We start from the raw sequence: 55,722 nt of genomic DNA on the forward strand, positions 1-55,722 counted from the left end.
CACTGCAGGCTGCCGTGGCGGTCGATCTCGGCGTAGCTGACGCGGTGGAAGGTAGGCGTCAGGCGGGCGATCTCGTCCATGATCTCGGACGGGTGGCGGTAGTTCATCGGGTACCCCAGGGCATTGGCCAGGGCCACGGTCGCCTCCCAGTCAGCCTTGCCAGCCAGCGGCTCCATCACCTTGCGCACCCGCGAAATGCGCCGCTCGGCGTTGGTGAAGGTGCCGTCTTTTTCGAGGAACGAGCTGCCCGGCAGGAACACATGGGCGAACTTGGCTGTTTCGTTGAGGAAGATGTCCTGCACCACCACGCACTCCATGGCCAGCAGGGCTGCGGTGACGTGCTGGGTGTTGGGGTCGCTCTGGGCAATGTCCTCGCCCTGGCAGTACAAGGCCTTGAAGCTGCCATCCAGCGCCGCCTCGAACATGTTGGGGATGCGCAGGCCCGGGTCGGGCTGCAGGGTCACGCCCCAGGCACGCTCGAACTCGGCGCGCACGCCTTCGTTGGAAATGTGCCGGTAGCCAGGCAGTTCGTGAGGGAACGAGCCCATGTCGCACGAGCCCTGCACGTTGTTCTGCCCGCGCAGCGGGTTCACCCCTACCCCTTCACGGCCGATGTTGCCGGTGGCCATGGCCAGGTTGGCGATGCCCATCACCGCGGTGCTGCCCTGGCTGTGCTCGGTCACGCCCAGGCCGTAGTAGATCGCCGCGTTGCCGCCGGTGGCGTACAGCCGGGCGGCGGCGCGGATCTGCTCGGCAGGCACGCCGCAGACCGGGCCAAGCACTTCGGGGGCGTTTTCCGCCAGGCTGACGAAGTCGCGCCAGCGGGCAAAATCCTCGGTTTCGCAGCGGGCATCGATGAAGCGCTGGGCCAGCAGGCCTTCGGTGACGATCACGTGGGCCAGGGCATTGAGCATGGCCACGTTGGTGCCGGGGCGCAGTTGCAGGTGCAGCTCGGCGCGGGCGTGCGGCGAATCGACCAGGTCGATGCGCCGCGGGTCGATCACGATCAGCCGCGCACCCTGACGCAGGCGGCGCTTGAGCTGCGAGCCGAATACCGGGTGGGCGTCGGTGGGGTTGGCGCCGATCACCAGCACCACGTCGGCCTGCATCACCGAGTCGAAGCTCTGCGTACCAGCCGATTCACCCAGGGTCTGCTTCAGGCCATAGCCAGTGGGCGAGTGGCAAACCCGCGCGCAGGTGTCGACGTTGTTGTTGCCGAACGCCGTGCGCACCAGTTTCTGCACCAGGTAGGCTTCTTCGTTGGTGCAGCGGCTGGAGGTGATGCCGCCGATGGAATCGCGACCGTACTTCAGCTGGATGCGGCGGAACTCGCTGGCGGCGTAGGTTACCGCCTCGTCCCAGCTGACTTCCTGCCACGGGTCTTCCAGGCGCTTGCGGATCATCGGCTTGGTGATGCGGTCCGGGTGGGTGGCGTAGCCCCAGGCGAAGCGGCCCTTGACGCAGGCGTGGCCGTGGTTGGCGCCGCCGTTCTTGTCGGGGACCATGCGCACCAACTGGTCGCCCTTCATTTCGGCACGGAACGAGCAGCCGACGCCGCAGTAGGCGCAGGTGGTGATGACCGCACGCTCGGGCTGGCCCAGCTGCACCAGGCTCTTTTCCGTCAGGGTCGCGGTCGGGCAAGCCTGTACGCAGGCGCCGCACGACACGCATTCCGAGGCAAGGAAGTTTTCCCCACCCGCCGCCGCTACGCGCGATTCGAAGCCGCGCCCGGTGATAGTCAGGGCGAAGGTGCCCTGGATGTCCTCGCAGGCGCGCACGCAGCGGCTGCAGACGATGCACTTGCTTGGCTCGTAGTCGAAATACGGGTTGGATACGTCCTTCTTCTCGGCCAGGTGGTTGGCACCGTCATAGCCGTAGCGAACCTCGCGCAGGCCCACCTGGCCGGCCACGGTCTGCAGCTCGCAGTTGCCGTTGGCCGAACAGGTCAGGCAGTCCAGCGGGTGGTCGGAGATATACAGCTCCATCACGTTGCGGCGCAAACCGGCCAGGCGCGGGGTTTCGGTGTGCACCACCATGCCTTCGCTGACCGGGGTGGTGCAGGAGGCCGGGTAACCGCGCATGCCTTCGATTTCCACCATGCACATGCGGCAAGAGCCGAAGGCTTCGAGGCTGTCGGTGGCGCACAGTTTGGGGATGCTGGTACCGAGCATGGCTGCAGCGCGCATCACCGATGTGCCGGCGGGCACAGTGATGGCACGGCCATCGATGCTCAGGCTGACCTGTACCTCGCTGTCACGGGCCGGGGTGCCGAGGTCGCTGCTTTTATCAGAAGCGGGGTCGAAGAAATTGATCACTGCGCGGCCTCCGTGTGGGTCAGCCCGAAATCGGCGGGGAAGTACTTCAACGCGCTGGCCACCGGATAGGCAGTCATGCCGCCCATGGCGCACAGCGAGCCGTACTGCATGGTGTCGCACAGGTCACGCAGCAACAGCGCGTGGTCGTGGCGTTCGGTCATGTCGCTGGTGGCGATCAACCGGTCGACCACTTCCATGCCTCGGGTCGAGCCGATGCGGCACGGGGTGCACTTGCCACAGGACTCCTCGGCACAGAACTGCAGGGCGAAGCGCGCCATGCTGGCCATGTTCAAGGTGTCATCGGCCACTACCACACCACCATGGCCGAGCATCGCGCCCATGGCGGCGAAGGCTTCATAGTCCAACGGCGTGTCGAAGTGGCTTGGCGGTACCCAGGCACCCAGTGGGCCACCAACCTGCGCAGCCTTCAGCGGCCGGCCGCTGGCCGTGCCGCCGCCATAGCCTTCCACCAACTCGCGCAGGGTCAGGCCGAAGGCGCGCTCCACCAGGCCGCCCTGACGGATGTTGCCGGCCAGCTGGAACGGCATGGTGCCCAGCGAGCGGCCCATGCCGAAGTCGCGATAAAACGCCGCGCCCTTGGCCATGATGATGGGAACCGAGGCCAGGGTGAGCACGTTGTGCACCAGCGTCGGCAGGCCGAACAGGCCCTGCAGCGCAGGCAGCGGAGGCTTGGCGCGGACGATGCCGCGCTTGCCTTCGATGGATTCGAGCAGCGCGGTTTCTTCGCCGCAGATATAGGCGCCGGCGCCGACCCGCACTTCCAGGTCGAAGGCCTGGCCGCTGCCGGCCACGTCGCTGCCGAGGTAGCCGGCGTCACGGGCGATGGCGAATGCTTGGTCGAGCACGCGGATGGCGTCTGGGTACTCCGAACGCACATAGATGTAGCCCTTGTCGGCACCCACGGCGAGGCCGGCAATGATCATGCCTTCGATCAGCAGGAACGGGTCGCCTTCCATCAGCATGCGGTCGGCAAAGGTACCGGAGTCACCCTCGTCGGCGTTGCACACCACGTACTTCTGCCCGGCTCCGGCGTCACGCACGGTGCGCCACTTGATGCCAGCCGGGAACGCCGCACCACCGCGGCCGCGCAAGCCGGAATCGAGCACGGCGGCGACCACCTCGGCGCCGTCCATGGCCACGGCCGCTTCAAGGCCGGCGAAACCGCCATGGGCGCGGTAGTCGTCCAGCGACAATGGGCGGGTGATACCGGCGCGGGCGAACAGCAGGCGCTGCTGGGTCTTGAGGTAAGGGAGGTCTTCGACCGGCCCCAGCGCCAGCGAGTGGCCATCGGCTTCACTGGCGAGGGCGTCGAGCAAGGACGGCACATCTTCCGGGGTGACCGGGCCGAAACCCAGGCGCCCTTGCGCGCTGTCGCACTCCAGCAGCGGCTCCAGCCAGTACAGCCCGCGGGAACTGGTGCGCTGGATGTCCAGCGGCAGCTGACGGCGCTCGGCCTCCCGCTGCAAGGCATCGGCGACCTGGTCGGCGCCGACGGCGCGGGCTACAGAGTCGCAGGGGATATACAGCTTCAGCATGCTGCGTCCTCCTGGCAGGCGTTGACCAGCGCGCGCAGGCGCTCAGGGGTAAGGCGCGCATGCACCTGGCCGTCCAGTTCCAGCGCTGGCGAGCAGGCACAAGCCCCCAGGCAGTACACCGGGCGCAGGCTGATGGCGCCGTCGGCGCTGGTGCCGTGGTCGTCCAGCGCCAGCTGTTCGCGCAGCTGTGCGGCCAGCGCCTCGGCGCCCCGGCTCTGGCACGACTCGGCGCGGCACAGGCGCAGGGTGTGGCGCGCCGGTGGCGTGGTGCGGAAATCGTGGTAGAAGCTGATCACCCCACGCACCTCGGCCAGGCTGAGGTTCAGGGCATGGGCAATTTCGGCGACAGCGGCATCGGGGATGTAGCCGATGTCGTGCTGGATGGCATGCAGGATCGGCAACAGCGCGCCGGGGGTATCCTTGTCACGGGCCAGAATGCGGTGGATCACAGGCAGGTGGAGCAATTCATCAGGCATACAGCGGACCTCGGCATCACGGACCCTGCCTGAATTGTTGTGAGGGCAGGTATCCGGCGTGTTCTGCTGCGGCGCGCCGGCCACGTCACGGTTGCGTGGTGCCAGCGGCCTCCTTGCCTGCGGCCGCACGTCTGCGCGCACTGGTCCGAGGCATCCTGCAAGCATGGCACTTGTGGCGCCCGGGGATTGCGTGCGAACGACCAGGCGCATCCTGAAACCGACGCGGGTTGTTTCTGGCCTTATGCAGTCTGCCGCGCTGTGGCTTAGAGAACTGAATGCGCAAGCGGTCCGCGTACCCTGTGGGAGCGGGCGCGCCCGCGAAGAATCCAACGCTGTGCATGGCACCGGCTACGCCGGTGTTCGCGGGCATGCCCGCTCCCACGGGGTGCTCCGGCAGCCCAAGGCAAGGTGCCGAGCCCGCCCTGCGCCCGGCTTCAGGCCACAGCCTTGTCCACGCTGCGCCCGGTCTCCAGTTCACGCACCAGCGGCAGCACATGTTCGCCGAAGTACGCTACCTCCTCCTGGAAGTGCAGGAACCCGGACAAGATCAGATCCACACCCACTGCTTTCAGCGCAACGATGCGCTCGGCAATCTGCCGCGGTGTGCCGATCAGGTTGGTCTTGAAGCCATCGTTGTACTGCACCAGGTCTTCGAAGCTGGACCTGGCCCAGTTGCCCTCACCCTCCGGGCTGGCAGAACCGGCATGCTTCACTTCCTGGCCAAACGCCCGCACCGCCTCGGGGTTGGCCTTGTCGATGATCTCCTGCAGCACCGCGCGCGTCTGCTCTTCGGTGTCGCGAGCGATGATGAAGGCGTTGACTCCGATCTTCACCGAATGGCCGTTGGCCGCCGCCTTGGCGCGGATATCGTCGACCTGCGCCTTGATCCCTTCCACGCTGTTGCCGTTGGTGAAGTACCAGTCCGACACGCGCGCCGCCATGTCCCTTGCGGCGCGCGAGCTGCCGCCCTGGAAAATCTCCGGGTGCGGCTGCTGCAGCGGCTTGGGTTTGAGGTTGTAGTTACGAAAGCGATAGAAGTCGCCGTTGAAGGTGAAGTTGTCCTGGGTCCAGATGCCCTTCAGCGCACGGATGAATTCCTCGGAACGGCGATAGCGTTCGTCGTGGTCCAGCCAGGGTTCGCCGATGGCGTGGAACTCGCCCTTGAACCAGCCCGAGACCACGTTGATGGCGATGCGGCCGTTGGTGAACTGGTCGATGCTCGCCAGCTGCTTGGCCGCCAGCGCCGGGTTCCACGGGCCCGGCAGGATGGCAGCGATGACCTTGAGCTTTTCCGTGGCAGCGAGCAGCGCGTGGCTGATGGTGACCGACTCGTGCTGGTTGTCGGCGCCGTAGCCGGCGGTGAACCGGATTTGCGACAGGGCGTAGTCGAAACCGGCCTGTTCGGCGATTTGCGCGAGCTTACGATTGTAGTCGATGTCCCAACTGGTGCGCTGTTCGATGGTGCTGACCACTAGGCCACCACTGACGTTGGGGACCCAGTAGGCGAACTTGATCGGGGCTTGGCTCATGGTAAGGCTCCTTGGTGACCCTTGGGTTCAAGGAGACAGGAGCAGCAAACATGCCAGGCTTTAAAGTGCCTTTATTTCAATTGGTTAGTTCAATTTGTCGGCGATGCTGGCTGCATGCGGTCGAACAAGCTGCTGGAACGCTGTTGCCTGCACAACATCGCCGCCCCGGGGGCAGGTCAGCGGTTCTTGCGCATGCCCATATGCGCGTCATCCATCAGCGCCTTGGCCATGTCGCAGAGAAAGTGCGAAGCCCAGACCAGCACCGGTTCGTTGTCCATCACCCCGATAAACGATGCTCGCCGTGAGCAATCCATCAATACCGACGCTTGTTCGATGGCATGGTCACAGCAGTTTCCCGCCTCTACGCGGAACAGTTTCTTGCCGTCCAGCACACCGTCCAGGAAGGTGGCCGCGCCTACGGTCAGGCCCAGCGTGCCAGTGTCGTCATCCAATTCCTTGTCCATCTGAAACCCTCTTTTGAATCTGCCGGCCAGTGCGATTTCCCGGTTGCAGTCCCTGGTAGGAAAACCGCACCGCCAGGCTGGCAAAATTTGAAAGTCAGCCCATCAATGCAATGTATGCATCGGCTGCCCGTCTCGAAGCTGCACCTGCGCAATCGCCGACTCCAGCAGCATGCGCACAGCCTCCATTTCATGCATGACCGCCAGGGTCATGATCGTGGCGGGAGATCTGGGCAGCGAGGCTACGGCGTGATGACCTACGGACAAGGCGCAGAGCACGTATTCCGTGGCCTGGGTCAGGGTGTCTTCCAGGTGATGAGATGGGTCGTTTGAGAAAGGTGGATCGGGAACGAGTTTAAGCATGACAGCCTCCAGACAATAACAAGTCGGACCGTCGCCAGATCACTTGCAGATGATAGGGTGGCGGCTACATGCGGGCCTGCAAGACCGGGCTTGGAGGTCGGTTCCCGGCTGGCCCGAAGACCACCCGCACGCAGCCACCATTGAACGAAGCCAACAGCAAACTGAGACCAAACCAAGCAACGGGCTTGCAGACCCGGTCGTTGAATTTGCAACGACAAGGCGAGACTAGGGGGCTCAGGTTTCCATCGCAATGGTGAAACGGCTTGAAAAGGATGATTCAGAAATGGACTACGAGGAAGGGGAAAAATCTGATTAGTTCTTGTAGGAACAACCATTCTCACGGCACAGCAGCAACACGGCGGCGTGGGCTCTCATGGAGCAGCACTAACTCATTGCATTAGCAGGGCCCCTGTGGGAGCGGCTTTAGCCGCGAACACCGGCGCAGCCGGTGCCATGCACCGAGTTGGATTCTTCGCGGCTAAAGCCGCTCCCACATTATCAGCACCGACTTCCAGACATGCACAGGATCAGTAGGAGCAGCCTTGTGCTGCGAAGAGGCCGGTAGGGCAAAAAATCCTCTTTGCCGGTAGCGGCCTCTTCGCAGCACAAGGCTGCTCCTACAGGCAATGAGGCAACCTGATGGGGCAAGACAGTTGCTCCCACAAGTACAGCCCGGCAGCAAACCACCGGGCCGCAAGCCATCAACGTTGCGAATCGAGCACTTCGTGCTCCGTCACGACCTGCTGGGCCTTGGCGTAGCTTTCGATCAGCAGGCGGTAGTGCGGGAAGATCAGGCTGTAGGCCTCGGCCCACTGCGCGGCGTCGGGGCGGTTCCAGGTGCGCTGGATTTCCGAGGCGACTGCGGCGGTGTCCATAGGCACCACGCCGGCCTGGACGACGCGGGCCAGGGTGATTTCCTGGGCGGCCTTGGAATAGGTACCGGAGGCATCGATCACCGCGAACACACGGTAGCCGGCGTTGACTGCGGCGATCGCCGGGAAGGCCATGCACACGCTGGTAATGGTGCCGGCGATGACCAGGGTCTTCTTGCCGGTGGCCTGCACAGCGGCGACAAATTCGGGGTTGTCCCAGGCGTTGATCTCACCCTTGCGCGCCACGTACTGCGCATGGGGCGCAGCCTCGTGTATCTCTGGGATCAGCGGGCCGTTGGGGCCCTGCGGCACCGAGGCGGTAGTGATCACCGGGATCTTCGCCAGGGTGGCGATCCTGGCCAGGGTGATGGCGTTGTTGCGCAGTTCGGTCATGGGCATGTCCTTGACCGTCTGGAACAGGCCGCTCTGGTGGTCGATGAGCAGCATGGCAGTGTCGTCGGGGTCGATCACCGGGCGCTGGCCGTTGAAGTTGGCAATCTGCGAGAAGTTGGTCATGTCGGTTCTCCTGACAGGGCATCCGGGCCGGGAAACCCGCGCCTCCTGCGCGGGCGTTCATCCGGACCAGGCGTCGCCTAAGTCCGGGGGTGTGACATGGCGGGCCATCTGCCCGAAATGTCCGCTCTGCTATGGAGTCACGATACGGATGGAACAATTGCTTCGGTAGTTGGCAAAAACTACTATCAGTGTTCTGCCAGAGGAACACTGAAATGGAAGACCTCAACGACCTCTACTATTTCGCCCAGGTGGTGGAGCACGGCGGTTTCAACCCGGCCGGCCGCGCACTGGGCGAACCCAAGTCGAAGCTCAGCCGGCGCATTGCCGGGCTGGAGGAGCGCCTGGGCGTGAGGCTGATCCAGCGTTCGACGCGACACTTCTCGGTGACCGAGATCGGCCAGGTGTTCTACCGGCACTGTGTGGCGATGCTGGTGGAAGCGGCGGCGGCCACCGAGGCCGTCGAGCAGCACCGCGCCGAGCCGCGCGGAGTGGTGAACCTGAGCTGTCCCACGGCGCTGCTGAACTTCTGGGTCGGCCCGATGCTGGCGCGATTCATGGTGCGGTACCCGCTGGTGGAGTTGCATGTGCAGAGCACCAACCGCCAGGTGGACCTGATCCCGGAAGGCATCGACATCGCTTTGCGGGTGCGCTTTCCCCCACTGGAGAGCAGTGACCTGGTGATGAAGGTGCTGGGCGAAAGCCGGCAGCATGTGGTGGGCGCCCCGGCATTGCGCGAGCACCTTCCGGCAAGGCCGACCCCTACCGATATTGCTGCCCTGCCGACACTGCACTGGGGCGTTGTACAACGCGAATACTACTGGCAGCTGGATGGCCCCGAGGATGCCAGCGCGCAAGTGCGCTATCAGCCGCGAATGGTCACCGACGACCTTGTCGCCCTGCGCCAGGCCGCGCTTGCGGGCGCCGGTGCGGTGCACATGCCCGCCGTGGTGGTGCGTGAAGACCTGAATGACGGCAAGCTTGTGAACCTGCTGCCAGACTGGGCGCCCCGCACGGGAGTTGTTCATGCCGTCTATGCGTCCCGTCGTGGTCTGCTTCCATCGGTGCGGGCGCTACTGGACTTTCTCGGCGACGAATTTGCCAACAGCGGGATCAGCTAACGGCCTGCCCTGCCGGATGCGCCCAGCACAGCCTTGCGCTGGCGTTTCACCAGGACCTTGCGGCCTGTTTCGACAAATGGCGTGATGACCAGGCTATAGACCGTCAGGTAACGCTGGTGGTCTTGCTCGCCGGTGCCGAAGCGGATGCTTTCAGGCGTCGATGTGGTGACATAGAGCGTGCCGAACATCCAGTCCCAGAGGGACAGGTTGGTGCCGAAGTTGCGGTTGAAATGGCGTGGGGCGTCACTGTGATGGATCTGGTGCTGGGCCGGGCTGTTCAACACATGTTCCAGCTGCGGGCCGAACGACAGCCAGACATGGCTATGCCGCAGGTTGGCCGCCAGGCTGTTGAAGATGAACACCAGGTAGGTCACGCCGAACAGGGTATAGCGGCTGACTTCACCGCCGCACAGGTACCAGAAGCACCCGGCGTAGAGGCCGATGCAAATGCCGGTGCTCAGTTTCTCGACGATCTTTTCCACAAAATGTACCCGGCTCGCCGTCGCCGGCACCAGCACGGGTGCCGAATGATGGACCTTGTGAAAGGCCCAGAGCCAACGGGAGTGGAAGGCCCGGTGCGCCCAGTAATGAATGAAGTCCTTGAGCAGGAACACTCCCAACCCGTAAAGCAGGGACAGGGCGAGGTTCTCGCCCACGCGCGGGCGTGCGCCCCAGAGGTTGCTGAAAAAGGCCAGGTAATCGCCGGAGCGCAGGATGTACGGATCGACCAGCTGGACGACAGGCAGCACCAGCGCAACCTTGAGGATTGCCCGCACGAAGTAGTAGCGGTAATCCAGCAGCGCAGAGGGATGAAGATGTACACGGGCGCCGCCGATGAATTGCCAGAACGAATGGGCGCTGCTCAGGCCGCGCCGCTTCCTGACGCGGAACAGGCCATAGGCTGCACCGTAGGATATGCAAAGGAACAAGGCCCCGAAACGGCCGTTCATATTGAAAATGCCGAACAACTGGTCGGTAACAGGCGTGATTACCCACTCGGTCAGGTGCTGATAGACAAGCGACAGCGCATCCACGAATCGTCAGCCTCGGCAAAAGGGACGCAATTGTAAATCAGATTTATTTACTCCAGTGGTTTTATGCATGGCCTGGTGCTGCAAGCAACGGGCAGTGGCTTGCACCCGCCCGCAAAAACGCAAGACACGGATTGACAATAGCAGGAGGAAAGACAAGTATCCGGCCGCCTTTATGCGAAGCATTATTATTATCAATACGCTTCTCACTATTGCGTCCGCAAAGTCCATCGAAAGGAGCCAATGGATGTCCGCCTGTTTTTCTCCCCCCGCCTTCAGCATTCGCCAAGCCGCACTAATGGCGAGCCTTTCGGGTTCGCTGCTGGCCAGTGCCAATGCCTGGGCCGTGCCTGTCAGCTACAGCATCCCGGCGGGGCCGCTGGAAGTTGCAATCAACCAGTTCGCCACGGCAAGCGGGGTGACTGTCAGCGCCAGCAACGAAGAAATCACTGGCCTGCGCAGTGAGGGCCTGCAGGGCAGTTACGAGCTGGAGCAAGGCCTCGCACAACTGCTGCAAGGCAGCGGCCTGCAGGTGCAGCAAGCGGGAGACAAGCACTACATGCTGGCCCGACCCGGCCAGGACGGCACGATGGAACTCGCTGCAACGACGGTCTCCAGCGTAGGGCTGGGTGCCACCACCGAAGGCAGCGGCAGCTACATCACAGGTTCGGCCAATACGGCAACCGGGCTGCGCCTCTCGGCACGCGAGACACCACAGTCGATAAGCGTGGTGACCCGCCAGCAGATCGAAGACCAGAACCTGAACGATGTTGCCCAGGTACTGGAACAGACCCCAGGCGTGGTCGTCGACAGCATGGGGCCGGCCGGCAGCGACGCCAACCATATCTACGTACGTGGTTTTGAAGTCGGCACCATCCAGGTCGACGGCCTCAACCGGCCCAACAGCTTTGGCTTTCGCGATGACCTTGCCGACATGGTGTCGTATGACCGGGTCGAGGTGGTACGCGGTGCCACGGGGCTGATGTCCGGCACCGGTGACCCCGGTGCGACCGTCAACCTGATTCGCAAGAAGCCGACCTTTGAAACGCAACGCAAGCTGACCCTGAAAGCAGGCTCGTGGGACACTTACCGCACCGAGCTGGATGTGTCCGGCAAGCTGTCCGAAAGCGGCCACGTACGCGGGCGCCTCGTGGCCTCGAACACCGACAGCCAGAGCTACGTAGACCGCCAGTCCCTGGAACGGCAGGTGGCCTATGGGGTGCTGGAATGGGATATCACCGACAGCACGATGCTGACCGTGGGGGCCGAATATCAGGAAATGGACAACGACGGCGCCGGTAACCACGGCTTCCCGATGTTCAACTCCGATGGCAGTCACTTCAGCCCTTCCCGCTCGTTCAATTCGGCCTCGGACTGGAGTTATCACAAGCGTCGCACCAAGACCCTGTTCACCACACTGGATCACGACCTGGCCAACGGCTGGCACCTGAAATTCAACGCTGAGCACAGTCGCCGAAGCTACGACGACGTATTTGCCACCGCCGCCAGCGGCACAGTCAACCCTGATGGCAGCGGCATCCAGACCTGGACTGGTCGTTGGGCAGGCGAACCTCGGCAGACCTCGTTCGACCTGTCGGCTACGGGCCCGTTCGAAGTGCTATCGCGCGAGCACCAAGCGTACGTCGGGCTCAGCCACTACCGGGCCTACTACCGCAACGACGGCTACCATCTCTGGACCTGGCAGGACATCGACAACATCCATGACTGGGATGGCTCGTTGCCAATACCTGACGCCATCCACAACAAGACGACGGAAAATGCGCTGGACGAAACCCAGGACGGCCTGGTGGCTTCGGTGCGCTGGAGCCTGGCCGATGACCTGTCGCTGATTACCGGCGCGCGGGTGATCGACTGGCGACGTGACGAAACCGAGGAGCAGTTGGCGAGCGGTGAAACCAAACACACCTCGCGCAGCGAAACCGGGGTCGTCACCCCTTACATCGGGCTGGTTTACGACATCAATGACAACTGGTCGGCCTATGCCAGCTACACCACCATCTTCAACCCGCAAGACAAACAGACTGCATCGGGCAGCTACATCGACCCGTTGGAGGGCGTGAACTACGAGCTGGGCCTGAAGAGCGAGTTCTGGGACAAGCGCCTGACTGCTGCACTCAGCGTGTTCGAAGTGCACCAGGACAACCTGGCCGTGAAGGACGGCGACAAAAAGGCGCCGGACGGCAACCAGGCCTACCGTGCCGAGTCCGGCACCAGGACCCGCGGTTTCGAGATGGAAATGGCGGGCGAGATCCTGCCTGACTGGCAAGTATCGGCCAGCTACACCTATGCCGTGAGCAAGAACTCAGATGGCGACCGCCTGCTCACCGAAGTACCCCGCGACACCCTCAAACTGTTCACCAGCTACCGACTGCAGTCACTGCCACAGTTGAAAGTGGGCGGTGGTGTGCGCTGGCAAGGCTCGGAGTACGAGAAAAACGCAGGCCCCAACCACGAGACCTTCACCCAGGGTGCCTACAGCGTGGTCAACCTCATGGCGCAATATACCCTCACGCCGCAAACCAGCGTCTCGCTGAACCTCGACAACGTGTTCGACAAGACCTACTACACGGCGATCGGCTCACGTGGCTGGTATGGCAGCCCGCGTAGCGCCACGGCCACCTTGGTGTACGCATTCTGACCCAGGTGGCCTACAAGCGTTTTCTGGCGAACGCAATGCGGTAGCCAGCGCGCCTCATTGATCGGGGTGAACTACCGCTGCGGCCAGTCGACTGATCATGCCGGGACAGTTACGCTGGCGCTTTCCCTTGCACGGAAGCGCCAGCGATCGCACTCACCCTACTGCCCTCCCCTGCGAACACCGCAAGCACCGGTACCATCCACGGTACGGTCAGGACAATCCCGGATACAGCAATCACGGCTAGGCACCTCCATGCCTGAACAACGGATGCTAGCGCTCACCGCACCTTCCGGAGATTCCGCTCGTTGACTGACTCACAGCACAACCCAACCTACGCAAAACGGTTCGAAGCCGTGCTTGCCTACATCGACAGCCACCTCGAAGGTGACCTGTCGGTAACTGCCCTGAGCCGCGTCGCCCACTTCTCGGCATTTCATTTCCATCGGCAGTTCACGGCATACATCGGCGTTCCGGTTTCACGGTATGTGCAACTGATGAGGCTTCGACGCGCGGCGCATCAACTGGTCGCCTCGCCTGCCATCTCGGTGCTGGAAGCAGCTCTCGGCGCCGGCTTCGAAAGCCCCGAAGCCTTTTCCAGGGCCTTCAAGCGTGCTTTTGGCATGGCGCCGAGCGTATTCGCCAAGGCCCCGAACTGGCAGGCCTGGAGTGCGGTTTTCATTGTTCCCCATCATTCCAGAAGCATCACCATGCAGATCCGTATCGTGGATTTCGCCGAAACTCATGTAGCCGCGCTCGAACACCAAGGGGCGCCCAGCCTCATCAGTGAAAGCGTTGCGCGTTTTCGCCAATGGCGCATTCAAAGCGGTCAGTCACCGGTGGCCAGCAGCCGAACCTTCGGCATTCCCTACGACAACCCCGATACCACCCCGGCGCACGCCTTTCGCTTCGCCGTGTGTGGCGAGATAGACGAAGCCGTGCAGCCGAATGATTTTGGCGTGCACGAACGCATCATCCCGGCGGGCCGCTGCGCCGTACTCCGGCATACCGGGTCGCCTGACTACATTGGTGAAACCATCTATCCGGTTTATCGGGACTGGTTGCCTTCGAGTAACGAGGAACTGCGTGACCATCCGTTGTTCTTTCACTATTTGAGCGTGTATCCGGAAACGCCGCTGGAGCAATGGCAAACGGATATCTACGTGCCGCTCAAGTAACTTGGCTAGACGGCCGCCAGGGGTTTTGAGGTATGCCATCTGCGAGACCTTCGTCCGTTTTCGGCTGAGATCGGCGGGAAACGCGTGCCCTATGCCGGAGGTGATCCGGCATAAGGCTGCAGGGCCGCGCATAGATCGAGTCCAGACGGATACCCTGCTCTCTTGATAAACTAGCCGCCTGCCCTAGCAATCACCGATCTCCCGCCGTCGACTTTTGCTACCTCGCGCCCTCGGATTGCTACAAACACCCTCGAAATTGCTGAATTTGGTACAAGACACGTTGAACGATATGACCACAAACCCAGGCTCTAACCCAGCAACCACGCGCCCTGAGCCTTCCCGTCGCTTCAGCGTTGCACCGATGATGGATTGGGCATGTTTTTCCAAGAACCCTTTGTTCGCGCTACCTTCATCCCCCAAAAATATCTTTCGTACCATTTTTGTACCATTCACTGAGAAACTACCCGGATGAATCTCTATTGCACCCGCGAAAAATCACTGCTGCTTAGCATCCCTCGCAGGTGATCTCCTAGGTAGCAGTGTGTGATAGGCTGGAGGCAGCGGCGCCGCGAAGGAGGCGCCAGTTTAATGACATACGCAATCCATGCCATGGCTCTACATTTTGAGCAATAGGTCGTGGAGATAAGCATCTAGTCTGAGGGATGGCATTCATGCTGCAACGCCTATATGTTCACAATTTCCGATGCTTGGAGAACTTCGAATTCAAACCGGGCGACACCCCATCGGCTTTGCTAATTGGAAAAAATGGTAGCGGAAAAAGTACGCTCGCTAACATTTTCAAGCTCTTTCAAGCTATTGGTCGCGGTACGAACCGAGTAGGTCTTTTGGTTGCAAGCAGTGATTTCACGCTGGAACGCACTAATGTACCGATTCGCTTGGAAATCGAGACAAAGCTCTCGAATAATATTTATCGTTATACGCTGGTTTTAGACCTGCCGGAACGCTTCAGGGAATTAAGAGTGCTAGAAGAAACGCTAGTACTCAACGACGAGACTATATACTCACGCGAGCTAGCCCAAGTAACGATCAAGCGGCAAGGACCGACTCAATCGGAAGCAAAATTCAATATTGACTGGCATCTAATCGCTCTCCCCGTCATACAGGACCCTTCCAGCAGTGATGCTTTAAGCGCGTTCCGGAGCTGGCTGGCCAATATGATTCTGCTCGCTCCCAACCCTAGGATTATGGGAGGGTATGCAAGCGGTGAAACTTTAGAACCTGAGGAAGACGGCAAAAATTTTTCTGACTGGCTTTCGGGAGTTCTCGCACAATACCCTGCCGCTTATTCGACGCTCACACAGCACCTTCAAGACGTTATGCCAGACTTAGCCGGATTTCGATTTGAGCGAGTTGGCAAGGACGCCAAATCTCTACTTGTCAATTTCAAATCCGACTCTACAGAACACGAATTTGAATTCGATAGCTTGTCTGATGGCGAAAAGTGCTTCTTCCTTTGCGCCGTAGTTTTGGCTGCCAATCATTGCTATGGGCCGCTGTTCGCCTTTTGGGATGAGCCTGATAATTATTTGGCGCTTAGCGAGGTAAGCCACTTCGTCATGGCACTCCGGCAGGGCTTCTACAAGGGTGGGCAAATTATCATGACCTCCCACAATGAGGAGGCGGTAAGACGATTTTCGAATGACAACACTTGGGTCATCGGGCGTAGGTCTCATCTAGAGCCAAGCATCATTCGTTTACTTGAAGATTTACCTCCTAGACCTGACGTGATTCAGTCACTGATTTATGGTGATCTCGAGCCATGAGTGTAAATCGATACCGACCTCACTTACTAATTTTGCCAGAAGATGATGCTAATCGCCAATTAGCGAACGGTTTTTTGCAAAACCCCTCAGTAAATCTTCGTGCAGTACAAGTGCTCCCGCCATCAGGCGGATGGGCGAAAGTTCATACTGACTTCATCGAGTCTTACGTAGCACAATTAAGGAACCACCCGCACGGCCACTTGGCCCTTCTGATTGATTTTGATAGTAATGTTGAAGAAAGGACCCGATTCTTCAAAAAAGATTTTCCACGCGACGTTGCGGACCGCGTTTACCTCCTTGGAACACTAGAGGAGCCCGAACCTTTACGCGTATTACGTCGTATGTCACTTGAAAAAATCGGCGAAGAGCTATCAACATCTTGCTATGAGGGTAATGACCAACCTTGGCGCCACGACCACCTGCAACATAATCTGGCCGAATTACAGAGATTGATTGCAAACGTAAAACCATTTCTCTATCGGTAGGCAATTGGCGATCAATGATCGCTTTGGCTTATCCAAATTGGATGGTCAAGAGTCGCTTACACACCCCAATTATGCTGTCGTAACACCAGGAAAAGGCGTCTAAGCCCCGAAGCACTGGGACTTAAGCGCCTTCTGCCTTCCAGCATCAACGCGTGCTTTGGCATAGATAGGCATGAAATGGCGAAAAGTTTACCTCAATTTAGCCCCACGCCACACCCAGTCGGCCGAACTGCGCGCACCACGAAGCTTGGCAGGCAGAAGCGCATCAGAGCAGTTCTAGATGAGCCCGCGCCAGGGTGAGTTATGTTGTCTATTCAGCTAGTATGTATGTGAAGCTACAACTCTGCTCACATGTTAAAGGGATACAAATGTCAAGGAAAAAGGATAAAAACAGGATTCCGCGCGACCACTTTGTAACTGGTCACGCGACCGAAATAATTAAATCGCTAACACTTAATATCGATACTATAACCGGTATTGCTAGTATTCTTGAGTTAGATCCTAGCACGTTACGTAGCGAAATATCCTACCAGAGGCAAAATGGTAAGGATAAAGTGATCTACTCAACGCCAGCCAAGGGCTTTTCAGCGCTTAACGAAAGCCATCTAGACCAACTAAAAAAACAATTTGATTACTTAATTGCAATTGACACCAATACCATTGAAAAGCCCGAGCGCACACAAGGATGCAGAGTTAGCGTGTGTGCCAGCAGCGCGATTAATCAATCTCTAGACTCGCTACCGGAGAACGTACAATCAACACCAGTTGCTGCCTACTTGATTGTGGATCCTGGCCCCACTGTTAACCCTGAGCCTCTTGGTTGGCATTTAAACATATCACGCCTGATCACCATTCCAGCTTTAAACTCAAAAAAAATTGGCGTAATTGTTGATAGTGAGTTAGGTTTACTACCCGAAATTAACGCTCGAAAAACACCCTACTATGGTGAGCACATATTGCCCGAGAATATGACACTCATTTACGCGTCAAGCGACAAGCCAGAAACACTAGCAAATCAAATGATTAAACACTGCGACGCAATGGCAGAACTTGGAATTGCCGAATTTAGAAAAAGCGCTTCTGACTTATTGTCGCGCCTACGTGGTCATAAATATGGCACTGCCATCTGCGTACCAATCGTTCCGAAAAAACCAACTTAATAACCCAAAGCTATAGCTACGTCTTGCGTGTTGAATACATAGGAAGAGGCTCCTCGTAAGCCGATTTGTAATCCAACTCGAGCGTGAGACGACTAGCGAGGAAGGTATCGACATCTTTAATCTCCGGACTAAATTTTACCGTACAAATCTCCACAGAGTGCCCAGCGGGGACTACATATTCCAAATAGAAAAATTCATGCCCCAACAGCGCACAACCTGGTATCCCTTCGAACGCTTTCTTAACTAGAGGCGGCCCCTCTCCTTCAACCAACACGGCGTCGCGGTATACCCTTGCGCCGGTAATTATCGCAGGGCCAAGCCCATCATTACGCAGTACAAGCCGGTAGACACCATCTTCCGTCCATGAACTATGCCCTGCGAGATAAGGGCGTACACTTAATTTATTATGTACGCGGGCAAGGTGGGCCTGCCACATAGTAGCTCCCAATGCCAGTAAGGATATCAAGATCGCTATCCAAGGAGCTAAGTCCAACTTGAAATCTGGTGATAACCCCACATATTCAAGAACTACAACCAGCACCCATCCCAATACACCAAAGGCTAGGAAACCCCAAACACCCCAAATCGTCGCAAGTTTCATGCCTTCAGACATTCTGAATTTGACCATCCTACTCATCGGATAAGTGCTCAACTTGTAATGGTTTCATCGTACGTTTCATTGTCAAAGCATGACCAGGATCAGCGTACCCGCCATAACTGATCAATCCGGGTCGTGTACGAACGGCTCATCATTTCCCGCCGCATCCCCCAATCAGGGGTGCGGGGGACGCTGGCCGAACGCATCGTTCCCCGACCATACTTTCCATTTATCTCGTCTAGCACCAACATCAGCCGGTCGCAAGCCACCGGCTGCGTCACCGCAAACAAGTCATCGGTGAACTCACCCGGCTGCCGCAAATCCATCAGCAGCACCTCGGCTTTGCTGTATCGATACCCTGGCCGATAGACCTGCTCCATCGCCTCGGTGGCCGCCTTGGTGAGCAGCAAGGTATCGTTGGTGGGGTAAGGTAGCTCCACCAGAACGCCCTTGGCGTACTTGGCTTCGTCGGGATTGAACATGCCCGTGCGGATGCTTACTCGCATACGCTTGCACACAGAACCCTGCGCCCGGAGTTTCTCGGCCGCTCGGCCGGCATAGCTGGCCACCGCCTGTTTGATCGGCGCCAATTCAGTCAGGCGCTTGCCAAACATACGGCTGCAGCAAATCTCTTGCTTAGGCGGGGCAGCCTCCTCAAGCTCAAGGCACGGTGTGCCGGCGAGCTCCCTGGCAGTCTTCTCAACTACCACGCTGAATTTCTGGCGCAGAGTCCATGGGTCCGCCTTGGCCAAGTCCATCGCGGTGCGAATTCCCATCGCCTCGAGGTGCGCCGTCATCCGCCGGCCGATCCCCCAGACTTCCTTGACCTCGGTGTTGCGCAACACCCAGTCCCGCTTGAACGGGTCGCAGATATCGACCACACCTCCGGTCTGCGCCTGCAGGCGCTTCGCGGTGTGGTTGGCCAGCTTCGCAAGCGTCTTGGTACGGGCAATACCTACCCCTACCGGGATGCCGGTGCACTTGAGCACCCTGGCCCGCACTTGCCGTCCGAACTCGGTAAGGTTGCCCTGAACCCCGGTCAAATCGGCAAAGCACTCATCAATCGAATACACCTCTGCCGCCGGCACCATTGATTCAATCAGCGACATGACGCGCTCGCTCATATCGCCGTAGAGTGCATAGTTTGATGAAAAGGCTACGATGCCGTGCCGCTGCAACGTGTCCTTGCACTGAAAATAAGGCTCGCCCATCTTGACGAACGGCTTCGCGTCGTACGACCTGGCTATCACACAGCCGTCATTATTGCTCAACACGACGATGGGAGTCTTGGCCAGATCCGGACGGAACACACGCTCACAGCTCGCATAAAACGAGTTGCAGTCAATCAGCGCGAATATTTGGTCACTGCGCATGGTCACGCACGCTGTAGCGGACCACGCCCCAAATCACCAGGTCATCACCTTCCATGACGTGCCTGGACGGGTAGGCCGGGTTCTCCGACTGCAGGACCACCACCCCGTTACGCCGGTATAGCCGTTTACACACCGGCTCCGTGTTGATGGCCGCTATCACGATGTCACCGTGCTCGGCATCACGACTACGGTCTACGATCAGCAAATCCCCGGGATAAATGCCGGCTCCCTGCATGCTGTCACCTTCAACCTGCACCAGGTACATGTGCGGCGCCCGAAGATCGAACAGTTCATCCAAAGAAATGTGCCGCTCCAGGTGATCTGCTGCTGGGGAAGGAAAGCCTGCGGGGACACGGAATGAGTAGACGGGCAAACGATCTTGACCGCTGTGTGGCACACCCAAAAACCTAATCGACATGGCGCATGACCCAAAAAACTGTATATCCATACAGTTAACAGGTTGGCTCAGCTTGCGTCAATATCCCCCACAATGAACCCGACAAAACCTCATTAGGCCGACGAGCGGTCAAGGAAAGGACATGGCGAAGAGAGGAAGGGCAAAGGTCGCGTACGATCAAATTCAAACCCTGCGCCCACGTAGGTTTGATAGTCGCTTTGAGGATCTAACTTCAGAATTGCATAACCTCGCGAGCAAAGGTTCTGAATCAGTTTGGGATGAATTAAAACTGAGCCACGGCAAACCGCCACCAGAGCTTCGCAAACGGTTTATAGCGCTTGCGCACTCGGGTATGCGACAAGCGCAAGAAAAAATAATAAATATAGTTAAAGGTGAAGAGCCTTGGCCAGGCGGAAACAAGAAGTTACTGCATAAATTAGCGGACAGCATCGCATGGCAAATGATAGGAAGCCAGCTTTGCTATGCAAGAAGATTCTATAAAGATCAAAACATAGTGGATTTAAACCACTCTAATTTTGATTCTGTGATCAGAGCAGTAGAACACCACCACCAAAGCGTACCGGATGGCTTCGCACTAATATCTGACCTGACAAGCTTCGTTCAAGTAGGAGATCTTTTATTGGCCGATCCCGATGGGCGCTTTCACATCGCGGAAGTTAAGGAAGGCGACAAAAACCATCAGATCCTTGATTTCATGAAGTTCTATGTTCGAAGTGGTTGCTCTCGCGCCCTCCAGTTTTTCGTAAAGGAACATGGCCCTCAGTCGTTGAAGCAGCTACAACGAATGATGCGACAAGCAGACAGGATGGCTCATGTCACCGAAATATTTAACTCCGGAACATCGCAAGACCCAGATACTGAGCAAAAGGTAAACATTCCAGATGAAACCTTTTACATCGAGAGCTGGGACAAAGAGCTCAACGAAATACTCAACACCTCAGACACAAGGGGATATGCTTTCCAGGCGATCGATGAATGCCTATTCATAGCATCGTATTCGAATACTACCAAGACAGCACTAGGCCATATCTTATTCAACAATTGGTTTGATAGGTGTGGCGGCACCCCAGACTGCCCACGAGCGCGTCTGATCGACTGCATGACACATCCACTAGCCCTGCCGATTTTTAATCGCAACATTGCTGACAGGCACAAGTTGGACATACTATTCGGAAGGAAGAATGTTTGCATAGGTTTAAATATACCTAGCTTCTTGAAGCAGCTCAACAAAAATGGAATACAAGTCCGGGAAGCCACCAACAAAGAGGCTAGCGAAATGGACCAAAAAGGCTTTCACCCCTACCGAAACAAAGGCAAAGCCTATTTCATTGGCAATGACAAATTTGAAACTCCATTGATGGATGGTGTTTTTCTAAGAGTCATGTTTCATAGCCAACGCCCTATCGAAACAGTAAAAGCGATTTTAAAATCCACATCTGATTTTGACCCTCCAATGTGATGACCCCAATATGCTCGTTCGAGACCGATCTCGAACGAGCACGCGAAAAGAGTCTCTAGAATAGCTGCCCTAAAGGGGCGGGGTCCCAGTTCATGATCACTAACTCCCCGGTCACCTCGGCCTTGCCTTGACGCTGATTTGTGTTGGTATAGCGAATATCCAGGCATTCAAAGTGGAAGCCATCAAATGCGCGCCGGATGTCCGGGTGGTCATTGATACTCACCATCACCTTTCCCTTACAACGGCGCATGAAATCGGCCATGCGGTCGTACTCTTCGAAGGGGAAATCCAAGCCATAGCCCGCGGTCTGCCAGTAAGGCGGATCCATGTAGAAAAAGGTGTGCGCTCGATCATAGCGCTCGGCGCAATCGAGCCAGGCTAGATTCTCGACGTAAGTGCCGGCGAGTCGCTGCCAGGCGGCGGATAGGTTCTCCTCGATGCGCAACAGATTGATGGCCGGCCCGGTGGTTGCGGTACCGAACGTCTGGCCGGTGACTTTGCCACCGAAAGCGTGCTGTTGGAGATAGAAGAACCGGGCAGCACGCTGGATGTCGGTCAGGGTCTCGGGACGCGTCATCTTCTGCCATTCGAAGATCTGGCGAGAGCTGAGCGCCCATTTGAACTGGCGGATGAACTCCTCCAAGTGGTTCTGCACAACGCGGTAGAGGGTGACCAGGTCACCGTTGAGATCATTCAGCACCTCCACCGGGGCGGGCTGGGGTCGCATGAAGAACAAGGCGGCACCGCCAGCGAAGACTTCGACATAGCATTCATGAGGGGGAAACAGGGGGATCAAGCGGTCGGCCAGGCGGCGTTTGCCACCCATCCAGGGGATGATTGGAGAGGTCATAGGTATGCAAGTCTTTACTGTATGGATAAACAGGTGTTAGGCTCGCCGCGCTTTGTGCACAAGGCAGAGGCCACGGCTGGACTTGCAGGAAGGGTCTGCGGGTTCGGCGGGCCGGGCTGGATGTTGGCGCATCCACCCGGCTCGCCTCTTTTCACTTGGTGACTTCGCGGACGTAAGCCTGGCAGGCCTGCAGTGCGATCAGCCCCCGGTCGCCTTCGTCGGTGATGGCGACAATTCGTTGAGCATGCGCTGGGTCAAGTTGGGCGCGTACGGCTCCATGAACCAAGCCTCCGGGGCTGGCAGTTTCTCGCACCCCACCGTCACAACTCGGGGTGGCAAAGGCTGCGGTGTCGACAAGGACTGACAGCCGTAAATCAGCGGTAGCAAGCCGGTCACGCAGACGAGCCTGAGTCTGTTGAGCATCGTTCATTTCCTTCCAGTGCGTTTTGGTCAGATCCTTCAGGCGAGCTTCCAGGGCGCGGCGCGCTTCCTGCTGCTCTGCGATTTGGTCGAGCGCCGCTGCTGCGGCTTCCTCACGCTCACGGCCGTGCGCGCGGTCTTTGTCCGCCAACTGCTTGCCGTAATCATCGGCCTGCTCTGCGAGCTGCGCTCCGAACGCGTTGGCCTGCCAAACCCAAGCCGCCCGGGCGCCGATGGCACACGTGATCACCAGCGCTGCCAAGACTATGTGGCGAGTGCCCCACGCGCTCACTGCAGCACCTCGAGTGCCCGTTTGTAGATGGCCTTTCGATCCTCCAGCCCATTAGTACCGCCATTGATCCGCCTGGTGATGGCGAGGATGTCGCCCTTGTCGGCCAAGCTGTTCAAGCCTTCCCTGTGCCAAAACCAGCCAGCAGACAGCGAGGCATAGACCGGCTGCTCAAGCAGCTCTGGTGTGTTGAGCAGTCGGCTGTCGCCGAATAGCGCCTCACTGCAGGCTTCATAGTTGTCGCGACCTGTCACCTGGATGAGCCCACGACCACGGTACAACTGGCCATCGCCGTCTGCTTCAGGCGTGTTGCCCAGGCGCTGCGCCAAGCGACCGGTGTCATACTTCGACAGGTAGGCATCATTGCCAAGTTCGCGCACGTACAGGAACTGGCCAGACTCGTGCCCCACCTGGGCGAGAAACGCAGCCATGCGCAGCCGCGTGATGATGGCGTACTTGCCCATGGTGGCGTTGAGGCCGGGAACAAAAACGCCGGCTTTGCGGCCGGCGTTCGGGAGGATCTGCTGCAGCTGTTTTTCAGTGATCGGCATTGCTTATCTCCGTAAAGGTCACGCAGGCGACACATCCACCGTGCGCAATGGTTTCGTTTCTTTTTTCTTTTTGCCTTTGGTTGTGGCCTTGCCCTTCTTGCCACCGTTGCATTCGACGGTGGTGGTCCAGCCCGAGGCGGTAAACACCTGCTCCACGCTGTCCACTAGGTACTCGCCATCGAGCCCGTTCTTGAAGCCCTGGGCGTTGATAGTCCGTTCGGCAAACAGGTCGGTACGCCCGACCATTTCCAGGCGCACGGCGGCGGTGCTGCGATTGAACGCGGCCAGCCGTGCCTTGGCCGCCTGCGCGGCGGCGCTCTTGTTGGGGTAGATATGGCGGTCGGTATGCACGCCCGGCAGGCCGCTCGGGGCGTCGTCGTTGCCCAGCTCCACCACGTTCAACTTGCCGGTGGCCTTGTCCTGGTGCTGGGTCTTCACCGCCTTCTGCGTGCTGCGGTCGCCCAGGCGGAACGAATAGCGGCTCACATCGGCGCGGTTGATGGTGACGGTACCGATTGCCTTGCCGCTCGCGCTCTGCCCGCCCTGGCGCGGCAGCACCACCAGCTTGCCGCTGGCCACCTTGGCGGTGCAGTCGTATTGCTTGGCCAGGCGAGTGATGAAATTGAAGTCGGATTCGTTGCGCTGATCGACGCGCGGCACCTTGGTTTGCACCGTGCAGCCCGGCTCCCAGCCATTGCGGGCGGCCACATCGCTGACGATCTTGGCCAGTGCCACATCCTCCCAGCTGCCGCTGCGGGTGGTCTTGCCGCTGCCGCGCATGTCGCTGGCCTTTCCGCGCAAGGTGATGGTGTCCGGCGGGCCGGTCACCTCGACCTCGTCCACGGTGTAACTGCCCAGGCGCGCCATGGCCTGCGCACCGTAGCCTAGAAAGACCTCGATCTTGGCCCCGCGCGAGGGCAGCGTGACGGCCTGGGCGCGGTCGTCAATGCGCAGCTCGAATTCGTCCGACTCCATGCCGGGCTTGTCCGAGGTGCGCAGCAGCAACAGGCGGTCATTGATCAGCGCGGTAATGTCCTTGCCATCCGCGACGATTTGAAACGTGGGCTTCATGGGGTTGCTCCAGAAAAGAAAAACCCCGCACGGGGCGGGGTTCGTTACGCGTAACGCGGGGTCAGTCCCACAAGGTGACTTGCTCGGTCTCGGCCGCTGTCAGGTCGGGCAGGTAAATCAGCACGCCGGCGCGGTACGGCTGCGCCTCCTCGGCGAGGCCCTGATTGGCCTGCAACACGGCCTCGACGGTGCCCACCAGGGTGCCGTAGTAGGCGTGGCACAGGCTGTCCAGCAAATCGCCCTCAGACGTTCTGCATGTCATTGCCATAGGCGACAAACTCCAGGCTAAAGGACTGCTTGCGAGGGATGCCGCCGGCGAGCAGCGCCCCTTGCTCCTCGTCCACGTTCAACAAGCACCAGGTGCCCAGCACCTCGCCGTAACCCGTGGTCAGGGTCAGCGGCTGCAGGCGCCGGCCGATGGTGCGCAATTCGTTCAGCTGGCCGATGCCACCCCGGAACAGCGGGAAGATCGCCCCCTTGATCGTCAGCTTGTCCTCACCCTGCCCCACCGCCTGCTGCGCAATCTCACGCGTCAGGCGCTCCTGCCCGGCCCAGCGGAACGCGGTCTTGCGCGTCAGCTCGTCAAACGCGGCCGTGTCCAGGTTGAAGTAGTAGGGCTTAAGCTTCGGGTCTTGCGGCTGGATGATCAGCAGATGCGGGAACGGCTTCACCGCCTCGGCCGCCGGCGTCATGTCGGCGCCCAGCACACTGCTTGGAAAGATATTGCCCAGGCTTGGGCTGAGCTTCCCGCCAATGCGGTTGATCGCCGCCCCGGCTTTGGCCGCCTGTTCCTTGAGCGTGCCCAGGCGCTGCTGCACTTGAGAGGCCGCCGAAACGGCCTGGTTGTACTTCGCCGCCACCTGCCCCACTGCGGACTGGGCCGCGTTGATCTGCCGCATGGTGCGCTGCAGCTTTTCGCCCACCATCGGGCCAACGATCGGCAGGCTATCCAGCTCCGAGGCCGCCCCCGTCATGTCACGGACGGCCCCATTCAGCGGACCCAGCATGCCGTCGAGGCTGGTACGGCCGGCCTGGCCAGCCGCCACCAGCGACGACAGCGTCGAGCCCATCAGCTCCATGTAGGCCATGGCACCTCCTTAAGCGACATCTGCCGCATCAAACAAGCTAACCGAGGCTTGGCGGGCCGCCACCTCGCGCTGGAACCCTTCAAACATCACGCGCAACGCCTGCTCGGCTTCGCGCACGATCTGGTTGGGGTCTTTCACATCCCCATGCACGACAACGGGCATGTTCGGTGCGAAGGTAAACGACTGGTCAACCTTCGCCGGCTCGGGCTTGGCCTTCTCGGCGGCCTTGGCGGCCGCAGGGAGGGCCGCTGCCGGCGGCTGCACCGATGCCACCAGGGAACGCACCACATCGCCCATGGTGCCGGGCTCACCGCCACCCTTGACCACCTGCGAAACCACCGGGGCAATCGAGGGCGGCAGCTGCGGCACCTTCTGCAGCTCGCGCACAGCCATGCCGAGTGCTTGGGTCTGATCCACCGGCGGCGGCTCAGGGCGCGGCTTGGCGGGCTTGGCATCCAGCGTCAAGGTCGGGGCGAAGTCTTCACCCAGGCCCGCGCCGGTACCGCCGAACCCACCCACGCCGTCGAACATGTCGCGCTGGGCGGACTTCGGCAGCTTGGCATAGGCCTGCTCGACCTCGGCGTCAGTCATCTGATCGACCGGCTTGGTCGGCGCGGCCGGCCGGGTGGTGACCGCCGCCGGTGCAGGCATAGCGGCCACCGGGGCCAGGTCCTTGACCACTGGCGCCGGCATGGCGGCCGCAGCCGGCGCCGCCGGTACAGCAGCCGCAACCGGTGGGGCCGGAACAGGAACCGACTCCTTGGCCACCGGCGCCGGTGCTGCTGCAGCTGGAGGCGCCGAAGTCAGGTCCTTGACCACTGGTGCCGGCATCGAAGCCGCCACCGGCAGGGCCGGCACAGGGGCCGCTTCCTTGGCCGCCGGCGCCGGCGTAGCCTGCACCTCGCCCTGCTGCGCCGCTGGCTCTGCGCTCGCGACCTGGTCCGATTCAGGCTTTTCCTCACCGAACCACCGCTTGCCCAGCCAGCCGCCGACGGACTCACCGCCGAGGCCACCGAGGGCCGCACCAATGGCGCCACCCACAGCGGTACCAATGATCGGCACAACCGAGCCAATCGCCGCACCTGCGGCCGCGCCTGCCATGGCGCCGGCCATGCCGCCCGCCACCCCGCCGTAACCCTCGGCCTTTTCGTCCTTGGTTTCGGCGTTCAACGCCACATCGAGCGCGCCCGGTACCGCGTCAATCAGCTTGCCACCCGGCAGCTTGCCAGCGGCCCGGGTGATGCCGCGTACGCTGCGCACCATCCGCCCCAGCTTGTTCGCCTCGCCGGCCGCCTCTGCTGCGCCTGCGAGCGCCGACGCGCCGGCCGCCGGCAGATGCACTACAGGCGCCTTGGCCGCTGGTACTGACGCACCAGGCGCATGGCGCACATCGGCCATGGTCCCGGCACGGCGCCGGCGGCGACGACGCGCACGACGGCTACCAGCCTCTGCAGAGCCCGAATTAGCCACGCTACCGCCAAGCCGGCCGATAGCGTCGGCATTGACCACAAACACGGGCTGCGGCTCGCTGCCGACGCCTGGGACCGGGTCATTGCTGGCCGGCGCGCCGAACACCTTGCCCAGCGCCCCCATGCCGGCATCGAGCACGCGATTGCCAGTCTTGGGTAGCGCCGCCCCGGCCGGGGCCTCCTCGAGCTTGCCGCCGCCTCGAGCGCTCCAGGCGCGGCCGCGCGCGACGTTGAACGCGCCCCGCGCAACCTTGGCCCCGCTGCGGACAGCCAGTAGCCCGCTGATGCCAGCTGCCAGGCCTGCCAGCCCCATGATCACCGCCGGGAACTTGTCCGACAGTGTGGTGATGCCCTGGGCAACCGCCGTCAGTCCCTTCGCCGCCATGTCGGTGGCCGGGCGGATGGCATCGCCAATGCTGCGCATGGCATCGTCAACCGCCTGGGCCGTCTCGGCCCATTGCTGGGACGATGTTTCGCGGCGCTCGGCCAGGTTCTTATCCAGAATGCCTGTCGCCTTCTGCGAATCGGCTTTCAGGTCGGCATACAGGCCACGGTTTTGCGCATAGGCGGTCAGCGCTGCCTTGACCTGCATGTCGGCGAACAGGTCGCCGGTGCGCAGGGTCTTTTCCAGCGCCTCAAGGGCCGCCTTGGCCTTCTCCGGGTCAACTTCCTTGTCGATGTTGGCCTGGGCCTCTTTCATCTTCTTGGCTTTCGCCGGGTCTGTCGCTTCGACGTACTTCATGGCCAGGGCCATGGAGGACTCGATAACGTTCATGCCCTTCTGCAGGCCGGTATTCAGCGAGGCCTGGTAGTCGATACCTGCATCCTTGTAGGCCTTGACCACATCGCTGGAACCGATCTTCTCCATCCAGTTCTTGAAGTTGTTCGCCGCTTCATCCGAACTGCCGGCGGTCTTCATCTGCACCTGCAGCATCGCACCCAGGGACGAAACCGAGTCCATGCCGGTGATGCCGTTCTTTTCCATGCCGGCGAGCAATTGCGGGAACCACTTGGCCATGTCGCTGGCCTCGAAGCTGCCTGCCTGGCCTTGGTAGGCGATGGCCTCCAGAGCCTGCTCCATGACCTTGGGGTCGCTGATCTTGGCGTTTTGCTGCAGCGCCATGATCATGCTGGCCGTGTCGACGCCCGAGGCGCCTTGGCCGACTGCGAACTTGGCCGCCGTCGGCGCATAGGCCATGGCCTTGTCCAGCTCCATGCCGGCGCCGACCAGCTGGTTAATCAGATCGGCCACATCATTGCGGCCCATGCCGGTGTCTTTGGCCGTCTGAATCACGGTGCGACTGAGCTGCACCTCCTCGGGCTTGTTGACCGCATCGGCCTTGATCGCAATGTCGCGGATGATGGCTTGATAGTCGGCGCTGATCTTGGTCGGCACAGCCGCCAGGCCCACACCCACAGCGGCCGCTGCCGCGTTGGACTTGAGCCCCGATTTTCCCGCATTGATCTGCTGATGCCCCTTCAGCTGCAAGTCGGCACCCTTTGCCTCCCGTGCCAGGCGCTGATACTCGCGGCTTAGCCGGCCGACCTCGACGCCCTGCTTGCGCAGCGAGTCCAGGTTGCCATTGAGCTTGCGCAGCAGCTTGTCGGCGCCGGCGGCGCCGGTGTCGTGTGCCCGCTTCCACTCGGCCTGCAGCTTCATGGTCTCGCCAATGGTGCTCTTGAGCACCTTGGCCTTGTTGCCTTTCTGTTCGAGCTTGGAAATGCGCCCTTCGACGTTCTTGAACGCGGCGCCGACCGACGACGCGACGGCGCCGCCGATCACCAGGGCTAACTGCATTTTTGCCATCGGTTACCCCTTTCTCGTCCCAGCGAGCCACCACAACATGTCCGCGTAGGGCATGTCGTATATCTCAGCAGCAGAGAAATTCAGCTCGGCAGCCAGCCGCCTGGCCAGCTGCCGTTGCTCTTCCGCATCAAACGTCGTCGTCTTGCACCAGGCGAAAATATGCGGTCTGCAGGCGGGTGTAGTCCTTGACGGCCATGCCCTCCAGGTCCTTGGCGCTGACCTCGGCCAGCGAAGCGAACAGGTTCAGCTCGCGCTGCTCGTCATCGGCGCCGGCGCCCTGCTGCGCCACGCGAATGTCGCGCACGGTTGGCGAGCGCAGACTGACGGTATCGACCGTCACGCTGTTCAGTTCGGTGGGCTTGCTCAGCGTTACGGTAACGCGGTCGGCCGACAGGCTCAGCCAGGCTGGGTTTTTCTTGGTGGTCATGAGGGTGCTTCCTTGAATTCGTGGGGAGGTGGGGTTACAGGCCGAGCGCGGCGCGCTGCTCGGCCAGCTGGTCGACGCCTTCAATGACGCGGCGCATGCCCAGCGCATCGATCTCGTAGACCGTGCGGCCGTCGACCTCCAGCTTGTAGTAGGTCAGGCTGACGGCGTGCTTGATCTCGGCCTTGTCGCCGGCCTTCCAGTCGCCCATGTCGACCTCTTTGAGGCTACCGCGCAGGGTGACGATCACCGGGTTGATTTTGCCCTTGAGGCCCTTGAAGGCGCCCCGGAACACGCCGTTGAAGGCGGTACCATCGGCCAGGCCGAAGAGCTTCAGCGACTCGCGGCGAACGCCGGTGGTGGTGAAGCTGGCTTCCTGCTTTTCCATGCCCTGGTCCATCTCCACCGGCATATCCATACCACCGGGGCGGTGCTCCTCCATCTTGAGGGTGAGCTTGGGCAGGGTCAGGCTGGGCACATCGCCTTGGAAGCTGATGCCATCCACGAACAGGTTCAGGTTGGCCAGGGTTTCGGGAATCATTGCCATGTAAAGCGCTCCTTATGCAGCCGAGTCGAGAACTTCGGTCAGGAATTGATTAGTGATTTCGACGCGGAAATTCGGGTTCTCCGCCGGCGGCACATCGGTGAAGCGGATGTTCCAATACACCTTGCCCTGCTCCAGCTGGCTGGCGGTGTTCAGCTCGGTGTCCGCGTATACCTCGAAGTTGATGATTGCGCCCTGGTTCTTGAGGTCGCGCATGAAGGCCTGCAGGCCTTCGGTCACATCCCGGATGTAAGTCGAGGTGATCGAACGGTCGACCGCCCACTTATGGCCGTACAGGATCGCGTCCATGACGATATCCATGGTCCGCACACGCGTGACGAAGGCCCACTTAGGATCACTCGACAGCGTGCGGTTGCCCCACAGGCGGTAGCCCTCGTCGCGAATGATGGTCGCGATATTGGCGTTGTTGAGCAGGTTGGCCCGGCAGGTCTCGTCGCCGTCCAGGTACTCCACCGAGCGGGTGGTGCCGGTCACACCGACAAATTCCTTGTTCGATGGCGAAGCCCAGAAGCCGTATTCGGCATCGGTCCAAGCGAACAGGCCGGCGGTCCAGGCCGAGCCTGGGGCATCCACAGTGGCAGATACGGTGGTGTCCCAGTACTTAACGCCCGGGTCGACCATGAACGCGCGCCGAGCACCGAACTCGGCGGCGTAGGCCTGGGCGGCCTCGTCGGTAGTGCCCGGGCCGTCGAGGATGGCGAGACCGCGCACCTTGTCCGCCAGGGCCACCAGCGCGGTGCCCACCGCCAGGGTCGCGCTGTGCTTGGGGGTCACCAACAGCCGCGGCTGGGCGTTGAAACGGCTTTTACCATCGAGCAGCGCCTGAAGGCCGGTACGGGTGCCATCGGCCAACACACCGCCGATGATGGCGGAGGTCTGCGCGGCCGCATCCTCCACCTTGGTCACGCCACAGGCGACGATCACCGCCTTGGCGCGGGTGTAGATCGCCTGGCAGGCCTTCGCGATGGCCGAGCCAGCACCAAAGGCGGCGATGGCCTCGCGCTCGCTGGTGATCAGCACCAGGTCGTTCGCCTTGGCGGTTGGGGTGCTATCCACACCAGGGCCGGGGGTGAAGGTGTCGACCAGGCCAATGATCGAGGTCGACGGGAGGGCGATGGTGCGCGCGCCGTTGTCGACGTTCGTTACGGTAACGCCGTGAAAGAATCCAGCCATGTTTACTCCAGATGTAAAAAGGCCCCGCAAAGCAGGGCCAGGTGGTACAGCGGAAAAGAAAACGCCCCGTCAGTGCGGGGCGTTATTGGGTGTACAGGCCGATCCAGTCGGGCGGCGTCGGCCGCTGCGTCGAGTCGGGGAAGGCCTCAGCCTGGGGCCAGTCGCGCAGCTTCTGCAGGTAGTCCAGCAGCTCGGCAAACTGCGCCTCGCTAAGCGTCGTCGCCCGTCCCAGGTCCTGCTCGTCGCGGTGGCGGTCACGTAGCCATTGCCGGGCCGCCAGCTCGGCATCGCGCCAAGCACGCTCTTGGGCCTCGACATCGGCAGTGGTCAGCCCCGGCGGATCAATCAGGATCGGCAGACCCAGTGCGTCATGGGAACGCACCTTGCCCGGTTCAGGGTTACCAATGACCGTCTCATAGCGTTCATCAGGAATCTCTACCGCATCATCGGGCATGGCCGCATGAATGCCTTCCAGGTAGCAGCAACCAGTGGATTGACTGTAATAACGCATGTCTTATTTCCCGATACAGAAGAAGGTGTAACCAACAATTCCGGGCGGAACAACGTAAGAACCGCTGACCACCACGCGGGCGTTGATATCCATGCCAGTAGGCGAGGCGTCTTGACCTGTCATAACCACCCCTGCCACCGAAGTTCCAATCGAGTAGAAAACCAGGCTCGTCGGGAACGCAATGGGTACATTGACCCGGGCGGTGCCGGCACCGGCACTGATCTGCCCGTTGGCCCACTGGAAAATCATCCCGCCCAACCAGGTCGGCAATGCCAGGTAGCCATTGGAGCCGTAAGAAAAGGCAAAGCCCCAGCGCATTTTCTTGGGCGTCACCGCGACCATATCCAGCGCGCCGGCATCGACCTCGGCCTGGGTGCCGATACGCAAAGTCCCCAGCAACGCCTCGGTGGCAATCGCCGTGGCTGCGCGAAGGGCTTGAAACACCCGCAACGGGGTCATCACTGCGACGTTGTCTACACCCGCTTCGGCTTGCGCCTTCGTCGCCAGTGGGCTGGTTAGCGTCACCTCCCACGGCGTGAATACACCTGCACTGGTCATGGTGCGCCTGGCCGTGCCAGTTGGGGTGCCGTCAGACATGCCAGCCGTTAGGGTCTGCACCAGGTAGTTATAAGCGTTGTACCCATCAACCACCATGCTATAGCGCAATGACGGCGACCAGCCCGCCGGCAAGTTCAGCAGCCCGGCCATCGGCGTCAAGTAATTGCCGGGTGTCCGGTAGTTGTTCATGTCAACATCAAGGGTGTTGAGGCCGACCCCCAAACCGTAAGTGCCAACCGTAAGCAAAGAACCCGCCGTGGTATCGGTTGGCGAACTGACCTTGACCAGCCACTTACTGAAAGCCTGGAACGCCCGCAGAGGCGTCATAAGTTTATTATCGAGCGCGCCGGCTTCGGCCTCAGCCTGGGTAGCCTGCGCCGCCCTGAGCTTCTTCGGGGTGACCGCCGTGGTGTCATCCGTACCGATGGTGACCTGCGGCTGCGTGGCGATCTTGAGCCAGCCAAACGCCGCTTCCGTCGCCTGGGAGACAACCTTGGCAATTGACTGGAACACTCGACGCGGCGACATCCACTTTGTCCCCACGGCGCCCTGTTCGGCTTCCTCCTGGGTGGCCTCGATCATGTTGCCGGTGTGCAACATCTCCACCCAAGGCTCCCAATCAGTCTCTGCCACAGTGGGGTTAACCTTGTTCGCGGAACGGAAGAAATACCGGTTCTGATAGATGCGCTTGAGTTCCTGGTGCGGGTAGGCAGCACTACCGCGAACAATCACATGGCTCGCGCCCTCAATCGGCGCGTGGCCCAACTGGGAACCGGACGAGTAGACGTACACACCATCTTGCAACAGCGTGTTCAATTCCGATCCACCGACCAACCCCAGCGGCGCCCCTACCCCGTATTGCCCGAAGGCAACCGCGTCGGTAATACCATAACCGGCCAGCGTGGTCGGATTGGAGCCGGCAACGATGCGCCCGTACTTATCGACGGTCACGCTCTTGTAAGTCCCGACCGTTACCCCCGAGCGCCCGGCGAGCATTTCAAAGGCCAACGCGGTGACGCCAAGGGTAATCGGCGCATCGGTCACCAGTTGCCACACGCTATCCCCGTTGGCTGTGCCTTTCTCAACAGCCACCATGAGGCCGGGAGTAACCTCGGCGCTCAGGTCCGCATCGGCGCTACGGGTCCAGGCGCCGCCGGCTACGACGACATAAATGCCATTGTCCTTGGCGGCGGCCTGGTTCTTCACCAGCACTCTTGCGCCGGTGGCCAATACCACACCATCAATGGTCTGCAGCCCGCTCAAGACGATGTTGGCCGTGGTGGCAACCAGCACCGATGGCTTGGTGTCCTGCTCGGCGAACTTGCCCTCAACCCATTCTCGGGTAGCCACCACCGCGCTCGGATCAATCTTGAGCTGTACGTTGCTGGAGTTGCCGACCAACAGATTGAGGCGCACCACTTGGGTACGCCCCGAACCCTGGCTCAGCAGCGGCTTGAAGGTCGGCGGACAGTTGGCCACCGCCACCGTGTCGCCGTCCGCGTCGATCAGGGAAATCTCGCGAATCCACTTACCGCCTACGTCGGCCGGAATGATCTGCTCGGCGATGATCACCGCTGCGTTGTTGGGATCGACCTTGAGCTGATTGAGCGGCGCCCGCCGCCACTCATTGAGCAGTGCCGTCTGCGTGGCCGTTGGCATGGGGTGCGGCGGGTTCTCCAGGCCGTTCGGGTTACCGTCACCGATAGCCATTTGAGCGAAGGTCCAAGGGACGCCCAGGGCATCCGCGTTGGCCTGTTTCGCGGCCCCGATGTTGGTCAGGATCGCGTAAAACTGTGAAGTCTGGTCAACCATAGTTAACGTCCAGATAGTCAATGGTGTGATCGCGGCCGCCACGGCCAATCTCGCCGGTGACTTCGATATCAACCTGTTGCGGCGGGTAAACGTCGAGTTCTTCGCCGTCGTAAACAGCGGCGGCCAGATACATGGCGCCGGTGGTTTCCAGGCTGATGGCGAGTCCCGTCATGTGCCGGCTGACCGGCCGAGCGTCATCAATAAGCGCGGTCAGCTCCAGATAGGTCTCTTCGCTAATGCCCTCATCGGCTACGCCGACCTTGAGCGCGAAGGTGCCCGGCACGCCCTGGGGTACGGTCTTCCACCACTCGGTCACCTCGATCAGATAGCCGAACGGCTCGACCACACGGCGCAGCGCGCCGATGGTTCCCTTGTGTGCGTGGATGTAGAACGACGAGCGGATCACCGAGCGCTTGACCGCCTCGGACCACCGGTCATCCCAGCGGTCAACCGACCACGCCAAAGCCAGCAGATACAGCAGCCCGGCCGGGCAGGTGTCGGGGTTGTAGAGGCGGCGCAGCATGGTCGGCAAGTCTTCGGTACCGGCGGCCTCGATAGCGGCTTCCAGCGGCGTGCGGTTGAGCGGTAGCAGACTGCTCATCAGCCACCCCGCTCAACGGTGAACTCTGTGCACCAGGCCGCTTGCGACTTGGTCGGGCTGATATCCGCCCACCCCGTCAGCTCGACGCGGCTCACCCCGTCGATGTGCAACTGGGCGTCAATCGCCGAACGGGGCACTTCAACCCCCAGTCGGCGCCGGGGGTTGATCCAGGCGGCCAGGCGTGCCTCGCACTGAGCCAGTACGCCCTCGCTTTCCGGGCCAGTGCTGGCCATGTACAGCTTGGCGTTGATCTGATACGGCAGAATCTCGGCGCTCTGCACGATCACCCGATCAGCCACCGGCCGCACATCGTCGTCGTTCAGGTAAGCGGCGACGGTTGCCAGCAGCTCGACCGAGGCCGTGCCGTCACCCTCCAAAGCCAGCACGGTCACCTCGACCACCGCCGGCGACGGGCTTTCGGCGGTGGCATCGGCCACCAGACCCGAGGCGTTGCGCGCGTGCAAGATGTAACTGTTACGAGGGCCGGCCGTTGTCAGACCCTCGTAGACCAGCTGAATCCGCTCGCGCAGGGCGTCGTCTTCTTCCAGCACCTCAGCCTGCGGCGGAACCGCCGTCAGGTCCTCGGACTGGACCACCAGGCGCGTCAGGTTGACGTTGGCCGCCAGCTGGTCGAGGTCGGCCCCCACGGCATAGGCCAACATCAGCGCCTTGGCCGCGTCGTTGACGCGCGAGCGATTGTGCAGCTTGCCGTAGGCCCCGACCTCCAGCAGCTTGGTGACTGGGTCGCTTTCCAACGCCGCGCTCCAGTTGTCACCCATGTGCGCACGGAAGGTCGCGAGGTCGGCCTGATACAGCTCTTCATAATCCAGGTCTTCCAGCACCTGAGGCACCGGCAACTGGGAAAGGTCGATTGCGCTCATGCACTCACCTCCAATACAACGCTGTCACCGAGGTAGATACCCGACAGCGACAGCGTGATTTGCCCGCCGACCACCGCCACCACGCGCACGCGCTCAAGCTTCAAACGCGGCTCCCAGCGCCCCAGGGCGCGCGCCACCTCAGCCTGTACCGCGCTTTTCCAGCCCTCGTTAACCGGCAGGTCGACATAACGGCGCAGGTTGCTGCCGTACTCCGGGCGCATGCGCCTACTGCCGACAGGCGTGGTCAGAATGTCCTCAATGGACTGTTTCAGGTGGGCCACGCCGGATAGCGGTAGCCCGGTGCGACGATCCAGCCCGATCATGGCCTTAACCCGCCGGGGTCAGGCGCTCGAAGTCGGCGCGCGCATCCAGGCAGGCCAGCGCCTCGGCGTCGCCCTCCTCGATCTGCAGCTGGCCGCCGGCCACTTTCAGCTCACGCTTGCCCAAGATCAGCACGCGGGAGGTGTAGGTCTTGTCGCGATAGGTCACGGCCGCCGGCGTGGTGGTCGCGGCGTCCGCAGGTTTCTTGGTAGCCATAGGGCCCTCCAGATATGACAAAGCCCGCGAGAGCGGGCCTGTAGAGTTGATAGTGGGTGCAGCCTTGACTGGCTTAGCGAACGCCTAACGCACCATTGAGCGCATCGGCCAACGCCTGCGCATCGGGGCTGCCCGAAATGTTGATTGTGACGGCCATGCTCGGGCCGGGGCCGGGGTTGGGGATGTAGCGCCGTGGCCGCAGAGCCATCACCAAGCCCTGGGCGATTTCTTCGGGGTCGTTGTCGCCAGCCAGTAGCCGGCGCCAGAAACTCAGCATACGGAAGTGGTCGGAAGTGCCGGTGATACCGTACCCCACCATCTTTTCGACCAAGTTCCGATCCGCCCCATTGATTGGCGGCAGCGGGTCTTTCTCGCTCATGGGCACCTCAATGCTTGTGGTTGGCCGTGTTGCCGGCCGTGTCGATGATTCGGCCACCGCCATTGATATCGCCCGTTACTAGTAACGTGCCATTGATGGTGACGGGGCCGGTGATGGTGACCGCTCCGGACTTGGCGACAATCGCGTCATCCGTAACGACCACCTCGCTGCCGCCGACCTTGACCTTGACCGTGCCGCTGGGGAGCGTGATGGTGTAGCTTTTGCCCTGCCAGTCGTAGACCAGCGAGCCGCCATCGTCGAAGCGCCACACCTCGACATGGTCGCGGTTGTCCGGCGGCGGGCCAGCGTTGCCATACAGGCCAGGCACGAACGTGCCCTGCGCTGGATCGCCGCTTGGACTGACCAGTGCGCCCTGCTCACCCATGCTTGGCGCTCGCCAGTGGCGGGCCTTGCCGGCGGCAAGGGCATGCCAGCGCACCCAGGCGCTGGTCCAGTCGCCACCATCGGAAACGCGCACCCGGGCGGCCGCCAGGTCGACGCCCACCACATAGCAAGGAATCACCAGGCCGGCCAACAGCCGGTCGAGCTGCCCAGCCACATAACTCATGCCATGGCCTCCGGTGACTGGTATTGATGTTCGCTGCCCGGCCCGCTGTCGGGATCGAAGCCGAACACCAGCGAGCCCGGTGGCTGACTCTCCCAGGGCCACTCCTCGGCCCCTAGATAAATGACCTGCACCCATTCGACGACCCATACGGCATAGCCATCCAGCTCAGGCCGCGTCCAATCACGTTCCGCTCGCACAAACTCGGCAAACTCCACGGGCAAGCCCCAAGACTGCATGCGCAGCAGCACCGCCAGTTGCGCAGCGACGAATGCCGCAACCTGCAGACAGTTCGCCTCCTCTTGTCCAACGATCACACGGGCCTCGAAGCGCGCCTCCACCGCGACCTCACCAGTGCCAGGGTCCTTTTCTGCTGCCTCGAACCCTGCCAGCTCGATCACCACCGCCGGCGGCGGAATAACCATGACGCTCTCCGGCATGGTCCCGACGTAGGCAAGCCCAGGGATCGCCGCCTTGATATGTTCCTCTATGGCGGCATACACCTGACCAAGAGGGATCGGATCGTCATCCATTGCCCGCTCTCCGCAAATATTTCTGCAGCTCGAAGTTCATTTCCTGCTCCATCACTACTTGCAGACGTTCGTGCGCTCGATTGGTCCAGGCTTCGAAGTGCGCCCGGGTGTCATCAAGCGAGATTTTCGCCTTGGCCAAGGGGAAGCGGCTATCGTTCTCAGAGATCCAACCAGACCGGCGGCCACCACCGCCTGACACCTCGCTGTCGGGGTAGTCGCTCGCGTCGAAGTGCTTGCTGGCCGTACGGATCCAGATATCTGGACTGCCACCGTAAACGCGTTTGAAGAACGCACCCTCATAGCGCCGCCCGGCCACCGACACACCCGAGCGGGTTTGTCGTGGCCGGCCAGCCCGACTGGCTTCGATAGGGTTGATCCCGAACCACAACCGGCCTTGTCCATTGCTGGATACAGGGAACGCCTTGAGGCGCTGTCGCACTGCTGCAATCGCGATGCGCTCTTGACGGCCGACATCGCGGGCGATGTGCGTCCGAAGCCAGCGGAGAACCTTGTTGATGGCTCGACGCTGCGCCGCAGCAACAGCTTTGGGGACCAACCGCATGAAGTCCTGAAAGCCCTTCACATCCTGCGGATCGACCCTCAGCGAGATCATTCCGCTGGAGGCCGACTGCTTGTAGTAGCTACCAACACTCATAACGATTTCCTCAGGATGAGCGTCACCAGCCCATCGCCACCCGGCTCGATGCCAGTGATGAGGTAATTGCCGCCGCCATCCTCCTGAGGCACATCGAAGAACACCTTGTGCTTCACCTCGATGCCAACGTTGTCCTGCACGCGGATGACTAGGTGGGGTTCACGCAACGCGGTCCTTATCTGGCCGAGCTTGGGCTGCAACCAAGGGGCTGAGAACATGCCCAGCACCTCGCGCCCCTCGATCAGCACGGTGTCGCCCAGAATCTCGAACACCGTGGCGTCAACGTCAGTTATCAGGTCCCGGAAGCCCATGGTCAGAGCTTCAAGCGGAGAATGGCGCGAGGACGGGTCACCAGGTGCAGCGGGTTCGACTGGGCCTCACCGGCCACACCCTTCTTGAAAGGCATCATTTCCAACTGGCTGTAGTACGGCAGGCCATCGGTGTTGACCGTGTCCATGTAGTCAGCCGGCGCGAACCGAGTGATGCACAGGCCCGGCACACCTTCTGGAACCAGACGCGCTTCGTCGTCCGCGACAAAGGCGATACCGCCAACCTTGCCCCGGTAGCGCTCCCAGGTGATGCCGCCGAACTCGAAGGTTTCGCGACCGTCAGCCCGCAACGCTGCAGCGTACTGGGTGCCCTCGTAGGTTTTTGCGACGCTCTTGTGTCCGATCAGCGCTCGCCAGAAGTTCTTCCCGCAGAAGGCCCGAGCGCCACTGGTAGTAGCGGCGCCCAAGGCTTCCTCCTGGGCATCCAGTGCGTCCACGCACTTCACCCGGACATTGGTGTCCGGGTTGGTCAGCTCCATCGGGATCTCGATAGGATCAAGATCGAAACGGGCGTAGATATTGAGCAACACTGTCTTGCCGTCCGCATCCAGCACGTGGCCGTTGAGCGCGCCCATGCGATGGAATTCATGCGTGGCATCCAGTTGCCGCCGAGCCTTCGCCAGGCGCTTGTTGACCACATCCTGGACCGCCTGCAGCTCAGTTTGCTCACCGAATGCGCGGATGCCCTGGATCTCGTCCGCCTTGATGGCGAAGCGCTCGGGCAGATGAACGGTATTGAATGGCAGCAGGATCCGCTTGCTACCGTTGACCACCAGCCCTGAGGTACCCCGCTCGCCCGCTGGCACCAAGGCCAGAGTGTCGCCGTCCTTCTCGACCTGGACGGTCACCGTGGTCACGCCCTCTTCCTCGAACAGCCCCAGTTCAGCCAGGCGCCCTGGCACGAATGGCTGCTCGTTGATCGCCGCAGTGAGCGCGGGAACCGAGAAGGCGTTGTCTTCAAAAATATCGATGTCAGCCATGAAGGCCCTCCAGAAATGCAAAACCCCGCACTAGGCGGGGCTGTAAAAGGGTGGGCTCGCTATTAGCGAACGATGATGAATTGCGCGGCCAGGGCTTTCTCAGCATCAAGGTCGAGGCCAGTCAGCAGCCCCTCGCTCACCTCGGCCAGGCGTACTACCGCGCGTCCGCGCCGGGCTACGTCGGATTCACCAACGGACGCAAACAAGATGCACTTGGCCGTCTCGCTGCCGTCTGCAGCCTCGGGATTGTACGGAGCGAATTGGCCGGAGGCCGTGAGCTGACCGAGAAGCTGGCCGGCGACCAAGGCAGCACCAGGGGCCAGCTCGATGACTTCGCGGGAGATCTTTCCTGCGCCCTCGGACAGCAGGAATTCACCGGCATGCACCGGTTCCACATAGGTTTTGCTCATGCTTAGGCTCCTTTGCCGGTGCGTTGTTGAGCGGCCTGCCGTCGCGCAGACCAGATGTTGCTGGGGTTTGGAAGCTTCGCCTGGACTGTCTCAGGCTCATCACCAGCCGGCGGAAGGGTGTTGTCGATCTCGAAGCCCTTGCCCGAGCCGACCAGCTTGTCGAACAGCCGCGCCCGAACCACGGTCGCGTCCAGGCCAGCGCCGACATATTCGACCGCCATCTCAGGCAAGCGCGCCGCTACGCAGAGGTCGCGCACTGCTTTGGCGCGAGTCAACGCTGCCTGGACCGTGGCTTCGTCGGCCAGCTTGGTCGATGCGATCAGCGGTTCGACCAGGTTGCTGATGCCCGCTTTCGCACAAGCCTGGGTGATCATCAATGCCAACGCCGTCGAGTTAGTCGTGCTGGGAGCTGGGGGCTCATCGACCGGAGCGGGCTCGCTCGGGGTTTCTGGCTCGGCCTGGCTGGCCTGGAGCTGATCCAACAACGCCTGCGGGGTATTTCGGTACCGCGCCAGAGTGGCCCCCTGCCCCAAGCAAGCCTGGACCTTGATGCCGTTGCCGATCTCGTCGGCCAAGCCAAGGTCCACGGCCTCTTGGGCAGTGAGCCAGGTTTCCGCATCGACCAGACGCCGCAGTTCAGCGTCATCGACATTCGGCGCCTTGGCCTTGTAAGCAGCGATCATGGCCTCGAGCGCCTGGTCGAGAACATCCGCCACCCGCCGGAGGTCCTCGGCATCGCCGCCGACCCAAGTGTAGGGGTTGTGGATCATCAGCATGGCGTTCGATGCCATCACCACGCGGTGCGCACCACATACCGCCACGCTGCCAGCACTGGCCGCCAGGGCATCGACCCGGCCGGTGCAGCGCTCACCCAGCCGGCTCAGTGCATTGTGAATCGCGAGGCCTTCGAACAGATCGCCCCCGTTGGTATTGAAGGCCACCACCACTTCCGACACGCCATCGTCCACCGCCTTGAGGTCTTGAATGAACTGGTTCGCGGTGATGCCCCAGGCGCCAATCTCGCCGTAGACATAAACTTCGATCACCTTGGCCCCGGCCTCGCCCTCGGCGGCTGCAGCGATCTTGTACCAGTGCCCATCCTCGACCTGCGGCATGGACTTGGCCTTGTTAAAGATGCGGAACGGCATCAACGGTTTCATGTTTTCCCCTTCTCGTCGGGCTCATCCGGCTCATCCTTGATGGCCGACAAGCTGCTGTAGTTGAGGCCCAGGTCCTTGGCCCGGGCGATATCTGCGGCGTTCTCTTCGTCCACGACTTCCGCGTCTGTACCGGAGCGAAGGCACATCTCCGTGCGCGAGGCGAAACCCGCCCCCACCTCGAGCATCCGCGACTGAACGTCTTGAACGGGATGGATGTAGGCCCAGCCCTGAGGCACCCACCGCGTGCGCAGGTACTCGCGCCGCTGCAACACGTAGTCGTCCAGTTCCAACGCCCCGGCCAGCACAGCCATGTCCATCCATGCGGCTCGCACAGGACGACACAACTGGTGGACGTACACCTGGAACTGCAACTGCTCCAGCCGGCGGCGAAACTCAGTGAGCACCACACGAATCGCTCGGTCGTTCACATCGCGCATGTCACCGGTCATCAGCTCGTAAGGCAGACCTGCGCCGGCGGCTGCAGCCATCAGCTGCTGCCGCATGAAGTCGGGGTAGTTGTTGCCGCCATCGGGCGGGTCGGAGAACTCCACCTGTTCCCCCGGCCCGAGTTCCTGCATGGTGCCGGGCTCCAATGCCACCATCGGCGTGAAGGCATCGCGGTCATGGACAACCGGTGCGCCGGTCAGCATGTCCATCGGCGGATGCCCTGGCCCTTCCGGCGCGGGCTTGCGAACGAAGCCTGCGAACAGGTTCGCCACTTCCTGGCGAAACAGCACCGCGTCGTCATAGTTGTCCAGGCTGCGCAGACGTTTCAGGATCGGCGCGAGCCGAGGCACACCACGTAGCTGGCCGGGCTCCAAGGGCTCGAAGATGTGCAACATCTGCTCGGCCGGGACGCGCACCAGAGGGTTGTAGCCGGCATTGAGCGAGGCCTTGTCGCTTGGGTGATTGCGGTAGCACCAGTAAGCAACGCGTCGTCCAATGCTGTTGAACTCGATCCCGGCGCGGATAACGTTGCCGGACCGCGTCACTTCGAACTTGTCGTGCGGGACGAATTCAGGTGCAAGGCACTGCACCTGCAGCGGGACCGCCAGTCCATCCTCCAGCCGGCGTGGCCGCAAGCGGACGAAACACTCACCTGATTGCTCGACCGTGCGTGCTACCAGCGCCTGCTGACCGTAGAAGTCGGTGCGCTCGTCCGCATCCGATTCGTCCACCCAATCCTCCCACAGCACCTGCATGGCCTTGCGCAGCGCCTTGTCGAGCAAGCGCGGTTGAGGCGTGATGCCGGTACCGATCAGGTTGCTGACCCGTTTGTCGATGATGTTGGCCGCATACGGGTCGTTGCGCACCGCTGCCCGCGAGCGCGAACGCAGGTTGCGCAGGGCGGGCATGATCAGGCTGTTTGGTCCCGTATCAGGGGCATCCCAGTTAGAGGAACGCCGCCCTTCGGCGGCGCCCTCGTAGCTGGCCTTGATGCGCTCCGGTACCAGCAGGCCTGAGCGCGTGGAGATATAGCGGCCGCTCACAAGCCCTTACCTCCGTGGAAAAGCCGAACCACGCGTGAGCGTCGGCCAGCTGCCAGGGCCAGCTCGGTGCGGATCAGATCGCGGGCCTTGATGAGTTCGTCCACCGTCCGATACTCGACGGTGCGGTCGCTGTAGCGAACGATACGTTCGCCACGGGCAATCGCACCTTCGACAGCCGCAAGGTGTGCCTGGGTGTATGCCATGTCAGCGTCTCTTCAGATAGCCGCTGCTTGAGCTGCGGCGTTGCATTGGTTGGGGTGCCGGACGAGGCGGCGTTGGCGAGGCCGTAGGAGCGGGCCGGACTGGGCGCGGAGCCGGTAATTGCGACTCGACTTCAGCATCATCGTCGTCATCATCTTGCTCAATGGCCGACGGCTTTACTGGTGTTGGCTCCTCGAACAGGTTCGCCTGGGCCAAGGCTTGGCGCAGCTTCTCCCAGTCCTGTTCGCCGTAACGATGCAGGCCGAGGTAGTACGCCATGGCCAGGTTGTACACCTGAAGGTCCAGCGCTTCGTTGCGGTCGGCCTTGCCCTTGACCCATTCGATTCGCTTGTACCCCTTCACGTAGCGGGCAATCTTGCGTTCGGCCACGCATTGCTGGAAGAACTCGTCCGGCAGGTCCTTGGCGAAGTGCACAGCGCCAGGGCCCGACTCGAAGCTGTAACGGTTGTAGATCCAGTCCTTGGCCGTGTCGGTACCAACCATCCACAACTCGGCGCCGTTGCGCTCGGTCTGCCCTCGCCAAGTGACATCCACCAGGGAGGGTCGCTGCGCGATGACGGGGCGCCCAGGCTTACTTGCGCCTTTCAACGCGAAGACGTTGCGCCAACGGCGCACGCGGCAGAACTGATACACCTCATGGGTGTGATGACCGCCGGAGTCGATGCCCGTAGCCAGGATGCCCAGGGAGACACCGCAAGGATGGCGGTATCGCACTTTCAACAGGTCATCCAGAAGCTCCCAGGTTCGCTGATCTGCCGGATCACCCGGGATGACTTTGAAGTCAACGATCCAGCGCTCCATCCCAGCGCCCCAGCCAATGATCATCACCTCCAGACGGTTGGCCTGCACGTCGACGGAACAAGTCAGTACCAGCACGCCAACCGTCACGGTGCCGAGCACATAGTTCTCCTGCAACGCTCGGGCCTGCAGGACTTCGGCCTTGGTCTGCTCGACCGCGCTGTCCCATACCTTCGCCAAACGGGTGTTGTAGAACACCTGCATGGGTTCAAGGTCGCCCCGGTCTTGGGCGCGCTTGGCCTTCTCGAATTGCTTGGCCAGGTCAGCCCATGAGGTCCAACCAAGCGGGGCGTACAGCGCGTTGAGGTGGAAACCCACAGTTTCGCCATCGCCCTGAGCGTGCGAGCGCCATTCTCCTTGGGCAAGCATCTCGCCCTTGTGGTGCTCTTCGATCAGCACATCGCAATCAGGTGAGGAGCACTTGTAGTGGACGGTCTGGAAATCAGCGGAGTACAGCAGACGCTCCCACTCCAGCACCTGCATGTGACCGCAGGTTGGACAGGGCACGTAGTAATAACGCTGGTCGCTGGTCTCGAACAGATCGGCGATACGTGAGGCACCCTTGATGGTTGGCGAGCTGGAGAAGTAGAACTTAGCGTTGCGTCCAAAGGTACTGCCCCGCGTCTCGGCAAGATCGACAGGGTCGCCCTCTTCATCGACATCCACATCCCAGCGGTCAATCTCATCACCGTAGATGTATCGCGCAGCAAGCTCGGCCAGGTTGGAGGCCGAGCCAGCGGTGGTCGCGTACAGCGTGCCGCCCTCGAACTCTTTGGTATCCATGGTGTTGCGGGCATCCCGGGATCGTGAAGCCGCCACACGCGCCTTCAATTCAGGCGTTGCGGCAATGGTCTTGCCGATCCTGGCCGACACCCGCTTGGCCAGGGCCAGGCTGGGCAGCAACGTCAGGATGTTAGACGGTGCCATGTGGATCAGCGCCCCAATCCAGTTCAGGGCGATCTGCGTTTTCATCAGCTGCGAGGCGACCATCGTAATGACGCGCTTACAGGGGTGCGCTGGCGAGAGGCAGCGCATGGGTTCACGGGCATACGGCGTCCGTGCTGTGCGGTATTTGCCGGGCTCGGCTGCACCAGTATCACGCGGGATCCGCATGTACTCGTCAGCCCATTCGTCAACCCACAATTCAGGGTCGGGCGTTAGCCCCCGGCCATACGCTTCGCGGTACACCTTCGCACCGTCCGCGTATCCGGTAGGCATAGGGTCAGCTCTGTGTCATGGCTTGGTTGAGATCGGCGCCGCTCATCTTGGCCGCGTCTTCGAAGACTTGGCGGAAGGCGCCCGTCAGGCGTTTTTCGATTTCCCAGGAATCACTCATACCCGCCAGCTCGGCAGCAAGCTGCGGAGCAAGGCCGAACATCAGGTCTCGGAGCGTACGGCCAGCTGCGAAGGCGGCGTCTTCCACCGCTTTGCGCTCGACCAGGTTTCCCTGAACTTTGTTGAACTCCGCCTCAGCAAGCTGGGCAAGGTAGAACTCGCGATGCGCCCTTGCCTTCTGGAAGTCCAGGCCCTTGCCTGGCTGCTGGACCAGTGGCTGCACCGCAGGTGTGTCGCCGCCTGGTTGTAGGTGGCTGCGCACATCCCGCTCCACTCGGTTTTCTTCATGCCGGGTCGCGACGGCTGCCTTGCTGGGATCGGCTGACTCGGCCAGTAGCGCCTCAGTGGCCACGACATCGATCTTGCCGTCGTCCGTGAGCACCAAGCGGTCCTGGCTGGCCAGTTTGGAAACGTAGGATTTCGACCATCCGCGTCGGGCGGCGAACTCCGATTTGGTCAGGTAGATCATGCTCAAAAGTCCAGCTCACCCAATGGATTCAAGGGGTTAACCAGTTCACCGCAGTTCACTAAGCTGGTGAACCTCCCGCTAACGAAGAGCCGCGGGTTTCCTGCCCCGTACCCCACGATATTTGCCAGGGTCCCCGGGTCCGGCCGGGGGCGCGACCAGCTCACTGACCTGGCTCGCCGCCCCGTGGCGGCATCTCGCAAACGCCCAGGCGCTTGGCGGCCCAGCGCTCGTACAGACCGATGGCGACATCGGCACCGGCCATCGCGGTCAGGCAGCCGATTGCACCAGCAGTCCAGATCGACAACCCCGCCGAGTAGAACAGCATGATGGTCGACAGCCCGCAGACGATGCAGGCACCAGACCGCAGCACGATCCGACGCACCAAAGACCAGCCCCGAACACCGGCCTTGTCGGCTCGCCACATTTCGCCCGAAACACCGCCGACTAGGGATAAGACGATCACCAACCAGATCGGCATCTCAACTAACGCTTGCTGCTCACTATTCATGAAGGCCTCATTGGCAAAGCACAGCGCCAGAAACAGAGAACCCTGCCAGTCGGCAGGGTTCTCGGTTCGCAAAACAGTGCTTGTTGGGGGAGCGCTAGGCGCACTTTTCATATCGTGGCGCCTTTTTACATGCCTCCGGAAAAACCGAAAAGGGGTGATTTTCGGTACATGGTTCGGCATCTATCTGCGTAGATTTAGAGGGCTCGCCAGCGTCATAGTTACCCGACGAACGGTCTGTAGGCGCACCCGACCTGATCGGGCCGCCAAGATAGCTAGCACTTGAAGATGGAGCGCCTTTACCCAGTTCCGGTAGGTTCTATCCGCGTGTTCGGCCAGCCCTACTTCGCGCATCTGCTCCCGGACGGTCACACCGTGGACGTATCGAAGTGTCGCCAGCTTTGCCAGGGTTACGCCCCGGTCGTTGCGACGAGCCAATTCCGCCACAGCCGCATCAACTTCCGCCGCTGCATGGTCGAGACCCGCCCCACTGACTAAGATCCGCGCCCCGGACGCACCGCCTCTCGGCGCAGCCCCCTTCCATTCCATGATGGTGCCCATCTGGCTGCCCATGCTTGAGGCCAGCCCTAACCGCGAACGCTGCTCCCCCCAGTGCTGCATCAGCTCGCCCACTAGGCGAAGGCGGGAGGGCTGATCGATCAGCTCAGCCATATCGGACTTGTGCTGCGCCTCATGTATCAGGAGCTGAAGGCGTAATCCTTGGTCATTTGTCATCGCGATCCCTCCAGAAGAAACACCCAGCACAAATTCACACAACCCAACACAAACCCAACACACTTAAACATCAATAAAATCAAAGGATTATTAGGAACTGTGTTGAGTGTGTTGGGTTTGTTAGGTTTTTTTGGGTTCGCATGGGTTTCAATTACGCCATCAGTGGCGCCGCTACAAACGTCGCGCCTGCGCGTGCGCGAACGCAAACCCAGCACACCCACCACGGACCCCGCGTAAGCCGCATGAATCTTGGACTGCGCGTGTGTTGACCTAGCAAAATCAACGCAACACAAACCCAACACACCCGACACACTTATAGGTGTACTCATGCGGCAAGCCCCTTAATGTGGTCCCAAGCATCAACGTTCCACCCAGCCAGCTTCGCACTGTCACGCCACTTCACGACGGTCTTCCCCAGCTCGGCCGACGACAAGGAAGGGGGCAGGGAAGGATCCCCATCACTCGGGAAGAAGAACGCGGCGAAGCGCCGGTTATTACCATCCGTCCAGGGGACAGCCCGCGGAGTCTTCTGCACCGTCGCGCTGATCATCAGCGAGAACTTCGTCTGACTCATGGAGTGCTCCTTGTTGCGCGAGCACCACTCTAAGAAGAGCGCATACAGGTCGCTGGCCATGCAGCAGCCCCAAAGGCCTTGCCCGAGTTCGCCAGTTCGCCAGAGGCTGAGGAAGGTCTGCCAAGCCGTTCGGCTCAGCGCTACCAGCCGTTGACGCGCCTCAGTTTCAGGTGGCCGCGTGCGTTGGTCGAACTCACCCAGATCGATACTCAACAACCAACCGTAGAGCGCAGCGACACCACCATTGGCCAATTCCTGCCCGATGGCCTTCTGCCGCTCGCGTGGCAGCGTCTCCATCGGCCACATAACCAACATGCGGCGGTCTGAGTCGCTGATCGGCCAAGGAAGAATCTCGTTACTCAGGAACACCGCATTCATGTGGTTGGATTCTTCCCAACCATTGATGAACTTCGATTCCATCCGAACGGTTTTGCCGGTGATCAGATGCTTGATCTTACCGACCTGGTTGTAACGCTGATCGCGGCTCACAACTTCCTCGAACACAGCCCAGAGCTTGCCGCTCTGCCAGGCGTTGAAGCTGCCTTCCAGCTGCGTCTGACCTACGACCGCTGCGTATTGGCCATATAGCTCACCGAGGACATCGGCAAAGAGCAGACTCTTGCCCGAGCCCTCCATGACCGAGTGGGCCAACACCGCCGTGTCCATCTTGGCTCCCATGTGCTGCAACGGATAGGCGAGCCATTTCGTCAGCCAGTCGAACTCGACCTCGTTATGGTTGCAAAGGAACGAAATCAACCACCGGAGGTTTTCGCAGGCGGCGTCATTCCGCACCGGCTCAAGAGGCAAGCCCTCGAAGGTGTTGATGTATTCGTTGGGGTCCTTCTTCATAGACGGGTCGAACACAATATTGTTGACGTCCACCACCCGCCGATCCCGGCTGTTCAGCCACCACTTGTAATCCTCCCCGATGGCCATCTTCACAGCACCCTCCGGGATACGCCGCTTCTTCTCGCAGTCCCAAACGTCCTTGGTTCCGTCGATGTAGACATAGCGCTCCAACGGATCAAGCTTCAGCGCCCCACCCTTTTTCGCAGCCATGCGCCGCATCTGGTCGAGTTCCTGGGCTTTCTCGGGGGCAATCAGCTTCTTGTCGGTGCTCTCCATCCAGGCCTTCGCCAGCGGCTTTCCTACAAGCGCCTCGAACCCAGACCGCTTTATTGGCCTTGCCTTGTCCAGATCCCACACGTTCGTAGAGCCTTCGATCAGGGCAAAGCGCCGGAGCGCATCCTTGATCTCAACCACATCTTCCCCCGCCCCCTTATCGGCCGAGGAGCCGGCCGGGCTGGGCGGCTCGTCCAACGATGGGGCTAGGGGAAGGACCGCCGCTTTAAGCTCCGCCAGCTCATCGAGCGAAGCGGCTTGTGCGGAAGCATCATTAGCCGATGGGGTACGAGGACGCTCGCCCAACGGCGGCGGTGCCGGCAGGCGTGATGCCGCGTCGATCCCCAGTATTCGCGCCGCGGCTTTGGTTGCTGCCTTTTGATCGCCGTTATGTTGCAGGATGCAGAACACATCGAACGCATCGTTTCGATGTCCATTTGCCAGGGGATCGGAGCTGTGGTGCGAATACAACTTGCCTTCGTTGATAGTGACGCCAGGATCGCCGCTAGTGCTCTGAGGGCAGAGCCATTTATCTCCCCTCCGCTCGTAGCCATGCGCCTCGATCAGAGCGGCAAGATCGTGGCTCTCATTGAACAGCGCAATCACTTCGGGAAGATCCGAGCCACCACGGCCGATGGCCGGCCGTGGTTTCTGCTGCGGGGAACGACCAACCGGTGCGGTAGCCTTTGGCAACCAGGGGCAGAGCCCTTCAGCCTTTGGCTTTACTTCGTCCCAACCTTGCCAGATGGCGAGAAGCTCCGAAGGCAATACTGGCAATCCATCAACGCTGGGCCGGGTCCGCCAAGTGTACGGCTTACCGGTACCAGGATGGATGGAGGGCGGGAGGACGTCCTGCACCAGGCCAGCTCGCAGCTCGAAGACAGTGATTCGCTTGAAGGGCTCAGCGGCCATGCGCAAAGCGTCCACTCGGACAGCATCTCCAGCCTCTTTGGCAGCCTTCACCTGGGCCATCAAGGCCTTCAACACCGAACCGTCAACATCCCCCGGATTCGGCCAAGCAAGCGACCGGCGACTGAGCTCAACCCCATCAGGCAGCCTGAACATAATGCGAAAACGCGCTGGATTACCCACCGTTGTCGGATAGACATCTGCAAGCGCGTCCACATCCAAGTCCAACAGTTCCTTCAGAACATGGCGGGTCCACTGCACGTCATCTACATCAAGCGAGCAGACACGGCTCGGTCCCAGCACCACACCCAGGTTGTGACTAGGGTGCTCCTGCCAGAACCGCTCAGCAGCCACCGAATCAGTAAAGTATCCACCCGGCTGGTTCCAAGCATGCCCCTTAGGCCCTTTCTCTCCAGGCTCGATGGGAACCAGGGCTAGACCGAAGGTTTCAATGTACCGGCGCGCCCAGTCGGCAGTTACAGATGCTGGACGCTCACTCATCGGCGCCGCTCCCGCAGCTCTTGGCAGCTGACGCAGGTTTCACAACCTGCGACAGCGTGCTGTCGCAGGAGCGGGATCGGCTCGTCGCAGTCTTCGCAGAACTGCGCGCTTGGCCCTACAAACTTGCCGGTCTGACGCTTGAGCGCCGCCTGCAGGAAATACTCGGCCTGGTCGTTAGCGCGATCAATATCATCAGCCATTGGCGCGATCCTCCATGGCCTGACGCGCACCCGCCATGATCGCCAGCACCTGGCGAATGACGTCCACGCCACGCTGCTCGAGATGCAGCACTTCGTGGGGTTCCCATACGTTGTCGGAAGCGCCGTCATGCATGCTTCCAACGAACTCTCCGGCTTCATCCAGCAGCTTGCCGACCGCCTTGAGTGCTCCATGCGTCGCTGGCATCGGCTCTGGGCGATACCAGACGACCCCTGCAGCTCTACCAATGGCGTCAAGGACTCGGGCGGACCTGGTCCACTGAAGGACTTCCTCCAACTCGTCGGGGGATAGCCAGCGACGCTCTTCGTCGTGCTTGAGCTTCTTCTGCAGGGCATCGATATCAATGCCCATGTCATAGGCGAGCGCGGTGATTCCGCCCGGATAGTCACGACCAGCGCGATAGAGCGCCTGCCGCAGGGAGAGCACCGGGCCAGCGCCCGGCAAAGTGTCGATGCGACTCATAACCGTTAAACCTCGGTTAACGGTGTAGCCATGGGTGCGGGCAAGCCCTATCCTACGACTACGACCGATATGCCTGTTCCAATGTGTTGTGCGACACGGCTTGTCGTTCTAGTCATCCGGAGCAACTTGTGGTGAGAGGTTCCGGATGGCGGGGATACACAGTGCTTTGCACTGCTAACGCCGAGCTGGGGGATTCTTGTGGTGAGAGGCCCCAGCTCAGCAATCCTTTTGCGGGTCGCCCTCAGCAGGCTGGCCCATCTGTTCCTCATAAAAGCGCTCAATCGCTTTGCCCGCCTCATAGCGGATCGCCGCGCCCTTCGTTGCTCGATAAATGGTTGGCTGGGTAACCCCCACTCGCTCAGCAATAGCGCGCTGCGAGAAACCCTGCTCAATCAGTGTTTGAAGCATCTCTTGTATGGACATAGCGCTTGCCTATTCGTTAGCGAATAGATGGATGTTACCCAAACGAATAGGTGTAAGCAATACACTTGCGATACGCAAACAAATCAGAGCAATGAGCAGTGATAGGAAACCGCATAGCAAAGCGCATGCATGAGCTAGGGCTGTCCGGAGGCGAGCTCGCCAGGAGGTCTGGCGTGCCACAGCCTACTATTCACAGAATATTGTCTGGAACGTCCGCCAGCCCCCGCCAACAGAATGTTGAAAGAATTGCTAGAGTGCTGGGTGTCTCTACCGAATGGCTCTGGAAAGGTGAAGCCAACCCCACGGTCACAACCGGCCCGCACTCAAACGTCGAACCAGGACCAAAGGTTCGCGGATTCGTGCCGTTGATTTCCTGGGTGCAAGCTGGGGCGTGGTGCGAAATGCAGGAGCCTTTTGAGCTTCAGAATGTCGAGTCCTGGCTGCCTTGCGCGGTTTCGCACAGCAGCGGCACGTTTGCCCTGAGAGTTCGCGGCCTTTCAATGTTCAACCCGCATGAACGTCGCTCATTCAGGGAGGGCGACATAATCTTTGTCGACCCCGCGAAGGACTACGAGAACGGCTCTCTGGTAATCGCAAAGCTCGCGGATAGCAAGGAAGCTACGTTCAAACAGCTTGTCATCGAAGGCGAACGCCAGTTCCTCAAGCCACTGAACCCATCTTGGCCAGATCCCATCATTGAGCTACCAGATGATGCCGTGATCTGCGGCGTGGTCGTATCGAAGGTGGAGATATTCTGATGTATTGAGGTATACGCGGGCAGTACGGAAAGGTATTGACCCAACATATTCGTTTAAGTATTGTCTGAGCCGCAATCCTCTCACCACCGAGGCTCAGAAATGCTACATGCACAACACACCCAAGGGTGCAAGGTCTACTTGCACCCCACCGCCTGTACCCGCCCCAGCTTCATAGATGCCTTCCAGCGCCGCACCGGACTGAAAGTCATCACCACGCCAACAGGTTTAGCAATGGCCACCCTGGACGACGGGAGGCAGGCATGACCCAGGCCGAGCTAATGACACCCGACCAAGCGGCAAACCTGCTTGGCGTGAGCCCCAGGACTCTCGCCGCATGGCGATGCACTGGCCGCTATTCCGTGCCGTATATCAAAGTGGGTTCCAAGGTCCGCTACCCCCGCGAACAGCTCAATGAGTGGCTCTCCAACCGACCAACTGGAGGGAGCCAAGCATGAGCGAGTTCTTCATTCCCCTCCGCCGCGTGATGCTGCTCCAGCATGTACTGGAGAACGGAGGCACGACCCGCTGCCCAATGCAGCGCCCCGAAACCAGCATCGACGCCCACGTTGAGATCGAGAACGACCTTCGCACCCACCAAGTGAAGGTAACGTTCGGACCTGCCACCGGAACGATCACCCTTCAGAGAGGCGACTCGTCGAAGTACATGGCCCTTCGAGACTTTCTGCAGGACTTGGCCAACGGCCGGACGGAGTCAGGACGGCGATCAGGAGAGGCCATCGCAATGCGGGAGGCGCTGGAATCGGTCAATGCCGCTCTCGGCCCCGAGCACACTGCCTACATCAGCCCCACTATCGACCCTAAACACCCTTTCCGCGTGATCGTGCTGGATGATCTTGGCGACATCTGTGCCAGCACTAAAGGCCACTGCAAGGACCAGCTCGTCGAGACTGTCCGCCGCCAGCTCCGGCCTACTTCCGTGGGGCACGGGGAGCATCAATAAGTAACAAGGCGGCCCCGGCCACCTGGGGCACTTCGCTCAGTACCAAGCCTCACCACAGCTTTACCGCTTGGGGCTGAGCATCAGGAGCACAACACATGCAACCGCATCAACAAGTTCTTGCCATGGGCATCCTCTGGCTGATCACCCTGCTCATCCTGCCTTTCCTGTTTGCGAAAGCCCGCCATCGCGCCTTCAACCGAGGCCTGGACGCCGGCAAACAGCGCCTGAAAGCCGATCTGAAATTGCAGATCAAAGGACTTCAAGACGACTTGGACGAAGCCCGGGTCCAGACCGAGGCGGACCAGCGCAAGCATCACCTGGCTATCGCACACCTCAAAAGCAGTATCCGCGAACTTGAAGCCCGGATCATGTCCTACACCGGGCTTGCAGTGACCAGGGCGGACTACGAGCTGCTCATCAGTGCCATAGAAACCCTGAACCTGACCGAGCGGACGCTTACGGCAATGAAGGCAACTCAGCAGGCATCACGCGCCGGCCTGGAAGCCACCGGACTGGGCGACTTGGCTAAGCGCATACACGCTCAGCTGCGCGAAACACCGGCCAGTGCTGCAAATGCAGGGGCTGCAGCATGACAGCCGCCCAGCAGATCAACGTGGCAAGCGCGCAGCAGCAGGCACTCCCCTTCCAGCGCGAACTGTATGTGGACCTGTTTGCGGGGGCAGGCGGAGCCAGCAGCGGCGGTGCCCGCGCCTATCGCGACCCTGATGTGGCCATCAACCACAACCCCATCGCCATCGCCGTGCACCGGGCCAATCACCGCAAGACCCGGCACTACATCAGCGATATCTATGAGGTCGATCCACTGGAGGCCACCGGCGGCCAGCCCGTGGGCATCCTGTGGGCTTCCCCGGACTGCCGGCACTTCTCCAAGGCCAAAGGTGGCGCGCCACGCAGCAAAAGCGTTCGTTCTTTGCCATGGGTCGTTGTCCGCTGGGTATTCGCGACACGCCCACGCCTGTTCCTCATGGAGAACGTTGAGGAGTTCCAGGCCTGGGGGCCGCTTGACGATGCTGGTAAACCGATCAAGGCCGAGATGGGCCGAACCTTCAGGGCGTTCGTATCCTGCCTTACCACCGGCCTGCCCGCCGATCATCCCGATATGGCGGAAATCATGGACTGCATTGGCCAGTGGGTTCCAATGGAAGCCCTGGTGCGCGGCCTGGGCTGCAACGTGCAATGGAAAGAACGCCGCGCGTCCAACGCCGGGTCACCGACCATCCGCAAGCGCCTGTTCCTGATCGGCCGCACCGATGGCCGTCCCATTGTGTGGACTAAACCCAAGCGACACGAGAACCCTCAGGCCGATCAGCTGCCATGGCGAACTGCGGCGGAGTGCATCGACTTCTCTGACCTGGGCAAAAGTATCCTCGAACGCAAGCGCCCGCTGGTGGACAACACCTGCCGCCGGGTCGCGAAGGGGTTCTGGCGGCACACCGTAATGGCTGAGCAACCATTTGTAATTCCGTTGAACGACCAGCAACTGGCCGCCGCCAGCCTCACCGAGTTCGCCAATGCGAGCACACAGCGGACCTTCAGCATTGCGGAGCCATTGCGCACTCAGGTTGCCCAAGTGAAGGGCGGTCACTTCGCCATGGCAGCAGCACACCTCACGCACCTGACCACCAGCAGCGGGCACCACTCCCTTGCCGCATGCCACTTCGAACAGGCCAACGGCGGCTTCTACACCAGCGACGGGCGGGCCGCAAAGGCACCACTGAGCACCATCCTCGGCCGAGGCTCCAATCAGCGACTGGCCACCGCCTACCTAGTGAAGTACTACGGCACGGGCGGGCAGTGGCAAGGCATGGAAGAGCCGATGCACACCTTGCCAACGAAAGAGCGCATGGCCCTGGTCACCATCGTGCAGGTGCCAGCCGCCATCCTGCCGCCGAAACTGATAGAACGAGCCCGGAAGTGCGCCCGCTTCCTGCACAAGTACCTGCCTGAACACTTCCCCGAGCAAGTTGATGTAGTGCTGCTCGGCGAGTACGCCCTGGTGGACTTCACCCTGCGCATGCTCAAAGCACCAGAGCTGAAGCTAGCACAAGGGTTCAGCCCTGAATACATCCTCGATCGCGGACTCTTTGAGAACCCTCACACGGGTCGGCTGGAATGGCGCGCCATCAACAATACCGACCAGATCCGACTGATCGGGAACAGCGTTTGCCCTGACGAGGCGGAAGACTTGATTGCCGCCAACGCCAAGGATCTGATTGACCTGTACCAACGGGAGGCAGCATGAGCCAGCACGACCATCCCCCACCCGCCGCGAAACTCAACGCAGCCGCTTGGCTCGGCCGGGCCGGGCTGTATCGCACTCGGTTTGACGCAGTGCGCAACTTCGAGCAGTCCGTAAGGCCGGTTACCGCCGACGAGCTGTTCGAGCTTGCTAGCAAACAGGTGCTCAGCCAGATCAATGAGGGCCGGCACCATGCCTAACCCAACACGAATCTGGCAACTGATTAGCTTTGCGCTCGCCGTCGCGCTGATCGCCGCGTTGGTCAAGTTGCATCACAGCAGCACCGCCCTCCGCCCAGCGACAGGCACGTTACCGACTGTTAACAGCGCCACGAACTTTAAGCACCTAGCCCTCAGCCCGCACGCCCGTCGAGCCCATGAGAGGTATTCGCTGTGATCAACACACCGACCTACACCCCGACAACCCGGACACCAAAGGGCATGCAACCCATGCTGCGCCCCGCCATGTCGTTCATATGCGACATCTGCGGCAAGGCTCGAGTGAAGGGCAATCACGACCGGTGCTCCAAAACCCGTCAGGCAGCTGGCTTCATCATCATGCGAGGTCGTAAATCATGAACACCGATCCACGAGACCTGTTCATAAGCCTCAACCCCCTCGGCCTGGACGAGCGCGAACTGGAGAAAGACAGCTCCGGGTTCGCCGACGACCGCACGCACAGCGATTACCTGGTGTACCTGGCTGGCTACAAAGCCGGCGCGGTGGACGGCGAGAAAAGCGAATGCCGGCGCCAACGCCCGATAAACGCCGAGGGCTGCAAGCCCGAGAGCACCTTCCTGCCCTTCGACATGCCCTGCGCTGAGGCAGCGACTAGCCGCAGCCTCGACAAAGCGGAGGGCTTCAAGCCCGACCTCGCATATCCACTGCTTCAGCTTCAGTTGCAGCGCCAGGGCGAGCCAACCCCCAGACTAATAGAAGTGCTGCCCGCCATCCGCGATGTCTTCGGCGAATGCAGGTCGACCCAACGACACGTCAAATGCAACCAGATCCGCC

The 55,722-nt window shown here is 60.9% G+C and carries 58 protein-coding genes and 1 pseudogene (2 of these 59 only partly in view); 14 read left to right on the forward strand and 45 right to left on the reverse strand.

Annotation, left to right across the window (positions count from 1 at the left end; genetic code table 11):
- The 7 genes from fdhF to J5M58_RS11660 all read right to left on the reverse strand — a co-directional run.
- On the reverse strand, positions 1-2,315 hold the 5' portion of the coding sequence (gene fdhF / locus J5M58_RS11630) for a formate dehydrogenase subunit alpha (RefSeq protein ID WP_207878172.1). It extends 568 nt beyond the left edge of the window; the window shows 2,315 of its 2,883 coding nt (coding positions 1-2,315); the start codon lies at positions 2,313-2,315; the stop codon falls past the left edge of the window.
- Positions 2,312-3,871, reverse strand: a complete 1,560-nt coding sequence (locus J5M58_RS11635) for an NADH-quinone oxidoreductase subunit NuoF (protein ID WP_207878173.1) — start codon at positions 3,869-3,871, stop codon at positions 2,312-2,314. Before J5M58_RS11635 ends, fdhF begins: the two co-directional genes overlap by 4 nt.
- Positions 3,865-4,347, reverse strand: a complete 483-nt coding sequence (locus J5M58_RS11640; RefSeq protein WP_054572333.1) for a formate dehydrogenase subunit gamma — start codon at positions 4,345-4,347, stop codon at positions 3,865-3,867. Before J5M58_RS11640 ends, J5M58_RS11635 begins: the two co-directional genes overlap by 7 nt.
- Before the next feature lie 434 nt (positions 4,348-4,781).
- Complete coding sequence (sfnG, locus tag J5M58_RS11645; protein WP_207878174.1) at positions 4,782-5,876, reverse strand: dimethylsulfone monooxygenase SfnG; 1,095 nt, start codon at positions 5,874-5,876, stop codon at positions 4,782-4,784.
- A gap of 176 nt (positions 5,877-6,052) precedes the next feature.
- Entirely contained in the window at positions 6,053-6,340 is a 288-nt protein-coding gene (locus tag J5M58_RS11650) for a DUF3077 domain-containing protein (RefSeq protein ID WP_039614149.1), read from the reverse strand.
- A 102-nt stretch (positions 6,341-6,442) separates the two neighbouring features.
- Positions 6,443-6,700 carry a hypothetical protein gene (locus J5M58_RS11655; protein ID WP_112253305.1) on the reverse strand — a complete coding sequence of 86 codons (258 nt, stop codon included), beginning with the start codon at positions 6,698-6,700 and terminating at the stop codon, positions 6,443-6,445.
- A gap of 701 nt (positions 6,701-7,401) precedes the next feature.
- On the reverse strand, positions 7,402-8,088 hold the full coding sequence (locus J5M58_RS11660; protein WP_112253306.1) for a hydrolase: 687 nt from the start codon (positions 8,086-8,088) through the stop codon (positions 7,402-7,404).
- A 212-nt stretch (positions 8,089-8,300) separates the two neighbouring features.
- Between J5M58_RS11660 and J5M58_RS11665 the strand changes: the two genes are divergently transcribed.
- The gene (locus tag J5M58_RS11665) at positions 8,301-9,206 is read left to right on the forward strand and encodes a LysR family transcriptional regulator (RefSeq protein WP_207878175.1); all 906 of its coding nucleotides are present in this window, start codon (positions 8,301-8,303) and stop codon (positions 9,204-9,206) included.
- Here the strand turns inward: J5M58_RS11665 and J5M58_RS11670 are convergent.
- Entirely contained in the window at positions 9,203-10,240 is a 1,038-nt protein-coding gene (locus J5M58_RS11670) for a sterol desaturase family protein (RefSeq protein WP_207878176.1), read from the reverse strand. The genes J5M58_RS11665 and J5M58_RS11670 overlap by 4 nt on opposite strands.
- Positions 10,241-10,484: 244 nt before the next feature.
- On the opposite strand from J5M58_RS11670, the gene J5M58_RS11675 reads away from it, so the two are divergent.
- From J5M58_RS11675 to J5M58_RS11695, 5 genes are all read left to right on the forward strand, one after another.
- A complete protein-coding gene (locus tag J5M58_RS11675) occupies positions 10,485-12,896 on the forward strand; it encodes a TonB-dependent siderophore receptor (RefSeq protein WP_207878177.1) in 2,412 nt (803 codons plus the stop codon).
- Positions 12,897-13,201: 305 nt separating this feature from the next.
- Positions 13,202-14,071 (forward strand): GyrI-like domain-containing protein, encoded by an 870-nt coding sequence (locus tag J5M58_RS11680; protein WP_207878178.1) that lies wholly within the window; start codon positions 13,202-13,204, stop codon positions 14,069-14,071.
- Positions 14,072-14,742: 671 nt separating this feature from the next.
- Complete coding sequence (locus J5M58_RS11685) at positions 14,743-15,855, forward strand: AAA family ATPase (protein ID WP_207878179.1); 1,113 nt, start codon at positions 14,743-14,745, stop codon at positions 15,853-15,855.
- Positions 15,852-16,340, forward strand: coding sequence for a hypothetical protein (locus J5M58_RS11690; RefSeq protein WP_207878180.1), 489 nt, complete (start codon positions 15,852-15,854; stop codon positions 16,338-16,340). Before J5M58_RS11685 ends, J5M58_RS11690 begins: the two co-directional genes overlap by 4 nt.
- Before the next feature lie 368 nt (positions 16,341-16,708).
- A complete protein-coding gene (locus J5M58_RS11695) occupies positions 16,709-17,500 on the forward strand; it encodes a hypothetical protein (protein WP_207878181.1) in 792 nt (263 codons plus the stop codon).
- A 16-nt stretch (positions 17,501-17,516) separates the two neighbouring features.
- Here J5M58_RS11695 and J5M58_RS11700 read toward each other — a convergent pair whose 3' ends face one another.
- The 3 genes from J5M58_RS11700 to J5M58_RS11710 all read right to left on the reverse strand — a co-directional run bounded on the left by J5M58_RS11700 (position 17,517) and on the right by J5M58_RS11710 (position 19,889).
- Positions 17,517-18,101, reverse strand: coding sequence for a hypothetical protein (locus J5M58_RS11700; RefSeq protein WP_207878182.1), 585 nt, complete (start codon positions 18,099-18,101; stop codon positions 17,517-17,519).
- Positions 18,102-18,199: 98 nt separating this feature from the next.
- Positions 18,200-19,471 (reverse strand): translesion error-prone DNA polymerase V subunit UmuC, encoded by a 1,272-nt coding sequence (gene umuC, locus J5M58_RS11705; RefSeq protein ID WP_207878183.1) that lies wholly within the window; start codon positions 19,469-19,471, stop codon positions 18,200-18,202.
- The gene (locus J5M58_RS11710) at positions 19,461-19,889 is read right to left on the reverse strand and encodes a LexA family transcriptional regulator (RefSeq protein WP_207878184.1); all 429 of its coding nucleotides are present in this window, start codon (positions 19,887-19,889) and stop codon (positions 19,461-19,463) included. Before J5M58_RS11710 ends, umuC begins: the two co-directional genes overlap by 11 nt.
- Before the next feature lie 121 nt (positions 19,890-20,010).
- Here J5M58_RS11710 and J5M58_RS11715 point away from each other — a divergent pair, with 121 nt between their 5' ends.
- A complete protein-coding gene (locus J5M58_RS11715) occupies positions 20,011-21,348 on the forward strand; it encodes a hypothetical protein (RefSeq protein WP_207878185.1) in 1,338 nt (445 codons plus the stop codon).
- Between the two features lie 55 nt (positions 21,349-21,403).
- On the opposite strand, the gene J5M58_RS11720 is transcribed toward J5M58_RS11715, so the two are convergent.
- The 34 genes and pseudogenes from J5M58_RS11720 to J5M58_RS11880 all read right to left on the reverse strand — a co-directional run bounded on the left by J5M58_RS11720 (position 21,404) and on the right by J5M58_RS11880 (position 50,730).
- The gene (locus J5M58_RS11720; RefSeq protein ID WP_207878186.1) at positions 21,404-22,198 is read right to left on the reverse strand and encodes a DNA adenine methylase; all 795 of its coding nucleotides are present in this window, start codon (positions 22,196-22,198) and stop codon (positions 21,404-21,406) included.
- A 151-nt stretch (positions 22,199-22,349) separates the two neighbouring features.
- Positions 22,350-22,910: a lysis system i-spanin subunit Rz gene (locus J5M58_RS11725; RefSeq protein ID WP_207878187.1), complete on the reverse strand. Its 561-nt coding sequence runs from the start codon at positions 22,908-22,910 to the stop codon at positions 22,350-22,352.
- Complete coding sequence (locus tag J5M58_RS11730; protein WP_207878188.1) at positions 22,907-23,458, reverse strand: glycoside hydrolase family 19 protein; 552 nt, start codon at positions 23,456-23,458, stop codon at positions 22,907-22,909. The genes J5M58_RS11725 and J5M58_RS11730 overlap by 4 nt, the downstream gene beginning before the upstream one ends.
- An 18-nt stretch (positions 23,459-23,476) precedes the next feature.
- On the reverse strand, positions 23,477-24,529 hold the full coding sequence (locus J5M58_RS11735) for a contractile injection system protein, VgrG/Pvc8 family (RefSeq protein ID WP_207878189.1): 1,053 nt from the start codon (positions 24,527-24,529) through the stop codon (positions 23,477-23,479).
- Positions 24,530-24,590: 61 nt separating this feature from the next.
- A complete protein-coding gene (locus J5M58_RS11740) occupies positions 24,591-24,797 on the reverse strand; it encodes a tail protein X (protein WP_178075685.1) in 207 nt (68 codons plus the stop codon).
- On the reverse strand, positions 24,772-25,617 hold the full coding sequence (locus tag J5M58_RS11745; protein ID WP_207878190.1) for a phage tail protein: 846 nt from the start codon (positions 25,615-25,617) through the stop codon (positions 24,772-24,774). The genes J5M58_RS11740 and J5M58_RS11745 overlap by 26 nt, the downstream gene beginning before the upstream one ends.
- Before the next feature lie 9 nt (positions 25,618-25,626).
- Positions 25,627-28,893 (reverse strand): phage tail tape measure protein, encoded by a 3,267-nt coding sequence (locus J5M58_RS11750; RefSeq protein WP_207878191.1) that lies wholly within the window; start codon positions 28,891-28,893, stop codon positions 25,627-25,629.
- A gap of 127 nt (positions 28,894-29,020) precedes the next feature.
- A complete protein-coding gene (locus tag J5M58_RS11755) occupies positions 29,021-29,320 on the reverse strand; it encodes a phage tail assembly protein (protein ID WP_207878192.1) in 300 nt (99 codons plus the stop codon).
- Positions 29,321-29,354: 34 nt separating this feature from the next.
- Positions 29,355-29,864 carry a phage major tail tube protein gene (locus tag J5M58_RS11760; RefSeq protein ID WP_207878193.1) on the reverse strand — a complete coding sequence of 170 codons (510 nt, stop codon included), beginning with the start codon at positions 29,862-29,864 and terminating at the stop codon, positions 29,355-29,357.
- Between the two features lie 12 nt (positions 29,865-29,876).
- The gene (locus tag J5M58_RS11765) at positions 29,877-31,055 is read right to left on the reverse strand and encodes a phage tail sheath family protein (RefSeq protein WP_207878194.1); all 1,179 of its coding nucleotides are present in this window, start codon (positions 31,053-31,055) and stop codon (positions 29,877-29,879) included.
- A gap of 82 nt (positions 31,056-31,137) precedes the next feature.
- Positions 31,138-31,566, reverse strand: coding sequence for a phage tail assembly chaperone (locus tag J5M58_RS11770; RefSeq protein ID WP_207878195.1), 429 nt, complete (start codon positions 31,564-31,566; stop codon positions 31,138-31,140).
- A 1,554-nt stretch (positions 31,567-33,120) separates the two neighbouring features.
- A pseudogene (locus J5M58_RS27920) lies at positions 33,121-33,936 on the reverse strand (phage tail protein); the annotation flags it as partial.
- Positions 33,929-34,537, reverse strand: a complete 609-nt coding sequence (locus J5M58_RS11780) for a phage tail protein I (RefSeq protein WP_207878197.1) — start codon at positions 34,535-34,537, stop codon at positions 33,929-33,931. The pseudogene J5M58_RS27920 and the gene J5M58_RS11780, both read right to left, overlap by 8 nt.
- Positions 34,537-35,418 (reverse strand): baseplate J/gp47 family protein, encoded by an 882-nt coding sequence (locus J5M58_RS11785; RefSeq protein WP_207878198.1) that lies wholly within the window; start codon positions 35,416-35,418, stop codon positions 34,537-34,539. The genes J5M58_RS11780 and J5M58_RS11785 overlap by 1 nt, the downstream gene beginning before the upstream one ends.
- Positions 35,415-35,741, reverse strand: coding sequence for a GPW/gp25 family protein (locus tag J5M58_RS11790; protein WP_207878199.1), 327 nt, complete (start codon positions 35,739-35,741; stop codon positions 35,415-35,417). Before J5M58_RS11790 ends, J5M58_RS11785 begins: the two co-directional genes overlap by 4 nt.
- Before the next feature lie 4 nt (positions 35,742-35,745).
- Complete coding sequence (locus J5M58_RS11795) at positions 35,746-35,955, reverse strand: hypothetical protein (RefSeq protein ID WP_207878200.1); 210 nt, start codon at positions 35,953-35,955, stop codon at positions 35,746-35,748.
- 73 nt (positions 35,956-36,028) lie between these two features.
- Complete coding sequence (locus J5M58_RS11800; protein ID WP_207878201.1) at positions 36,029-36,334, reverse strand: hypothetical protein; 306 nt, start codon at positions 36,332-36,334, stop codon at positions 36,029-36,031.
- Positions 36,335-36,341: 7 nt separating this feature from the next.
- Positions 36,342-36,902 carry a phage baseplate assembly protein V gene (locus J5M58_RS11805; RefSeq protein WP_207878202.1) on the reverse strand — a complete coding sequence of 187 codons (561 nt, stop codon included), beginning with the start codon at positions 36,900-36,902 and terminating at the stop codon, positions 36,342-36,344.
- Positions 36,899-37,432 (reverse strand): hypothetical protein, encoded by a 534-nt coding sequence (locus tag J5M58_RS11810; protein WP_207878203.1) that lies wholly within the window; start codon positions 37,430-37,432, stop codon positions 36,899-36,901. Before J5M58_RS11810 ends, J5M58_RS11805 begins: the two co-directional genes overlap by 4 nt.
- A complete protein-coding gene (locus J5M58_RS11815) occupies positions 37,425-38,087 on the reverse strand; it encodes a hypothetical protein (protein WP_207878204.1) in 663 nt (220 codons plus the stop codon). Before J5M58_RS11815 ends, J5M58_RS11810 begins: the two co-directional genes overlap by 8 nt.
- On the reverse strand, positions 38,084-38,398 hold the full coding sequence (locus tag J5M58_RS11820) for a hypothetical protein (RefSeq protein WP_196183252.1): 315 nt from the start codon (positions 38,396-38,398) through the stop codon (positions 38,084-38,086). The genes J5M58_RS11815 and J5M58_RS11820 overlap by 4 nt, the downstream gene beginning before the upstream one ends.
- A gap of 2 nt (positions 38,399-38,400) precedes the next feature.
- Complete coding sequence (locus J5M58_RS11825; RefSeq protein WP_207878205.1) at positions 38,401-39,396, reverse strand: major capsid protein; 996 nt, start codon at positions 39,394-39,396, stop codon at positions 38,401-38,403.
- Between the two features lie 62 nt (positions 39,397-39,458).
- The gene (locus J5M58_RS11830) at positions 39,459-39,806 is read right to left on the reverse strand and encodes a head decoration protein (RefSeq protein WP_019096806.1); all 348 of its coding nucleotides are present in this window, start codon (positions 39,804-39,806) and stop codon (positions 39,459-39,461) included.
- A 2-nt stretch (positions 39,807-39,808) separates the two neighbouring features.
- Entirely contained in the window at positions 39,809-40,966 is a 1,158-nt protein-coding gene (locus tag J5M58_RS11835; protein ID WP_207878206.1) for a head maturation protease, ClpP-related, read from the reverse strand.
- Complete coding sequence (locus tag J5M58_RS11840; RefSeq protein WP_207878207.1) at positions 40,963-42,456, reverse strand: phage portal protein; 1,494 nt, start codon at positions 42,454-42,456, stop codon at positions 40,963-40,965. The genes J5M58_RS11835 and J5M58_RS11840 overlap by 4 nt, the downstream gene beginning before the upstream one ends.
- On the reverse strand, positions 42,453-42,659 hold the full coding sequence (locus J5M58_RS11845) for a phage head-tail joining protein (RefSeq protein WP_207878208.1): 207 nt from the start codon (positions 42,657-42,659) through the stop codon (positions 42,453-42,455). The genes J5M58_RS11840 and J5M58_RS11845 overlap by 4 nt, the downstream gene beginning before the upstream one ends.
- A 1-nt stretch (position 42,660) precedes the next feature.
- On the reverse strand, positions 42,661-44,694 hold the full coding sequence (locus J5M58_RS11850; RefSeq protein WP_207878209.1) for a phage terminase large subunit family protein: 2,034 nt from the start codon (positions 44,692-44,694) through the stop codon (positions 42,661-42,663).
- Positions 44,695-44,698: 4 nt separating this feature from the next.
- The gene (locus tag J5M58_RS11855; protein WP_207878210.1) at positions 44,699-45,280 is read right to left on the reverse strand and encodes a terminase small subunit; all 582 of its coding nucleotides are present in this window, start codon (positions 45,278-45,280) and stop codon (positions 44,699-44,701) included.
- A 160-nt stretch (positions 45,281-45,440) separates the two neighbouring features.
- The gene (locus J5M58_RS11860) at positions 45,441-45,788 is read right to left on the reverse strand and encodes a phage holin family protein (RefSeq protein ID WP_196183246.1); all 348 of its coding nucleotides are present in this window, start codon (positions 45,786-45,788) and stop codon (positions 45,441-45,443) included.
- A 180-nt stretch (positions 45,789-45,968) separates the two neighbouring features.
- Positions 45,969-46,457 carry a hypothetical protein gene (locus J5M58_RS27925; protein WP_243432315.1) on the reverse strand — a complete coding sequence of 163 codons (489 nt, stop codon included), beginning with the start codon at positions 46,455-46,457 and terminating at the stop codon, positions 45,969-45,971.
- A gap of 388 nt (positions 46,458-46,845) precedes the next feature.
- Complete coding sequence (locus J5M58_RS11865; RefSeq protein ID WP_207878211.1) at positions 46,846-49,626, reverse strand: bifunctional DNA primase/polymerase; 2,781 nt, start codon at positions 49,624-49,626, stop codon at positions 46,846-46,848.
- Positions 49,623-49,826, reverse strand: coding sequence for a TraR/DksA family transcriptional regulator (locus J5M58_RS11870; protein ID WP_088512461.1), 204 nt, complete (start codon positions 49,824-49,826; stop codon positions 49,623-49,625). Before J5M58_RS11870 ends, J5M58_RS11865 begins: the two co-directional genes overlap by 4 nt.
- Positions 49,819-50,307 carry a phage regulatory CII family protein gene (locus tag J5M58_RS11875; protein ID WP_196183244.1) on the reverse strand — a complete coding sequence of 163 codons (489 nt, stop codon included), beginning with the start codon at positions 50,305-50,307 and terminating at the stop codon, positions 49,819-49,821. The genes J5M58_RS11870 and J5M58_RS11875 overlap by 8 nt, the downstream gene beginning before the upstream one ends.
- A gap of 216 nt (positions 50,308-50,523) precedes the next feature.
- On the reverse strand, positions 50,524-50,730 hold the full coding sequence (locus tag J5M58_RS11880; RefSeq protein WP_196183243.1) for a helix-turn-helix domain-containing protein: 207 nt from the start codon (positions 50,728-50,730) through the stop codon (positions 50,524-50,526).
- Positions 50,731-50,828: 98 nt separating this feature from the next.
- Here J5M58_RS11880 and J5M58_RS28445 point away from each other — a divergent pair, with 98 nt between their 5' ends.
- The 7 genes from J5M58_RS28445 to J5M58_RS27930 all read left to right on the forward strand — a co-directional run.
- Positions 50,829-51,488 carry a LexA family transcriptional regulator gene (locus J5M58_RS28445; protein ID WP_196183242.1) on the forward strand — a complete coding sequence of 220 codons (660 nt, stop codon included), beginning with the start codon at positions 50,829-50,831 and terminating at the stop codon, positions 51,486-51,488.
- 278 nt (positions 51,489-51,766) lie between these two features.
- On the forward strand, positions 51,767-51,943 hold the full coding sequence (locus tag J5M58_RS11890) for a helix-turn-helix domain-containing protein (RefSeq protein WP_230385817.1): 177 nt from the start codon (positions 51,767-51,769) through the stop codon (positions 51,941-51,943).
- Positions 51,940-52,449, forward strand: a complete 510-nt coding sequence (locus J5M58_RS11895) for a hypothetical protein (RefSeq protein ID WP_207878212.1) — start codon at positions 51,940-51,942, stop codon at positions 52,447-52,449. The genes J5M58_RS11890 and J5M58_RS11895 overlap by 4 nt, the downstream gene beginning before the upstream one ends.
- Before the next feature lie 95 nt (positions 52,450-52,544).
- Positions 52,545-53,042, forward strand: coding sequence for a hypothetical protein (locus J5M58_RS11900; protein ID WP_207878213.1), 498 nt, complete (start codon positions 52,545-52,547; stop codon positions 53,040-53,042).
- Complete coding sequence (locus J5M58_RS11905; protein WP_207878214.1) at positions 53,039-54,712, forward strand: DNA cytosine methyltransferase; 1,674 nt, start codon at positions 53,039-53,041, stop codon at positions 54,710-54,712. Before J5M58_RS11900 ends, J5M58_RS11905 begins: the two co-directional genes overlap by 4 nt.
- Entirely contained in the window at positions 54,709-54,909 is a 201-nt protein-coding gene (locus J5M58_RS11910) for a hypothetical protein (RefSeq protein WP_207878215.1), read from the forward strand. Before J5M58_RS11905 ends, J5M58_RS11910 begins: the two co-directional genes overlap by 4 nt.
- A gap of 374 nt (positions 54,910-55,283) precedes the next feature.
- Positions 55,284-55,722: the 5' portion of a hypothetical protein gene (locus J5M58_RS27930; protein WP_243432310.1), read on the forward strand. It continues 77 nt past the right edge of the window; the window shows 439 of its 516 coding nt (coding positions 1-439); the start codon lies at positions 55,284-55,286; its stop codon lies beyond the right edge, outside the window.

Source organism: Pseudomonas sp. 32_A (assembly GCF_017490905.1).
In the GTDB taxonomy this organism is placed as follows: Bacteria; Pseudomonadota; Gammaproteobacteria; order Pseudomonadales; family Pseudomonadaceae; genus Aquipseudomonas; species Aquipseudomonas inefficax.

What these genes read in the sequence shown, in the direction of transcription:
- J5M58_RS11635 (WP_207878173.1), bottom strand. Translation starts at nt 3,871, where the DNA reads ATGCTGAAGCTGTATATCCCCTGCGACTCTGTAGCCCGCGCCGTCGGC.
- J5M58_RS11640 (WP_054572333.1), bottom strand. Translation starts at nt 4,347, where the DNA reads ATGCCTGATGAATTGCTCCACCTGCCTGTGATCCACCGCATTCTGGCC.
- sfnG (WP_207878174.1), bottom strand. Translation starts at nt 5,876, where the DNA reads ATGAGCCAAGCCCCGATCAAGTTCGCCTACTGGGTCCCCAACGTCAGT.
- J5M58_RS11650 (WP_039614149.1), bottom strand. Translation starts at nt 6,340, where the DNA reads ATGGACAAGGAATTGGATGACGACACTGGCACGCTGGGCCTGACCGTA.
- J5M58_RS11655 (WP_112253305.1), bottom strand. Translation starts at nt 6,700, where the DNA reads ATGCTTAAACTCGTTCCCGATCCACCTTTCTCAAACGACCCATCTCAT.
- J5M58_RS11660 (WP_112253306.1), bottom strand. Translation starts at nt 8,088, where the DNA reads ATGACCAACTTCTCGCAGATTGCCAACTTCAACGGCCAGCGCCCGGTG.
- J5M58_RS11665 (WP_207878175.1), top strand. Translation starts at nt 8,301, where the DNA reads ATGGAAGACCTCAACGACCTCTACTATTTCGCCCAGGTGGTGGAGCAC.
- J5M58_RS11675 (WP_207878177.1), top strand. Translation starts at nt 10,485, where the DNA reads ATGTCCGCCTGTTTTTCTCCCCCCGCCTTCAGCATTCGCCAAGCCGCA.
- J5M58_RS11685 (WP_207878179.1), top strand. Translation starts at nt 14,743, where the DNA reads ATGCTGCAACGCCTATATGTTCACAATTTCCGATGCTTGGAGAACTTC.
- J5M58_RS11690 (WP_207878180.1), top strand. Translation starts at nt 15,852, where the DNA reads ATGAGTGTAAATCGATACCGACCTCACTTACTAATTTTGCCAGAAGAT.
- J5M58_RS11695 (WP_207878181.1), top strand. Translation starts at nt 16,709, where the DNA reads ATGTCAAGGAAAAAGGATAAAAACAGGATTCCGCGCGACCACTTTGTA.
- J5M58_RS11700 (WP_207878182.1), bottom strand. Translation starts at nt 18,101, where the DNA reads ATGAAACTTGCGACGATTTGGGGTGTTTGGGGTTTCCTAGCCTTTGGT.
- umuC (WP_207878183.1), bottom strand. Translation starts at nt 19,471, where the DNA reads ATGCGCAGTGACCAAATATTCGCGCTGATTGACTGCAACTCGTTTTAT.
- J5M58_RS11710 (WP_207878184.1), bottom strand. Translation starts at nt 19,889, where the DNA reads ATGTCGATTAGGTTTTTGGGTGTGCCACACAGCGGTCAAGATCGTTTG.
- J5M58_RS11715 (WP_207878185.1), top strand. Translation starts at nt 20,011, where the DNA reads ATGGCGAAGAGAGGAAGGGCAAAGGTCGCGTACGATCAAATTCAAACC.
- J5M58_RS11720 (WP_207878186.1), bottom strand. Translation starts at nt 22,198, where the DNA reads ATGACCTCTCCAATCATCCCCTGGATGGGTGGCAAACGCCGCCTGGCC.
- J5M58_RS11730 (WP_207878188.1), bottom strand. Translation starts at nt 23,458, where the DNA reads ATGCCGATCACTGAAAAACAGCTGCAGCAGATCCTCCCGAACGCCGGC.
- J5M58_RS11735 (WP_207878189.1), bottom strand. Translation starts at nt 24,529, where the DNA reads ATGAAGCCCACGTTTCAAATCGTCGCGGATGGCAAGGACATTACCGCG.
- J5M58_RS11740 (WP_178075685.1), bottom strand. Translation starts at nt 24,797, where the DNA reads ATGGCAATGACATGCAGAACGTCTGAGGGCGATTTGCTGGACAGCCTG.
- J5M58_RS11745 (WP_207878190.1), bottom strand. Translation starts at nt 25,617, where the DNA reads ATGGCCTACATGGAGCTGATGGGCTCGACGCTGTCGTCGCTGGTGGCG.
- J5M58_RS11750 (WP_207878191.1), bottom strand. Translation starts at nt 28,893, where the DNA reads ATGGCAAAAATGCAGTTAGCCCTGGTGATCGGCGGCGCCGTCGCGTCG.
- J5M58_RS11755 (WP_207878192.1), bottom strand. Translation starts at nt 29,320, where the DNA reads ATGACCACCAAGAAAAACCCAGCCTGGCTGAGCCTGTCGGCCGACCGC.
- J5M58_RS11760 (WP_207878193.1), bottom strand. Translation starts at nt 29,864, where the DNA reads ATGGCAATGATTCCCGAAACCCTGGCCAACCTGAACCTGTTCGTGGAT.
- J5M58_RS11765 (WP_207878194.1), bottom strand. Translation starts at nt 31,055, where the DNA reads ATGGCTGGATTCTTTCACGGCGTTACCGTAACGAACGTCGACAACGGC.
- J5M58_RS11770 (WP_207878195.1), bottom strand. Translation starts at nt 31,566, where the DNA reads ATGCGTTATTACAGTCAATCCACTGGTTGCTGCTACCTGGAAGGCATT.
- J5M58_RS11780 (WP_207878197.1), bottom strand. Translation starts at nt 34,537, where the DNA reads ATGAGCAGTCTGCTACCGCTCAACCGCACGCCGCTGGAAGCCGCTATC.
- J5M58_RS11785 (WP_207878198.1), bottom strand. Translation starts at nt 35,418, where the DNA reads ATGAGCGCAATCGACCTTTCCCAGTTGCCGGTGCCTCAGGTGCTGGAA.
- J5M58_RS11790 (WP_207878199.1), bottom strand. Translation starts at nt 35,741, where the DNA reads ATGATCGGGCTGGATCGTCGCACCGGGCTACCGCTATCCGGCGTGGCC.
- J5M58_RS11795 (WP_207878200.1), bottom strand. Translation starts at nt 35,955, where the DNA reads ATGGCTACCAAGAAACCTGCGGACGCCGCGACCACCACGCCGGCGGCC.
- J5M58_RS11800 (WP_207878201.1), bottom strand. Translation starts at nt 36,334, where the DNA reads ATGAGCGAGAAAGACCCGCTGCCGCCAATCAATGGGGCGGATCGGAAC.
- J5M58_RS11805 (WP_207878202.1), bottom strand. Translation starts at nt 36,902, where the DNA reads ATGAGTTATGTGGCTGGGCAGCTCGACCGGCTGTTGGCCGGCCTGGTG.
- J5M58_RS11810 (WP_207878203.1), bottom strand. Translation starts at nt 37,432, where the DNA reads ATGGATGACGATCCGATCCCTCTTGGTCAGGTGTATGCCGCCATAGAG.
- J5M58_RS11815 (WP_207878204.1), bottom strand. Translation starts at nt 38,087, where the DNA reads ATGAGTGTTGGTAGCTACTACAAGCAGTCGGCCTCCAGCGGAATGATC.
- J5M58_RS11820 (WP_196183252.1), bottom strand. Translation starts at nt 38,398, where the DNA reads ATGGGCTTCCGGGACCTGATAACTGACGTTGACGCCACGGTGTTCGAG.
- J5M58_RS11825 (WP_207878205.1), bottom strand. Translation starts at nt 39,396, where the DNA reads ATGGCTGACATCGATATTTTTGAAGACAACGCCTTCTCGGTTCCCGCG.
- J5M58_RS11830 (WP_019096806.1), bottom strand. Translation starts at nt 39,806, where the DNA reads ATGAGCAAAACCTATGTGGAACCGGTGCATGCCGGTGAATTCCTGCTG.
- J5M58_RS11835 (WP_207878206.1), bottom strand. Translation starts at nt 40,966, where the DNA reads ATGAAACCGTTGATGCCGTTCCGCATCTTTAACAAGGCCAAGTCCATG.
- J5M58_RS11845 (WP_207878208.1), bottom strand. Translation starts at nt 42,659, where the DNA reads ATGGCATACACCCAGGCACACCTTGCGGCTGTCGAAGGTGCGATTGCC.
- J5M58_RS11850 (WP_207878209.1), bottom strand. Translation starts at nt 44,694, where the DNA reads ATGCCTACCGGATACGCGGACGGTGCGAAGGTGTACCGCGAAGCGTAT.
- J5M58_RS11855 (WP_207878210.1), bottom strand. Translation starts at nt 45,280, where the DNA reads ATGATCTACCTGACCAAATCGGAGTTCGCCGCCCGACGCGGATGGTCG.
- J5M58_RS11860 (WP_196183246.1), bottom strand. Translation starts at nt 45,788, where the DNA reads ATGAATAGTGAGCAGCAAGCGTTAGTTGAGATGCCGATCTGGTTGGTG.
- J5M58_RS27925 (WP_243432315.1), bottom strand. Translation starts at nt 46,457, where the DNA reads ATGGCTGAGCTGATCGATCAGCCCTCCCGCCTTCGCCTAGTGGGCGAG.
- J5M58_RS11865 (WP_207878211.1), bottom strand. Translation starts at nt 49,626, where the DNA reads ATGAGTGAGCGTCCAGCATCTGTAACTGCCGACTGGGCGCGCCGGTAC.
- J5M58_RS11870 (WP_088512461.1), bottom strand. Translation starts at nt 49,826, where the DNA reads ATGGCTGATGATATTGATCGCGCTAACGACCAGGCCGAGTATTTCCTG.
- J5M58_RS11875 (WP_196183244.1), bottom strand. Translation starts at nt 50,307, where the DNA reads ATGAGTCGCATCGACACTTTGCCGGGCGCTGGCCCGGTGCTCTCCCTG.
- J5M58_RS11880 (WP_196183243.1), bottom strand. Translation starts at nt 50,730, where the DNA reads ATGTCCATACAAGAGATGCTTCAAACACTGATTGAGCAGGGTTTCTCG.
- J5M58_RS11890 (WP_230385817.1), top strand. Translation starts at nt 51,767, where the DNA reads ATGACACCCGACCAAGCGGCAAACCTGCTTGGCGTGAGCCCCAGGACT.
- J5M58_RS11895 (WP_207878212.1), top strand. Translation starts at nt 51,940, where the DNA reads ATGAGCGAGTTCTTCATTCCCCTCCGCCGCGTGATGCTGCTCCAGCAT.
- J5M58_RS11900 (WP_207878213.1), top strand. Translation starts at nt 52,545, where the DNA reads ATGCAACCGCATCAACAAGTTCTTGCCATGGGCATCCTCTGGCTGATC.
- J5M58_RS11905 (WP_207878214.1), top strand. Translation starts at nt 53,039, where the DNA reads ATGACAGCCGCCCAGCAGATCAACGTGGCAAGCGCGCAGCAGCAGGCA.
- J5M58_RS11910 (WP_207878215.1), top strand. Translation starts at nt 54,709, where the DNA reads ATGAGCCAGCACGACCATCCCCCACCCGCCGCGAAACTCAACGCAGCC.